Source organism: Ensifer sp. CCNWLY38, from assembly GCF_037120565.1.
GTDB lineage: Bacteria > Pseudomonadota > Alphaproteobacteria > Rhizobiales > Rhizobiaceae > Ensifer > Ensifer adhaerens_H.
On the sequence record NZ_JBBBBO010000011.1, the window covers coordinates 149,096 to 206,766 of the forward strand.

The 57,671-nt window shown below is 61.7% G+C and carries 41 protein-coding genes and 1 pseudogene (1 of these 42 cut by a window edge); 16 read left to right on the top strand and 26 right to left on the bottom strand.

The features are described 5' to 3' along the window. Positions 1–2,707 (bottom strand): beta strand repeat-containing protein (locus tag V7S54_RS23260; protein WP_442892602.1); only part of this gene is annotated, 2,707 nt, incomplete at its 3' end. A 515-nt stretch (positions 2,708–3,222) separates the two neighbouring features. Here V7S54_RS23260 and V7S54_RS23265 point away from each other — a divergent pair. Then, on the top strand, positions 3,223–4,149 hold the full coding sequence (locus V7S54_RS23265; protein WP_234793157.1) for a transglutaminase-like cysteine peptidase: 927 nt from the start codon (positions 3,223–3,225) through the stop codon (positions 4,147–4,149). Between the two features lie 90 nt (positions 4,150–4,239). On the opposite strand, the gene V7S54_RS23270 is transcribed toward V7S54_RS23265, so the two are convergent. The 5 genes from V7S54_RS23270 to V7S54_RS23290 all read right to left on the bottom strand — a co-directional run bounded on the left by V7S54_RS23270 (position 4,240) and on the right by V7S54_RS23290 (position 10,974). Beyond that, the gene (locus tag V7S54_RS23270; RefSeq protein ID WP_065375884.1) at positions 4,240–4,848 is read right to left on the bottom strand and encodes a ribbon-helix-helix domain-containing protein; all 609 of its coding nucleotides are present in this window, start codon (positions 4,846–4,848) and stop codon (positions 4,240–4,242) included. A 3-nt stretch (positions 4,849–4,851) separates the two neighbouring features. Next, positions 4,852–6,132 carry an HlyD family type I secretion periplasmic adaptor subunit gene (locus V7S54_RS23275; protein ID WP_336408893.1) on the bottom strand — a complete coding sequence of 427 codons (1,281 nt, stop codon included), beginning with the start codon at positions 6,130–6,132 and terminating at the stop codon, positions 4,852–4,854. Between the two features lie 60 nt (positions 6,133–6,192). Next, positions 6,193–8,370, bottom strand: a complete 2,178-nt coding sequence (locus tag V7S54_RS23280; protein WP_336408957.1) for a type I secretion system permease/ATPase — start codon at positions 8,368–8,370, stop codon at positions 6,193–6,195. A gap of 33 nt (positions 8,371–8,403) precedes the next feature. After that, complete coding sequence (locus V7S54_RS23285) at positions 8,404–9,852, bottom strand: TolC family outer membrane protein (RefSeq protein WP_442892605.1); 1,449 nt, start codon at positions 9,850–9,852, stop codon at positions 8,404–8,406. A gap of 360 nt (positions 9,853–10,212) precedes the next feature. Beyond that, positions 10,213–10,974, bottom strand: a complete 762-nt coding sequence (locus V7S54_RS23290) for a GGDEF domain-containing protein (RefSeq protein WP_065375888.1) — start codon at positions 10,972–10,974, stop codon at positions 10,213–10,215. A gap of 1,132 nt (positions 10,975–12,106) precedes the next feature. Here V7S54_RS23290 and V7S54_RS23295 point away from each other — a divergent pair. After that, positions 12,107–12,313, top strand: a complete 207-nt coding sequence (locus tag V7S54_RS23295; protein WP_058326980.1) for a hypothetical protein — start codon at positions 12,107–12,109, stop codon at positions 12,311–12,313. Between the two features lie 208 nt (positions 12,314–12,521). On the opposite strand, the gene V7S54_RS23300 is transcribed toward V7S54_RS23295, so the two are convergent. Both V7S54_RS23300 and V7S54_RS23305 read right to left on the bottom strand, forming a co-directional pair. Further along, positions 12,522–13,142, bottom strand: a complete 621-nt coding sequence (locus V7S54_RS23300; protein ID WP_336408894.1) for a pentapeptide repeat-containing protein — start codon at positions 13,140–13,142, stop codon at positions 12,522–12,524. A gap of 187 nt (positions 13,143–13,329) precedes the next feature. After that, a complete protein-coding gene (locus V7S54_RS23305; protein WP_057249612.1) occupies positions 13,330–13,539 on the bottom strand; it encodes a dodecin in 210 nt (69 codons plus the stop codon). 381 nt (positions 13,540–13,920) lie between these two features. Here V7S54_RS23305 and V7S54_RS23310 point away from each other — a divergent pair, with 381 nt between their 5' ends. Further along, positions 13,921–14,205, top strand: a complete 285-nt coding sequence (locus V7S54_RS23310; protein ID WP_336557241.1) for a hypothetical protein — start codon at positions 13,921–13,923, stop codon at positions 14,203–14,205. Here the strand turns inward: V7S54_RS23310 and V7S54_RS23315 are convergent. After that, entirely contained in the window at positions 14,166–14,879 is a 714-nt protein-coding gene (locus V7S54_RS23315) for a 5-formyltetrahydrofolate cyclo-ligase (protein WP_336408896.1), read from the bottom strand. The two genes, V7S54_RS23310 and V7S54_RS23315, sit on opposite strands and share 40 nt — an antisense overlap. A gap of 117 nt (positions 14,880–14,996) precedes the next feature. On the opposite strand from V7S54_RS23315, the gene V7S54_RS23320 reads away from it, so the two are divergent. Beyond that, positions 14,997–15,875, top strand: a complete 879-nt coding sequence (locus V7S54_RS23320; protein ID WP_336408897.1) for a LysR family transcriptional regulator — start codon at positions 14,997–14,999, stop codon at positions 15,873–15,875. A gap of 38 nt (positions 15,876–15,913) precedes the next feature. Continuing rightward, on the top strand, positions 15,914–17,035 hold the full coding sequence (locus V7S54_RS23325; RefSeq protein ID WP_336408898.1) for an HPP family protein: 1,122 nt from the start codon (positions 15,914–15,916) through the stop codon (positions 17,033–17,035). 172 nt (positions 17,036–17,207) lie between these two features. Here the strand turns inward: V7S54_RS23325 and V7S54_RS23330 are convergent, their stop codons facing one another. After that, the gene (locus V7S54_RS23330) at positions 17,208–17,507 is read right to left on the bottom strand and encodes a DUF6894 family protein (RefSeq protein WP_336408899.1); all 300 of its coding nucleotides are present in this window, start codon (positions 17,505–17,507) and stop codon (positions 17,208–17,210) included. Between the two features lie 512 nt (positions 17,508–18,019). On the opposite strand from V7S54_RS23330, the gene ric reads away from it, so the two are divergent. The 3 genes from ric (at position 18,020) to V7S54_RS23345 (ending at position 22,463) form a co-directional block, all read left to right on the top strand. Further along, positions 18,020–18,691, top strand: a complete 672-nt coding sequence (gene ric / locus V7S54_RS23335) for an iron-sulfur cluster repair di-iron protein (RefSeq protein WP_336408900.1) — start codon at positions 18,020–18,022, stop codon at positions 18,689–18,691. Continuing rightward, positions 18,691–19,881 (top strand): NnrS family protein, encoded by a 1,191-nt coding sequence (locus V7S54_RS23340; protein ID WP_336408901.1) that lies wholly within the window; start codon positions 18,691–18,693, stop codon positions 19,879–19,881. Before ric ends, V7S54_RS23340 begins: the two co-directional genes overlap by 1 nt. A gap of 260 nt (positions 19,882–20,141) precedes the next feature. Further along, complete coding sequence (locus V7S54_RS23345) at positions 20,142–22,463, top strand: PBP1A family penicillin-binding protein (RefSeq protein ID WP_336408902.1); 2,322 nt, start codon at positions 20,142–20,144, stop codon at positions 22,461–22,463. Between the two features lie 58 nt (positions 22,464–22,521). Here the strand turns inward: V7S54_RS23345 and V7S54_RS23350 are convergent, their stop codons facing one another. The 3 genes from V7S54_RS23350 to V7S54_RS23360 form a co-directional block, all read right to left on the bottom strand. Continuing rightward, positions 22,522–24,375: an ABC transporter ATP-binding protein gene (locus tag V7S54_RS23350; protein ID WP_336408903.1), complete on the bottom strand. Its 1,854-nt coding sequence runs from the start codon at positions 24,373–24,375 to the stop codon at positions 22,522–22,524. A gap of 124 nt (positions 24,376–24,499) precedes the next feature. Next, positions 24,500–27,667 (bottom strand): efflux RND transporter permease subunit, encoded by a 3,168-nt coding sequence (locus V7S54_RS23355; protein WP_336408904.1) that lies wholly within the window; start codon positions 27,665–27,667, stop codon positions 24,500–24,502. Between the two features lie 30 nt (positions 27,668–27,697). Further along, a complete protein-coding gene (locus V7S54_RS23360) occupies positions 27,698–28,729 on the bottom strand; it encodes an efflux RND transporter periplasmic adaptor subunit (RefSeq protein WP_336408905.1) in 1,032 nt (343 codons plus the stop codon). An 828-nt stretch (positions 28,730–29,557) separates the two neighbouring features. Here V7S54_RS23360 and V7S54_RS23365 point away from each other — a divergent pair. From V7S54_RS23365 to V7S54_RS23375, 3 genes are all read left to right on the top strand, one after another. After that, the gene (locus V7S54_RS23365; RefSeq protein ID WP_336408906.1) at positions 29,558–31,096 is read left to right on the top strand and encodes a sensor histidine kinase; all 1,539 of its coding nucleotides are present in this window, start codon (positions 29,558–29,560) and stop codon (positions 31,094–31,096) included. Then, positions 31,093–31,701, top strand: a complete 609-nt coding sequence (locus V7S54_RS23370; RefSeq protein WP_065375900.1) for a response regulator transcription factor — start codon at positions 31,093–31,095, stop codon at positions 31,699–31,701. The genes V7S54_RS23365 and V7S54_RS23370 overlap by 4 nt, the downstream gene beginning before the upstream one ends. An 87-nt stretch (positions 31,702–31,788) precedes the next feature. Continuing rightward, positions 31,789–32,271, top strand: coding sequence for a GlcG/HbpS family heme-binding protein (locus V7S54_RS23375; protein WP_057249716.1), 483 nt, complete (start codon positions 31,789–31,791; stop codon positions 32,269–32,271). A gap of 477 nt (positions 32,272–32,748) precedes the next feature. Here V7S54_RS23375 and V7S54_RS23380 read toward each other — a convergent pair whose 3' ends face one another. The 5 genes from V7S54_RS23380 to cyoA form a co-directional block, all read right to left on the bottom strand. Then, entirely contained in the window at positions 32,749–33,498 is a 750-nt protein-coding gene (locus tag V7S54_RS23380; protein ID WP_442892603.1) for an SURF1 family protein, read from the bottom strand. 28 nt (positions 33,499–33,526) lie between these two features. Then, on the bottom strand, positions 33,527–33,928 hold the full coding sequence (cyoD, locus tag V7S54_RS23385; RefSeq protein ID WP_336408907.1) for a cytochrome o ubiquinol oxidase subunit IV: 402 nt from the start codon (positions 33,926–33,928) through the stop codon (positions 33,527–33,529). Further along, complete coding sequence (cyoC, locus tag V7S54_RS23390) at positions 33,925–34,545, bottom strand: cytochrome o ubiquinol oxidase subunit III (protein WP_110879162.1); 621 nt, start codon at positions 34,543–34,545, stop codon at positions 33,925–33,927. The genes cyoD and cyoC overlap by 4 nt, the downstream gene beginning before the upstream one ends. Positions 34,546–34,549: 4 nt before the next feature. Beyond that, complete coding sequence (gene cyoB / locus V7S54_RS23395; RefSeq protein ID WP_336408908.1) at positions 34,550–36,553, bottom strand: cytochrome o ubiquinol oxidase subunit I; 2,004 nt, start codon at positions 36,551–36,553, stop codon at positions 34,550–34,552. A 75-nt stretch (positions 36,554–36,628) separates the two neighbouring features. Beyond that, a complete protein-coding gene (cyoA, locus tag V7S54_RS23400) occupies positions 36,629–37,714 on the bottom strand; it encodes a ubiquinol oxidase subunit II (RefSeq protein ID WP_336408909.1) in 1,086 nt (361 codons plus the stop codon). Between the two features lie 326 nt (positions 37,715–38,040). Here cyoA and V7S54_RS23405 point away from each other — a divergent pair, with 326 nt between their 5' ends. Continuing rightward, positions 38,041–39,366, top strand: a complete 1,326-nt coding sequence (locus V7S54_RS23405; RefSeq protein WP_336408910.1) for an MFS transporter — start codon at positions 38,041–38,043, stop codon at positions 39,364–39,366. A gap of 37 nt (positions 39,367–39,403) precedes the next feature. Here V7S54_RS23405 and V7S54_RS23410 read toward each other — a convergent pair whose 3' ends face one another. From V7S54_RS23410 to cmoA, 4 genes are all read right to left on the bottom strand, one after another. Beyond that, positions 39,404–40,720: a sensor histidine kinase gene (locus V7S54_RS23410; RefSeq protein ID WP_336408911.1), complete on the bottom strand. Its 1,317-nt coding sequence runs from the start codon at positions 40,718–40,720 to the stop codon at positions 39,404–39,406. Between the two features lie 4 nt (positions 40,721–40,724). Continuing rightward, positions 40,725–41,378: a response regulator transcription factor gene (locus tag V7S54_RS23415; protein ID WP_336408912.1), complete on the bottom strand. Its 654-nt coding sequence runs from the start codon at positions 41,376–41,378 to the stop codon at positions 40,725–40,727. 145 nt (positions 41,379–41,523) lie between these two features. Continuing rightward, the gene (locus tag V7S54_RS23420) at positions 41,524–42,258 is read right to left on the bottom strand and encodes a methyltransferase family protein (protein WP_065375908.1); all 735 of its coding nucleotides are present in this window, start codon (positions 42,256–42,258) and stop codon (positions 41,524–41,526) included. Positions 42,259–42,270: 12 nt separating this feature from the next. After that, complete coding sequence (gene cmoA / locus V7S54_RS23425; RefSeq protein ID WP_336408913.1) at positions 42,271–43,038, bottom strand: carboxy-S-adenosyl-L-methionine synthase CmoA; 768 nt, start codon at positions 43,036–43,038, stop codon at positions 42,271–42,273. Between the two features lie 297 nt (positions 43,039–43,335). Here cmoA and V7S54_RS23430 point away from each other — a divergent pair. The 4 genes and pseudogenes from V7S54_RS23430 to V7S54_RS23445 form a co-directional block, all read left to right on the top strand. Further along, positions 43,336–44,017, top strand: a pseudogene (locus tag V7S54_RS23430) (substrate-binding domain-containing protein); the annotation flags it as partial. A 707-nt stretch (positions 44,018–44,724) separates the two neighbouring features. Continuing rightward, on the top strand, positions 44,725–48,789 hold the full coding sequence (locus tag V7S54_RS23435; RefSeq protein WP_336408914.1) for a DUF5801 repeats-in-toxin domain-containing protein: 4,065 nt from the start codon (positions 44,725–44,727) through the stop codon (positions 48,787–48,789). A 73-nt stretch (positions 48,790–48,862) separates the two neighbouring features. Beyond that, positions 48,863–50,629 (top strand): type I secretion system permease/ATPase, encoded by a 1,767-nt coding sequence (locus tag V7S54_RS23440; RefSeq protein WP_336408915.1) that lies wholly within the window; start codon positions 48,863–48,865, stop codon positions 50,627–50,629. Between the two features lie 3 nt (positions 50,630–50,632). Further along, positions 50,633–52,171, top strand: coding sequence for an HlyD family type I secretion periplasmic adaptor subunit (locus V7S54_RS23445; protein WP_336408916.1), 1,539 nt, complete (start codon positions 50,633–50,635; stop codon positions 52,169–52,171). Between the two features lie 204 nt (positions 52,172–52,375). Here the strand turns inward: V7S54_RS23445 and V7S54_RS23450 are convergent, their stop codons facing one another. From V7S54_RS23450 to V7S54_RS23465, 4 genes are all read right to left on the bottom strand, one after another. Further along, complete coding sequence (locus V7S54_RS23450; protein ID WP_336408917.1) at positions 52,376–53,236, bottom strand: efflux RND transporter periplasmic adaptor subunit; 861 nt, start codon at positions 53,234–53,236, stop codon at positions 52,376–52,378. Positions 53,237–53,240: 4 nt separating this feature from the next. Then, a complete protein-coding gene (locus tag V7S54_RS23455) occupies positions 53,241–55,217 on the bottom strand; it encodes a preprotein translocase subunit SecA (RefSeq protein ID WP_336408918.1) in 1,977 nt (658 codons plus the stop codon). A 20-nt stretch (positions 55,218–55,237) separates the two neighbouring features. After that, entirely contained in the window at positions 55,238–56,059 is an 822-nt protein-coding gene (locus V7S54_RS23460; RefSeq protein ID WP_336408919.1) for a SapC family protein, read from the bottom strand. 111 nt (positions 56,060–56,170) lie between these two features. Continuing rightward, positions 56,171–57,671 carry the 3' portion of a site-2 protease family protein gene (locus V7S54_RS23465; RefSeq protein WP_336408920.1) on the bottom strand. Its footprint extends 647 nt past the window's final position, so the window shows 1,501 of its 2,148 coding nt (coding positions 648–2,148); its start codon lies beyond the right edge, outside the window — the gene reads right to left on this strand; its stop codon occupies positions 56,171–56,173.

Consider the following 57,671-nt stretch of genomic DNA (forward strand, 5'->3'; position numbering starts at 1 on the left):
CACCGTCCGCACCATAGGCCGAGAACCCGCCCTGGAACACGTTCGCCACACTGAAGGACGCATCCGTGCCCAGCACCATCTCGTCGACCGTCAGCGCCGCCGGCGCCGCTATCTTGCTGATGTCGATCGACGGACCGTCGTCGGAGACCGACACGTTCACCGTGCCCTCAGCCGTGTCGCCGTCCGTGTCGGACGCGATCACCTTGACCGAGCCGAGGCTGGCAAGGTCATCGGCGTTGATGCCGGGATGGCTGGCGTAGTTGTCGTTCAGCGTCGCCGTGACCGTGGCGCTGTCGCCGTTGCGAACCAGGTCGAGGGTAACGATCGCCACACCACCGGCACGGCCGATGATCTGCGTGTCGGAGACCCGATCCCAGGTCAGCGCACCGGTCAGGCCGCTGGTGTCGTTGCTAAAGGCGATCGTCGCGATCGCATCCGTACCGGCCGTAAAGCCGATCGTGCCGCTGCTCGTGGTCGAACCCGGCGTCGAGCCGTCCGCAAGGGTCTGGTCGTCGAGCGTCAGCGACGCGGTTCCGCCCTCCGCTGCAGTCGTCGGACCACTACCATCGGTGACGGAGATCGTCTGGCTGTCGCTGGTCGTATCGCCGTCGGCGTCGGTGGCCGACAGCGAGAAGGTGACGTTGACGCCACCGGCATTGTTGAGGTTGCTGGCCGCAGTAAACGACCAGGTCTTGCCGGCATTGACCGTCAGCGTGCCTTCGGCAAGCGCGAACACCACCGACTGGCCTGCCGTCAGCGCCAGGGTCTGCGTGGTGTTGCCGACCGTCACATTCACGGTGCTGACACCGTCAGCGCCGGCCGCAAGCGTCCAGTTGCCGGCAAGCGCCTGGCCCTCGACCACGTTGGACGAGGCTGGATCCGTGATGCCGATCGAGGGAACGTCGTCGGAGACCGATACGTTCACCGTGCCCTCAGCCGTGTCGCCATCTGTATCGGACGCGATCACCTTGACCGAGCCGAGGCTCGCAAGGTCGTCGGCATTTATGCCGGGATGGCTGGCGTAGTTGTCGTTCAGCGTCGCCGTCACCGTGGCGCTGTCGCCGCTGCGCACCAGGTCGAGCGTGACGATCGCAACACCGCCGGCGCGGCCGACGATCTGCGTATCGGAGACGCGATCCCAGGTCAGTGCCCTGGTCAGACCGCTGGTGTCGCCAAACGCGATCGTCGCGATCGCATCCGTACCGGCAGCAAAGCCGATCGTGCCGGCGCTCGTGTTCGAACCTGGCGTTGAGCCGTCCGCAAGGGTCTGGTCATCGAGCGTCAGCGATGCGGAGGCCGCAAGCGGATCGACCGTCGGGCCAGCACCATCCGTCACCGTGATCGTCTGGCTGTTGCTCGTGGTGTCACCGTCGGCATCCGTGGCCGACAGCGAGAAGGTGACGTTGACGCCACCGGCATTGTTGAGGTTGCTGGCCGCATCGAACGACCAGGTCTTGTCGGCATTGACCGTCAGCGTGCCTTCGGCAAGCGCGAACACCACCGACTGACCTGCCGTCAGCGCCAGGGTCTGCGTGGTATTGCCCACCGTGACGTCCACTGTGCCGACACCGTCAGCGCCGGCCGCAAGCGTCCAGTTGCCGGCAAGCGCCTGGCCCTCGACCACGTTGGACGAGGCCGGATCCGTGATACCGATCGAGGGAACGTCGTCGACGATATCCACGCGTAGCGTCGCCGTACCGGTCGCGCCGTCAACGTCGGTGACCGTCAGATTGAAGGTATCCCGGTCCTGCTCGACATTTGCGCCCGGGCCGGAGCCAGTAACGGGGCTCGTCAGTGCATAGGTATACTGCGCCGCGCCAGTGGCGGGGTTGTACGCGGTGATGGTCAGCACGCCGAACAGGCCCGCGACCGATTGGCCGACGAGTCCGCCGATTGCGAAAGTCTGGCCGTTGATCGTCAGGCTGGCGACATCGTCCAGGCCGTCCGGGTCGGAGATCGTGAAGATGCCGTTGACCGAAGCGCTGCCATCGCCGGCGCGCGATGCGCCGGCGAGGCCAGCTTCGTCGACCTGCCGGTCGCTCACGAGGATGCCGCTGGGATCGCTGCTGCCGCCATCGGGGATGATCGACGGGTTGTCATTGGGGTCAAGCGTAAAGGGAAGAAGCTCGGTCGCCTCAAGCGTCGGAAATTCCAGGGCGGTCGGCGGCAACAGACCGATGACCGGTCCGGCCTGGCCAATGTCCGCGTTGGCGTCACCAAAACCGCCGCCGCTGCTCTGGTTCGAGACGACGCTGATGCTGCCGTCCGGACCCGCTGCAACGTTGATGCCGTTTTCGCCGAGCACGGCCACCAGGGTTTCGCGCGGGATTTCAGCGTCGCCGATGACGAAGGTCGGAACCTTCAATGCGGCGTTGTGAATGGTGATCGTCGAACCGTCCGGCTGTTCCAAAACGATATCGGTACCGACGACCTTGATATTCTCGATCGACGCACCTGCGGGCAGGTGCACCACGTTCGAAGCATCGGCGGTGACCGTCGCGGGCATGGGCTGCGTCTGTGGCGCTGTCTCGGCGCCTTTCACCGGCGCTCCGGTTGCCGGGTCGACGAGCTGGGGTTCCCCCTCTGCTCCCGTCGCCGCCTGCGCCACCAGTCGGTCAGCCTTGCCATCCGGCGCGTTGCGGAACTCGATTGCCTCTGCCTGCGTAGCGGCGGCTTCGTTCGAAATTGTGGTGCCTTCGGTTGCCATAGAAATACCCCTCGACCTTTGCGAGCAAGAAAACACCAAGCTTTTTGGAGCGCAATCGGGGGCTGAGGGATTAGCGAAAAACAGCATAATATATTATGCTAATACCCAAAATTGGTGAGCTTAGTACAAATTTAGTATTTCTGGTCATTGGTCCATAACCATCTTCCGCGCGGGCGTACGGCGACTCGAAAAAGTGGCCCCGAAATCGTGCTCGACGACACCTGAGCCCTTCCATTGAATCGACATGCGGGCTTATCGCTTAGGGAACTTCAGGAGGATCTGCGAAACAAACGGTCGCGATTTGCAATCCACGCGATATGCCGCCAATGACGATGTTGCGGGTGTGTCTATAAGGTGGGCTGGCGACCTGATCCGAAAGAATACACAAGTATAAAATTTGACTAAAATTTTACACAAAACGTATTGTTCCCGGGCACACTAAATAATACATACCGCTTTACCGGCATTTTTCTTTTCATTCGTACAGTGTCCTCACGAAACCGAGAGACACGGCAATGAACAAGAACAGCTGGAAGCACTGCGGAAAATACCTGAAGACTTCGGTGTTCGCCATCGGCCTGGTGTCGCTATCTGCGACATCATCCGTTCAGGCGGGCCAGTCCGGTATGCTCCACGCTGGTCTCTTCCAGCAGATGCTGAGCATGGCAAGCCCTCTGGCAGCCGTCGCCACGGAGACGATCAACACCCTGTCGAAGCAGGCCTCCGAGGCTCTGAAGAGCCGGCACGTACAGAAGGTGGCGGTAACTGCGCGCCCGAACCTCGGCAACGGGGCAGCGCCAGACTCGGAACCCTCCGCGGTGTTCCACTCGGTCGCCTTCCGCGTCTCTTCAATCCCAGTGGCGCGCAAATGGAAGACCGTCTATCCGGCAGTCGTGGCGGCAGATTTCAACCACTGCGCACAGGAGAGCGGTTGTGCCGCCCGCGGCATTCTCGGCAAGGCGATCGAAAACGCCAACGGTCTTGCATTCCGCCAGAAAATCAGCGGCATAAACCGCACGGTGAACCGGATCGTGCGCTATCAGCCGGATGCGGAGAACTACGGTTCAAAGGACTACTGGCCGACGCCGGATGAAATTCTTGCCCGCGGCAAGGGTGACTGCGAAGACTATGCCATCCTGAAGATGGCCGCCCTGAAGGCGGCCGGCCTGCCGTCAGAGGCCATGTCGATCGTTGTACTTCGCGATGTCCGGCGCAACCTCTATCACGCGGTGCTCGCAATCACGACGAGCCAAGGCCACTTCATCCTCGACAACCTGAGCGACGAAGTGAAGCTTGACCGCGCGCTTCCGAGCTATCAGGCGCTCTTTTCGGTCAGCGCCGATCGCTCCTGGATCCATGGCATCAAGACAACCGATGACAAGGTCGCGTCTGCCGCACCTTTCGCGGATGTCATGCCCGGCGAAGGCGTTGCGGTTCGCTGAGCCTCGGCTCCCACGTCGACGTCTTCACCGATCAGACCTATTCATGAACGCCGCCCAGCCGTCCTCGCGGCAGGCGGCACCTCCGAGCGCTCAGGCCAGAATGAAGCCGATGATCACGTCCTGGTCGGCAAGCGGGGCCAGTGCGGCGTTGAGTTTGCCGCGCGTCACCTGCCCCTGCACGCCGATGGTGAAGCCCGCGGGCTGCGGTTCGCCTGGAGCTGCCTTCAAACGGCGGACAAGATCGACGAACTGAACATCGAATGCGAGCCTCAAGCCGCGCGCCGGCTGCGGCTGCTGGGACCGCAGAACCCGCGACTGGACAAAGGAGAGGAACGCGGGGTTGAAGGCGACGATGTTCTTGTTTCCCGTGAGCGCAAAGGCAGGCGTTGGGCTGGCGCGCACCTGACCGGCGACGATCGCCAGATTGCTGCGTTGCCTGGCACCGATAAGCTGGTCGCGCATGTAGCGCGTGGCGACATAGCGCAGTCGCGCCGTCAAATTCCCCTCGCCTTCAAGCTCTCTTTCACAAGCGGCAACAATATCCGCAAGTCTTCGTCCCTGCCGCGCGGCAAGTTCGCCAAGACACTGCCAATAGATTTCCTCGAGCTTGATCCCGCGGCGCTGACCGCCGACGGTGACAACGCGGAACCGCAGCGCGCTCAGGTCCTCACCGGACGGTGGAGGCTGCGTTTCGTTCATTCATCAGCGCTCCCGCAGAGCTTCCTCACGCGCCTTGTTGATCGGCTTCATCAGATAGGCAAGGATCGTCTTCTTGCCCGTCATGATATCGACCGAAGCGATCATGCCCGGCATGATGGCATATTCCCGCCCGTCCTTCACCAGCGCAGCCGTATCGGTTTTAACGCGCACGAGATAATAGGTCTCGCCATTGTTCTGGTCGACGAGACTGTCGGCGCTGACGGTTTCGACGATGCCGCCGAGGCCGCCATAAATCGAGAAGTCATAGGCGGAGACCTTGATCAAGGCCGGTTGGCCCGGACGCACGAAGGCGACGTCGCGCGGCGAAAGCCGCGCCTCGACGAGCAGCGTCTCCGACGTCGGCACGACGCCGCCGATCACTGCGCCCGGCGTCACATAGGCACCGACCGTGTTGACATCCAACGTATTGATGATGCCGTCGACCGGGGAACGGATATCGGTGTTGGCGACCCGGCTGGTCGCCCCGCGGATCGTTTCGTCGATCACGGAAAGCTGCGAGAGGGCCTCCGTTTTTTCGGCCAGGGCCTCCTGCTTCAGTTGCAGGGAGAGTTCGGTGACCTGCAGCGACGCCTCCTCGAGCGCCGCCTCCAGCTTGCCGACCGATTGCTTCCAGAGGGCGAGCTGTCCCCGGGTGTCGGTCAATTCCTTTTCGACCCGCAGCAGCTCCGTTTGAGCGATGAGCTTGCGTTTGGCCATCGGCTCGATGAGCCCCTGTTCCCGTTCCGTGACCTGCAGGCTCTCGGTCAGCCGGGTGATGTTGGCTTGCGCCTCCGCCAGTTCCTTCTGACGCTGACCCTCGCGCGCCTGCATGACCGACAGCTTGTTGTTGAAGTTTCCAGCCTTCGCCTGGAGCAGTTGCTCCTCGTTGGCACAGATAGCCGGTGCGACCTTGGCGACATTCTCGGGGCAATTGTACTTGGCGTCGTAGGCCCCACTCTCTTCGAGTTCCAGGCGCGCTATCTGCGCGCTCAGCGACCGTGCTTTGGCTTCGAGCTCGCCAAGCGAGGAGCCGCTGGCCGTGTCGTCGAGCCGCAGAATCAGATCACCGCGACGAACCACCTGCCCGAGTTGCACGGCGATCTCGCGCACGATGCCGGGCTCGCTCGACTGGATGATCTGCGTCTTCGAGACGGGAATGACCTTGCCTTCGCCACGTGCGATTTCGTCCACTTCGGCAATCGCCGCCCAGGCGACGAAACAGCTGATCAGCAGGCCGATGACAAGCAGCCCGGCGCGGGCAGCAAGCGGCGGTTTCTCAGTCATGCTGCCCCCTCCCGCCACTTGCGGACAGGCATTGCTTCGTCGTCATGTCGGGAGCGTGGATCATAGCCCCGCCCCCTCGGCCGGTCCGGCAGGACCGGAGCGTCGTTGCAACTGTTCGATGACCGCGGCCTTCGGGCCATCGGCGACGAGGCGCCCGCGGTCGAGAACAAGCAGGCGATCGACGAGGCTCAGCATGCTGTGACGGTGCGTGGAGATCAGAAGGGTGACATCGCTGCTGAACACATTGGAGAGCTTGTTGATCAGCTCACGCTCGCTGGCGAGGTCCATGGCCCCGGAAGGCTCATCCAGGAACACCACCTTCGGCTTGCGCAACAACAGTCGGGCAATGGCGACCGCCTGGCGCTGCCCGCCCGAAAGCTGGGAACCGCGCTCACCGACCGGCATGTCATAGCCACGCGGATGATGGGAGACGAAGTCGTCGACGCCGGCAAGCCGGGCTGCCGCGACCACCTCTTCATCGCTGGCGGTCGGGTTCGCCATCAGCAGGTTTTCCTTGATGGTGCCGGAAAACAGGTCGGAATTCTGCGACACGAAGGAGACGGCCGAGCGGACGACGGAGGGATGCAATTGCCGGATATCGACGCCATCGAGCAGAATACGGCCGGCGCTGGGCGCGTAGAGACCTGCGAGAAGCCGGCCGAGCGTGGTCTTTCCCGAACCGATGCGGCCAATGATGCCAACACGCTCGCCCGCCTTGATCGTCACGTTCATGCCGCTGACCACTTTGTAGTCGGTTCCCGGATAGGCGAAATCGAGATTGGTGAAAGTGATGCTGCCGCTGCGGACCTCGCGGTTGACGAAACCGATCGTGTCCGGCCGATCCTCCGGCTGCTCCATCACCGCATTCAGGATGCGCAGCGACAAAATCGCCTGACGCAGCCGTGCCAGCGTCATCGCAATCTGCCCCAGCGGCGCGACGGCACGGCCGGAAAGCATGCTGGCCGCAATGATCGCGCCCGAGGAGATGTTGCCTTCAGTGAATTCGTAAGCGCCGGCGACGACAATGCAGACCGTCACCAATTGCTGCACGAATTGTGTCGCGTGCGAGGCCCAGGAGGAGATCTCCTTGATCTGCTCGGCCGTGTTCGAAGAGTGCTTGGCCAGTTCGTTCCAGCGGCGCAAAAGCTGCTTTTCCGAATGCAGCGTCTTCACCGTCTCGATGGCGCTGATCGTCTCTACCAATAGCGCCTGGCGCTGGGCCGATTCGTTCGAGGCGGCGGCGACGCGGTTGCCGATCTTGTACTGCGCGACATAGCCGATCAAGACGCTCAAGAGGAACGCGACCGCCGGGATGAGCGCGATCCAGCCTGCAACCGCGTAGACCGCTGCGATGAAAACGAAGACGAAAAGGCTGTCGATGAGGGTGCTGAGCGTATTCGAGGTGAAGAACTCGCGAACGAATTCATACTGCATCGCTCTGTTGGCGTATTCGCCCGTCGAAGGTGGCCGCGATGCCATCGTCGCATGCAGTATCTTCTCGAACAGCATGTAGGAGAGCTTCAGGTCGGCCTTCCGTCCGGCAAAGTCGATCAGCGCGGCACGAACCGTCTTCAGCAGGAAGTCGAACAGGATGGCGGTGCTGATGCCAAGCGCCAGCACCCAAAGCGTCGCCATCGCCTTGTTCGGCAGAATCCGGTCATAGACGTTCATCGTAAACAGCGGCGCGGCCAGCGCCAGCACGTTGATGAAAAAAGCCGCGATCGCCACCTGCACATAGGCTTGCCAGAATGGCTTGACCGTGGCTGTCAGCCAATGCCGGCGGTCGATGTTACGGGCCTCGCCGACGCCGCGGCCGGACGCCGTATTGAGATAGGTGGCTGAGAAGGACAAGGCATAGGCGAGACCGCCGAGTTGCAACTCAGACAGTTTCACCGCCGCTTCGCCGGGGGCAGCAGCTCTGTTCGAAAGGTTCAACGTGCCGTCAGGCGCCTCTTCCAAAAGCGCCATGGCGCTGCCGTCGCGAAAGACGAGCAGCAGCGGGTACACGAAATCACGATTGCCGATCGCGCGCCCGGAAACGATTTCCGTTTCCAGGCCGACCCGCTCCGCAATACGTGAGACGTCCTCGGCACTCGGCAACCGCGCGTCGAAAGGAACGTCGGAATAAAGCACGCTGTCCGACGAGGGGCGGTTCAAGAAGATACAGATCTCCTTGAACGCCTCGGAAAAGCCAGTCAAAGACGGGCCGATCTGCACATGCCTGTCAATGCTTTGCACTACCACCGATTGTGTCCACCTTGACGAGGACTATCATTTCTGCCGGATCGGCGCCAACAAATCGAGCGGCAAGTCGTTCGTCTGGCGCGAAGGAACACGGCGATAGGTTTCCGTGGGCGGCGTATCCGGAACATTGAACTCGTTGCGGGCATAGGCTTCGGCCTGGGCCGGCGCCTTGATCTGCATCGTCGAAAGGAGCTGGCCGGTCGCCGCAAGCAAGCGGTACTCGGCAAACAGAGCGGCGTACTGCGAGGTTTTCGCGAGAACGCTGACATTGAAACGCGAATTCTGCGCGCTGAGCACGTCAAGCAGCGAACGCTGCCCGACCTTGAGCTGTTCGCGATAGGACTCGACGAGCTGTACGTTCATCTGAGCCTGCGCGTTCAGCGTGCGGGAGATCTCGTACTGGCTGTTGCGGCGTTCCCAGGAAATGCGAACGGCTTCCTCGACCTCGCGATGTGCCTGGTGGAAGACCAGCCGCTGTTCGCTTGCGCGGCGCATCTGCTCCTGCTCGTTGGCGATATCAATGCCGCCACGATAGAGGTTCCACTTCGCCACGATACGCGCCTGGGCATCCCAGCTGTTGCCGGTCGCGCCGTCGATATCGTTGCCCGTGCGCACACGCCCTTCGGCGAAGACTTCCGGAAGCATGTTCGAGCGTGCCGCTTTGACCTGCGAATCCGCAGCGCTGATATCAGAATCGGCGGCCTTGATGCGCGGATTGCTGCCGCGGGCGATACCGATTGCCGTCTCGAGCGTCTTCGGCAGAACGCCGGCCACCGACTTCGGCATGGACGGCTTCGTGAGCGGCTGGCCAACCAGGCGGTTGAAGCTGATCTTGACGGTTTCGAGCGATTCCTCTGCTTCCTGCAGACGGGCCTTGGCCGACAACAGGCGTTCACTCGCCTGCTGGCGATCCGCATCGGTCAGGGCGCCACCTGAAATCAGCGAGCTGATATCCGACAGGATCGACTGGTGCACGCCGACGTTCTTGCGCGCTTCCGCAACGATCTGCTGCTGGAGAATATATTCGAAATATTCGCGGACGATCTGCAGACCGATCGTCTCGGACCGTTCGAGGACCCGGAAGGAGGCGCTGTCGACGCGCGCCGCCTGACGCTCCAGTTCGGCGCGACGACCACCGCCATCGAAGAGCTTCTGCGTAATGGTCAGCCCGACGTCGGAAGGATAGAGCGGATCGTTCTCAATGGAACCAAGGCGACGGGCTTCGTCCTCAAGATGTTGAACGCCCGTCGAAGCTTCCATGTCGACGCTCGGCAGATAGAGACCGCGCGCCTGCCGCAGTTCAAACTCGATGGCCTCGCGGTTCTCGATCGACTGCCCGATTTCCGGGTTCGATTCCATCGCGATCTGAAGCGCTTCCCTCAGCGTCATCGCTTCGGCCGCGCCACCTGCAAATACGGTTGACGCGAGCAGAATGGAAAAAAGCCCGCCCTTAAAAGTTTTCCCCACTTTCAATATTATCCCCCTCGCAATCAGTACGTCATGCTGGCGAATCCGAGCGTGCGTTACAACTGCCGAAATTTACCGATAGATAATACAGAGGTAATATAACGCGGCCACCAATTTTGGGGTGGTTCTATGGCGCCCCAAGCTTTCGCACGGCTATGTTGCAAAAATGGAACATTCGCGTGGCGACAAGAGTAACCGTTAACCTATTGAAATAAAATAAATCAGCCGCGGCTGCCCAAAGTAGCAAGGCGCTTCGGCCCACTGCAACGTCGCCGTCAACGCAACGGCAGCGGGAATTCCTTACCATAGCCTCAGCCGCTGCGAGCGGAGGTTACCTATTTTCCCGGCACTGGCGCTGGCACCAGTAAATCACGCTGAAGGCAGCCGGACGAAATCGACGGTTTGCGTTCCCTCGCTGGCAACCAATACAGCTTCGGATGCTGCCGCACGGCGCAACCGTTCGAGATCTACGCTGCCGTCGAACAATGCGCCGCCGACGCTGAGTGCCAGATCGACCTTGCTGCCGTCTGCCGAGAAGTGTGCCGAAGCCAATGCCTTCGTCAGGCGGATGGAAACCTGCTCGGCATCCGACTCGCTCGCGCCGACCAAAAGAACGTCGAAGCTTGCCGGGCCGGTTCGAGCGACGATGTCATCGCGCCGCACCGAGGTGCTGATGGTGGAGGCGACGAACTGGAGCAGTTCTTCGCTCCAGGCCGGACCGAAAGCGGCACCGACATCGTCGAGGTTGTTGATCCTGAGATGAATGAGTGCTCCGTGAAGCTCTTCGCCGGCGCGTTGCCGGCGACGCTCGAGGCCATTGACCTGCTGGACCAGCCCGCGGCCGGTTACGCAGCCCGTCGTGGCATCGTGGGCGACGACATGGTTGATCTGGTTGCGAAGGCGCTGGGCCCGCCGAAACTGCGTCGCAGCGAGGACGATCAGCGGCACGCCCATCAACAGGGAGATCAACGCGGCGCCAACCACGGCGGCCGCATAGGGCCGATCGACGAGAGCGACCAGGCTGAGATAGACCAAAACCTGTGCGAGTACGGCGAAACCAATAATGCCACCGATGACATATCGCGCGATTCGCCAGTCCCTCTGCCCGTTGAACTGTACTTCTCTTCGCATCCACCGCTCCCGATTCACCAATGTCGATCGGTCTAGCGCGAGTTTATGGATATTCCATTTCCAGGGTACCTACAACTTTATGCAGTACGCGGGCTTTCCAAGATAAATGCTCCAAAACGGGATATCCGGTTCGCCGAAAGCAGCTTGCCGGTCCCTCCCGCGGGCTTGAACGCGCCGTCAAACGCCACCGGCGTAGAGAAGCGATTCGATGCCGGATGTCACCTTACCGAGCGGGCTCACGCACAGCAACGCTTGCAAGCGGTCGCCGGCTGTCGTCGATCGCTTTGTTCTCAGTACGCGAGTGCGCCGCCGAAAGCCGACGAACCGCGGCTTGTCTTCAGCGCTTGATAGGGCCCATGCGTCCGTTCAACTGCAGCAAGGTTGGGAACCCTCCCCGTCTTTCGGCGTTCCTATTTCGCCGGGCGCCCTCGCCCGATGCTGCAGCGCCAAGAAAGGAACCGATGATGTACGACAGGGAGCGTTGGCCAGAACAAAGGGCATCAACCGGACTGCCGGTCGGAATCATGCTCCTTTCAGCCCTCGCCATAACTGCCTATCTTGCCGTCGGCGGCGCAATTTCGGACGGTGGTGATCGGGCTGTCGTCTACATCCCACAGACAATCGGAAAGTAACCCACGCGGCGCGGCAGTGCGCAGTGGCTTTGACCGAAGCTGGCGGGCACGAGACATGTCGCAGGCGTGAGACGGGGCGGCTCCTCCTCCGTCCCGTAATTCACGACAGGCCTAAAATGTCTCTACAAACAATGCCGTGAGTGACCGGCAATGAATCCGGCGAGCATCACGGGATACCGCCCGTCCGGTGGGCATTCACGAGCTAGCAACGTGACAGCGACGGCCATTAAAGGCAACGAATCAAACGGGTGGCGAACTCCTCAATTTGGGCTAGGCGGCGCTGATCTCAGCGCCGGACTTTGCCTATCGCTCAACTGCGCGTTAGCGCCCGTCCACCGTCCTTGAGACGATGGAGTGCCGACTGTCCGGGGGCCATTTCTCATCCGAAACGATCAGAACGTGTGGAGACGCATGTGGATCTTTCGAACACGCTCCAGCGCGCGGCCCCAATGTTTGCTAAATCGGCTATACGCACTCGCTCAAACCAATCAGGAGAAATCATGGAAACCGTCGAGATCAGCGGCCGCAGCGACTTCGCACTTTGGGCAATCCAGCGCGCCCAGGAAATCGTCACGGCCGAGGGCGCCGCCTTTGCTATGGCTGCTCGCGACATGAATGAGGAGACGCTGGGCGAAACTGCAGCCGCGCTCGGCAAAGCCATCAGCGATGCCATGCTCGAAGTCTTTGACGGTCTGACCGCGGAGTGACCTGAGCCGTTCGGATGCGCACCGGCCTCGTGACAAGCGCGAGCGCCGGATATCCAAATGGAGGGCGGCGGGTAGCGATCAGCCACACATCTGGCTTGTGCTTCACGGTCCGGAGGGCCCGCCATTCGCCTGTCACCAATCAGCCTTCACCCAGAACGCAATGGCGCGCGCCTGTCCTTCATCAACGCATCCAGTTCCTGGGGAGGGTTCACTTCCGCCGCACGTCGAGGCCCAATGCCTCGGCGATGGTGATGGTTTGGTCGATCGTGATGATCGCGTCCTTGAGGTGCACGTTTTCCGGTTCGATCGCACTGAGGTCGCTGCCCCTGAGATCACAGGCTGTGAAATCGATGCCGTGCAGCCACGCGCCGGAGAGATCGACGTCTCTCAGCGAGCCACCCTTGCAGGAGGCACCGGTAAGGTCTGCCTCCCGCAAGCGGGTCTCCTTGAAGGAAGCGCGGCCGAGACCGGCGCCGGGCAAGCCGACGAAGGACCAATCGCCGCCTGAGGCCTGCATCTGGTCGAAGTCGCATGCATCGAACATGCTGCCGACGAACTTGCACTCGGTGAACCGGCTGTCGAAGAATTTGCAGGACACGAAGGTGCAGTTCACGAAGGCACCCGCCTGATGCGACGAGGCATTGAAGCGCGCCCGCCGGAAGGTGCATTCTTGGAAGACGACGCCAACGGTCTGCGCCTCGGTCAGGTCGAGATCGACGAACAGAGTGTTCTGATGACGCTCGCGATCGATCTGCCGGCCATACCAATCCGCACCGGCAATCGTGATATCTATCTTCGGCGGCGCTTCGCCGTATCGTCGTTCAGCCATCGTCATCCATCCCTTGGGCTCGGTTAGACGGCGAACGCCTGCCGTTCCGTCCTCCTGGATCGGGCAATAATTCAGGACACCGGCAGCGACCTCGCTTCACGCGAGCGTCTACAAGCTGTTCAACCTGACTAGCAGAGTCGACAGATTCAAGTAACCGGCAAGTGCCGGCGAGCAGCGCGGCTGTGCGTCAGTCGTCGATCCGGAAACCGACCTTCATGACCACCTGGTAGTGCGCCACTTCGCCGTCCTTGATGTGGCCCCGGATCTGATCGACCTCGAACCACTCGAGATTTCTCATGGTTTTCGACGCCCGCGCGATCGCCGTTTCGATCGCCTCCGTAACGGAAGACTTCGAACTGCCGACAAGTTCTACCTTCTTGTAGACATGGTCACTCATGACACCCTCCCGGTTGCCTCTAGAAGCGAACAACAAGCCTACAGGCAAATCACGAAAACAGCACCTGACTCACGCATCGAATGCGACGCACGCGAGCTGCGGGCATCGCCACGGCTTGCTTCGCCTGACGGTCGACCTGGAAAGCGAGCGTGGCCGCAAAGCGGATCATGCCCATGCCATCGCAAGCGCTTGATTTGCACAAGGAACGTGCAGTTTGCCTGGCAATTGCCGGTTTCTCCCGCAGATCGGGCGCGTGGGCGCGCAAATGCAACACCGTTTCAGATGGCCCAACTCTTGCTTCACTCTGTCTGAAACATCCAACCAAGGGATTGTCGGATGATGTGGAGTGGGTTGCTGCTATCGCTGCCACTGAGCGTTTCAATGGCCTTCAGCCTGACGGAGTTGAGTTTCGTGCGCAATGTCCGCGGCCAGCAGTCGCGTGGCGACGCGGTGCGAACGACGCTTGCGATGTCAGCTGGATTGACCGCTTTGGGACTGGCTTTCAGTCATCAGGGGCCATCGTTCGGTGCAATGGCGGTCGTCGCCGGCATAGCGCTCTCATGGCTGGCGGCCCGGCTCGCCTCACGAACCGTTGCGCTCGCCGTCGCCATCGTGTCGCTCGGCTTCTATCTGCAGTTCGCAGAACTCGCACCCTTGCGCCCTTGACCGAGGGTACTTGAAAGCGTTCGTCCTTCGGTGACGATCGCATCCATCGCGATGTCGTGCCATTGCGGTCTGATGCTCTCCATTCTTTGCTGTTCGAAGCCGACGCCGATCACGAATGGCTTCGGTTGAAGGGCGGCGAGTGTGCGATCGTAATAGCCCCCACCATAGCCCAAGCGATAGCCGCCCTCATCGAAACCGACGACCGGTGCGATGACGATGGTCGGCTGAACATCCCGCCCCTTCGACGGAACTTGGATTCCCCAAACACCCCTCTCAAGCGCCTCGCCAGCGCGCCAGGACCGAAAGCCGAGAGGCTTTGCCTTGGCGAGCACCAACGGTAACGCGCAGTCGGCGCCGCGGGCAGTGAGTGTGTTCATCCAAGCGCGCAGATCCGGCTCGCCACGGAACGGCCAATATAGCGAAATCGTTTCGCCTCGAACGTTGGGTAGAAGCTGGTCGAGCGCAGCGACGATCGCGTCTGCCCTTGCGGTCCGCTCTGCAATCGGAATGCCCTGTCGGGCGGATATCAGCCTTTTTCTCTCCTGCTCCCGCCAGTGCGCGATCGAGATCGTCTCAGGAGACTCGATGCCCATGTAGGTCGGGTCCACCTCGTGCATCAGGCACGGCGGTGACGAAAAGCGCGGCGGAATATCGTCCTCATCAGGCGTGCACATGGTCGATGGCCTTTCTCCGTTTCCGGGAATGTTTCGAACGCAGTTTCACGAGATCACCTTGATTATCGTTCCTCATTCGAGAACAATAAAGCAGCTTCATTCCCCTCGTGGATAAAAATGGACTTCACGACCCTTGAGATTTTCCTGCTGGTAGCCGAGCGCACCAGCGTTACCCGTGCCGCCATCGAGATTGGCCGTGCGCCATCCAACGTCACCAACCGTATTCGCGCACTCGAGGAAGAATTGGGCGTCGGCCTGTTCAGCCGCGACGGCAAGAAGATGACGCTGACGCGCGAGGGGCGTCTTTTCCGCTCCTACGCCACACGGCTGGTGGCGCTCGGTGACGAGGCGCGCAACGCGCTGAAACCGACGGCAATGCCGGACGTCTTGCGGCTGGGTAGCATGGAGAGTACCGCTGCCAGCCGCCTACCGCCTGTTCTGCAGTCGATCAACCGAGCGCACCCGAATTTGGCGCTGAGGCTTACAATGGGCTCAACGGAGGAACTGACCCGAGCCGTGCTCGCTGAAGAAATCGACTGCGCACTGATCGCACGTTTGCCAAGCGATATCGCGATGTCGCAACCTGACCTACTCGAGGACCTCGATGGAGATCTGATCTACCGCGAAGACGTATTGATCGTCTTGCCCGCGTCGCATCCGCCGATCAAATCCGCCCTGGACGTGCGTGTGAACTGGTTGGCGGCGCTCGAACCCGGATGCACGTACCGCCGTGTCGCGGAACAATGGGCACGTCCGTCGCCGACGATTGCGACCAAGGAGGTTTCCTCCTATCACGCCATCCTTGCGAGCGTTGCCGCCGGTGACGCGATCGGTGTAGTGCCACGATCCGTATTCGAACTGATGGACTGGCCAGGCGAGGCTCAAACCCATTCATTGCGTGAAATTCAGACACTGCTCATCTATCGTAGGGCGGCCAACTCCCCTGCGATCGAAATCCTGCGCCGTGCATTGCATACCGACGCTGGCGCCCACTGAAATGTTCAACCTGCGCGCTGCCATTTACAGGTGACTGCATGACCAATTCGCCCAACCAGACGCCGTCGCAACCGCCGGGCCGTCGTTTCTTCGCACCGATCCTGGCGGGAGCGACGTTGAGGGAGCGCCTGATTGCATGTCTCGGAGCGCTGGTTGGCATCCTCCTGACCGGTATGATCAGCGGCAGTATCTTTGGTGGCGGTGCCAGCCTCCCGTTGATCGTGGCGCCGATGGGCGCATCCGCGGTTCTGCTGTTTGCCGTTCCCGCAAGCCCGCTTGCCCAGCCGTGGTCGATCGTCGGCGGCAACACGATCTCCGCCTTCGTGGGTGTTCTGTCAGCTATGTTCGTGCCGGATCCGCTGATCGCAACCGGTATTGCCGTGGGGATCGCGATCGCGGCGATGTCGTTTACGCGCTGCCTGCATCCGCCCGGCGGGGCCGCTGCGTTGACGGCAGTGCTTGGCGGCCCTGTCGTGGCGAGCTGGGGTCTCCTGTTCCCGCTGGTGCCCGTCGCGCTCAACTCGTGCCTGCTGGTGGCTCTCGGGATCCTGTTTCACAAGCTGGCGAAACGCAACTACCCGCACGTCGTCGCTCCGCCCGCAAATACGCACGCGACCATTGATCCGCCCGCCAGTCGCCGGGTTGGCTTTACCGGTGCGGATGTCGATGCCGCGCTCGAGGCGCTGGATGAAACCTTTGACATCAGCCGGGAGGATCTTGATCGGGTGCTGCGCCAGGTGGAATTGCAGGCGGCAATTCGGGCGACACCCCACATCCTGTGCCGGGATATCATGTCGCGCGACGTCATCTGCGTCCATCAAGACGACAGCAGCGAGGCGGCGCGCTCGTTGCTTCTCAAACACAATATCCGGACCATCCCCGTAAAGGATGGAAACGAGCGACTTGTCGGTACAGTCGGACTGAGGGAGCTGACCGAGCCCGGCGCCACCGTCGGCAGCAACGTTGCAACGCCAGTGGTCGCGCGCCAGGACGACCGGGCGATGAGCTTGCTTCCGGCGCTCACCAGCGGAACAATTCACGCGGTCATCATCGTCGATGACGACCATCATGTGCTGGGACTGATTTCGCAAACGGATCTGCTGGCGGCAGCAGCGCGGACGTTGTTCGATCACAACTCAGGTCGCGAACAGGCTGCATAGGATTTGCTTTCGGTTGTCCACCCGGATCAATCCACTACAGCGCCGCGCGTCTTATCAGACGCGCAAAGGTCGCTGTAACACTTTGATTCGCTGCATGTCTTTGCCCTCAAATCGAGGTTGATTTAAGAAGACATGCAGTAGGCCTGTCCGCAAATTGGCGAGATCAGCAGGCTCAGTGCAGCGAAATCTGTCGCGTCGGTTGCCTCACATGATGCACGAGCGGTGTTTCGCTCGATATCAGTCGCGCAACCAGACGCCCTGAAGCCGTAACCACATCGATGACGGCGTCGCGATAGTCGTCGTCCTTGGTCAGTTCATCGACAATCCTTTGACCATAGGCAACTGCGGGTCCATCTGATGGGTATTTCCGGCCAACTTCGTCGCGGCTGACGACGCCTGCTGCATAGATGTTGAACAGATAGCGGCGCATGATATTCCACTCCATACGGGATGCCGCGTCGGCGCTGGCCATGCTGAAGGAACCGAAGGCGCTATGAGCGGCATTCCAGGGTTTGAAATGACCCTGCAACCTATCGCGACATCGTCTCCTTGTCGCGTGACCCGAGCGTGACATTTACTCTACGTTAAGCATCGTCAGCTTCACCGTGCTCGAGGGACAAGGTGGGATCGGTGTTGTCGACCTCGCGGATGCGTGCGACGCTGACCTGACTCGGGACATATTACCGGTCAAAAAAAACGGCTCGCTGTCGAAGTCGATTCCTGGGCGGACGACGCCCCGTACCTAAGAGGAACCGGTAGGTCAACGACGAGACGTACGCGCGTTTCTGGCGTTTGCGCCGGCACAAAGACGAAGATCCTCACCTCGCGTAGTCAAGGATGCTCTCTGCGCCGCACGGCAGCCCGGACGTCCCCGGCGCCGGAGGGGCCGATACACATTGCCTCAACCCCAGACGACTTCGATGCGTCCGATACGTCCAAGCGCTGCTCGGAATCCGTCTGCAAGCATCCAGCAAGGAACAGATAATGACCGATCTCAGCCTCGAAAGCACAGTCGCAACGATCGCAGCCGAATTGCCGGGGGCCGCGGAACTCTTCCGCCGTTACGGCATCAGCTTCTGTTGCGGCGGCAAGATGTTGTTGTCGGAAGCCGCCCTCAAGGCCGGTATCGCCCCTTCGGCATTGCTGACAGAACTGGAAACGCTCAAGCGTTCCGCAAGCCGAGATGCCCCTGAGGAGACCGCCGATCTCATCGCCCACCTCCTCCACAGGTACCACCAAACGCACCGTGCTGAGCTCACATGGTTGATCCCGCTTGCCCAGAAGGTGGAACGGGTGCACGGCGGCCATCCGTCGGCCCCTGTCGGGCTTTCCCAAGCCCTGGAAGCGCTGCGGGACGAGCTCGAAAGCCACATGATGAAGGAAGAGCTCGTGCTGTTTCCGATGATGCAGCGCGGTGATGGCGCGACGATTTCCTATCCGATCGCGCAGATGCGGCGCGAGCACCACGACGAGGTGGAGCATCTGAGAACGATCGAGCATGTCACCCACGGGCTTTCCTTGCCGGACGGCGCCTGCGGTTCGTGGACCGCGCTTTACACCGGGTTGCGTAAGCTTACCGACGACCTCGTCACGCACATGCATCTCGAAAATGCCGTGCTGTTTCCGCGCTTCGAGGCCGGCCTCCAGACGATTTGATGATCGCGGCGCCACAGGCGTGGACATCGATCTGGCAGGCGCCGCACCGACCCCTGTTCTTTCTGGCGGGCCTATGGGCGCTTGTCTCACCTGCGGTCTGGCTTCTGCCCGAGGGAATTGGACCAGACAAAGCTGCCTGGCATGGCCATGAGCTTCTCTTCGGCATGGCCGGTGCGGCGGCAGGCGGCTACCTGCTGACCGCCCTGTCCGCCTGGACAAAGAAGGGCCCCGTCTCAGCTGGTGTCACCGTGTTCGCGACCGTTCTCTGGTGCGTGGCCCGCCTGACGACGGCTCTTTCGGCGCACCTCCCGGTCGTTGCTGCAGCGGTCGGGATGTCCGCCTACTTCGTCTTTCTCGCGGTCGCTCTCGCCCAGGCGGTTGTATCGAGCAGAGCGGGACGCCGCCTCTGGGCACCGTTCGCCATGGCGCTGATGGGCATGCTCAGCCCGCTGTGGCTTGACGGAGAGGCAAGCTATCTCGTCGCAGATGCAGTGCCGCGGATCTTCCTCGCCCTGATCACCGTGATCGGCGGCCGTGCGGTGCCCGCCTTCACACGCTCCTGGCTCGGACGAACTGGTGAGGCAGGTCTCGTTCGGGACCAGCCCGGGCTTTCCTACCTGGCCGTCGGCGGCATAGTTGCGGCCGCCTGCTTCAATGCTACCGCGCAAACGAACGCAGAGGGCATCTTCCTCGTACTGTCCGGCTTGGCGCTCGTGCTACAAATGCGCGGCTGGCAATGCCTGAGAACCCGTCGCTACCCGGCGCTCCTCATTCTGCATCTTGCTTTTTCCTGGACGCCGGCAGCTCTCCTGCTCATCGGCTTCGCGACCATATTTCCAGACCGGATGTCACCCGCGATCGCTTTGCATGCGGCGACCATGGGGGCCATGGGAACAATGATGGCGGCTCTCATGATGCGCGCGGCGATGGCCCGCGACGGAGGCGTGCTCGTGCTCAACGGGAAGATGGGATGCGCTTTCGCTCTTACCTGCCTCGCCGCAATGATCCGCATTCTGGCCGAATGGATCGGCAGCGTGTATTTCGATCCCATCGTCGCCGCAGCCGCATGCTGGATGTTGGCATGGGGGCTGTTCCTTATTGCCTATCTACCGGCACTAAGAGGACCTGTTCCGAGACCGGTCCTGAGCGCTGACAGGGCGCTAGCACCGCTGACCGAACCCGAACGATAGGTTCGCGAGGTCCTTTCGGTCCCGCCGTGAGCACCTCCTACAGCGCCGCGCGTCTTATCAGACGCGCAAAGGCCGCTGTAGCACTTTGAATTGCTGCATGTTTTTGTCCTTTAACCGGCTACGATTAAAGGAAACATGCAGTAGAGAGCGATTTCTGCCAGCGGACACGCCAGCCTGAAGACCAACTGTTCAATGCATCATGAACATTGTCAGGTCACAAGGTAGCGCTAGATTCCGAAAGATCCTATTAGCGGTAGCCGATGCCACGCCCTCCCAAGACCTCGACCCAGATTGCCAACACCTCCAGCAAGGGTGCCGATCGCCCGGAAAGCTCGGCATCGACTATCGAGCATGTCGTGCTCCAGACGGGCGCTTCAATCCCATCCGACGGGCCGGATCAATCCGCGCAAGCACCCCCCTCCCCGACACCCTTCGGTCAAAGCGGACGGGCAGCTCGCCATCTGTTGGTTGCGCTCGGCCACGATTTGAAGGTGGGTGCAACCTTGGTCCGTGCGAAGGCCAAGCATGCGGCTTCCTACCTGAAAACGAACTTCAGGCCTTCGAATGCAGACGAAGCGACATCAGCTGTCGACGATCCCCGCGAGTGGTTCGTGGCTGCTCTGGCGAAAGTTGGGAACCGGCTCGGCGCGCTGCGTAAGAAGCCCTCCGAAGATCGCGCGCGCACCTTCGTCAGGCCAAGCTGGTGGAAGGCTACCATAGGCTTGGCTCTCCTCGCCTGCCTCCTTCTCCCCGGTACCGTACTCGTGTGGGCGCTGAAGGATGTTCCCTGGAGCGAGATCAGGGACGGAACTTTGAAACCTGTCGTGGTGCTGGAAACGGCGGACGGAGGACCGCTGGTCAGACAAGGCCCCTATCAAGGACCCTACGCACAGTACGACCAATTCCCGCCGCAGTTGATCGATGCCGTGCTGTCAATCGAGGACCGCCGGTTCATGGACCATTTCGGCATCGATGTCAGAGGGATCGGACGGGCACTCGTGCGGAACTTCGAGGCGGGCTCGGTGGTCGAGGGCGGCAGCACCATCACCCAACAGCTCATCAAGCTGCAATATCTCGACAGCGACCGAACAATGAAACGAAAGATCCAGGAGTTCGTGATCGCCCTGTGGCTGGAGTGGAAGCTCGGCAAGCAGGAAATTCTGACGCGTTACCTCAACAGCGCCTATCTCGGCGCCGGCGCGACCGGCATGCCCGCCGCCGCAAGGATCTATTTCAACAAGGACATCGGCGCACTCAACCTGCCGGAATCGGCGATGCTAGCTGGATTGTTGCGGGCGCCGAGCCAGTGGAATCCGATCGACAATTTTGAAGGTGCGCGGCAACGCACATCGGTCGTCCTCGACACGATGGTAGCCAATGGCAAGATCACCGCACCCGAGGCTGCACAAGTCAAGGCGAGCTTCGCCACGCTCCACCCGACGACGCCGACGCCACGATCCGGAAGCTGGTTCGCTGACTGGATCTCGCCGCAGGCGAGCGAAATCGCCGGCGCATCGCCGGGTTCGACGACGGTTCGCACGACACTGTCCCCACAGCTGCAACGGATCGCAGAAAGGGTTCTGGCAAACGCGCTGGATACGGAAGGAAAGGCGGCCGGAGTATCCCAGGCCGCGTTGGTTGCGATGACGCCCGACGGAGCGGTCGTCGCCATGGTCGGCGGTCGCGACTATAAGCAAAGCCAATTCAATCGCGCGGTGACCGCCATGCGGCAACCGGGTTCCACCTTCAAGCTGTTCGTCTTCTATGCGGCCCTGAAGGCCGGGTTCACTCTGTCCGACCAGGTCCTGGATGCGCCGATCGACATTAACGGCTGGTCGCCGGAGAATTCCGGCGGCCGCTATCGCGGCTGGGTCACGCTTGCCGAGGCCTTTGCCCGCTCGCTGAATGCGCCGACGGTGGCGCTTGCCCAGGAGGTCGGGCTCGACAACGTGATCGCCGCTGCGCGCGAGCTCGGCATAAACGCGCCGCTGGCCAATACTCCTTCCTTGGCCCTCGGTACTTCGGAGGTCAGCTTGCTTGACCTCACCAGCGCCTATGCCTCCGTCCATCTCGGAAAGGCGCCCGTAGAACCCTGGGGCATCATCGACTTTCAGGCGGCCGGGCAGCCGGAGGCGTTTCGTGTCGGCTCACAGGCCGCGCCGACCGTTGATCTCTCCGCCTACCAGCCGGATCTCGTTGGCCTTTTGCAGTTGGTGGTCGAGCGCGGAACCGGACGCGGGGCCGCTCCCGGTGCGTTTGCGGCCGGCAAGACCGGCACCAGCCAAAACAATCGCGATGCCTGGTTCGTCGGCTTCACGGAACCACTCGTCGCCGGCGTATGGGTTGGCAATGACGACGACACGCCGATGAAGGGGGTCACGGGCGGCGCCTTGCCAGCGCATATTTGGCGCGACTTCATGCGGGAAGCGATGGCTGCGCCTGCGGCAGGAGCGCTTGTCGAAAGCCCGGCCGCGCCGCAGTCCTGCAACATCACGGCCTGCTCCCGCAGCTATCGTTCCTTCAGGCCGTCGGACTGCACCTATCAGCCCTATTACGGCGGACGGCGGCTCTGCGAAAAATGAGCTGCGCAGGATGCCCGCAGCCGACTGGGGCACGGCCTTTGACGTTGGACGGCGGCGGTCAATTCAGTTCTTCAGGAATAAAGCCGCCGGTCTGTCGCTTCCAAAGACGGGCATAGAGCCCGTCTTGCTCCAGGAGCGCATCCGGCGTTCCTTCCTCGATGATCCGGCCACGATCCAGAACGATGATCCTGTCCATCCTCGCAATCGTCGAAAGGCGGTGGGCAATGGCAATCACTGTCTTGCCGTCCATCAGCAGGTTGAGCTTTTCCTGGATCGCCGCCTCGGCCTCGCTGTCCAGTGCGGACGTCGCTTCGTCGAGGATCAGGATTGGCGCATTCTTCAGCAGCACCCGCGCGATCGAAACACGCTGTCGCTGACCTCCCGACAGCTTGATGCCGCGATCGCCGACAAAGGCCTCGTAGCCCTCGCGACCCTCGCCGTCGGTCAGTTCGGCGATGAAGGCATCGGCTTGCGCTGCCCTTGCGGCCTGCTCGATCTCCGGCCGGGTTGCTTCGGGACGACCATACCGGATGTTGTCGCCGACCGAGCGGTGTAAGAGCGCGACATCCTGGGCGATAACACCAATGTTTCGCCGCAGGCTCGTCTGGCTCACCGTGCCAATGTCCTGCCCGTCGATGTGGATGGTGCCGCCCTCGATATCGTAAAAACGCAGGAGCAGGCTGACCAGCGTCGTCTTGCCCGCGCCGGAAAGGCCGACCAACCCCACTTTCTCGCCCGGGCGAACCGTCAGCGACAGATCATCGATGACCGGCCGGCCCGCCTTGTAGGCGAAGCGAACGTTCTCGAACCGAATTTCGCCGCGAGGAACGGTGAGCGTCGTTGCGCGAGGTCGATCGGTCACAGTCGGCGGCGTGGTCATGACCGGCATTGCATCCTTGATTGTGCCCAGCGCCTTGAAGATCTGCTGCCCCATCTGCAGGAAGGTGAAAGAGCTCGCCGAAAGCCGTTGGAGGATATAGACGGTCGCAACGAAATCCCCGACCGTCAAAAAGCCGTCGAACAGCCCCCAGAAGCCGATGCCCAGCATGACGAGCCAGAGCAGCATATTGAGGCTGATGACGACGAGTTCCGTCGTCCGGTAGATGCGCTGCTCGTGGTGCAGCGTACCGACCGCCTTTGACATGATCTTCCGTAGTGCACCCGCCTCGCTGTCTTCGGCCGCGAACTGCTTGACCATCTGGATGTTGCCGTAGATGTCGGTCATCGCGCCGGAAACCAGGCTGTTCTGCTTTGCTGAGCGCCGTGCGCGCTCCGTGAAATCCGGTACGACCTTGATGGTGAAGAGCACATTGACGATCACCCAAAGGACGACCGGCAACGCCAACTGCCAGGAGAGCGCAAACAGGAGCAGAACCGAGCCGACGATCTGAAGCAGAAAGCGCGGCGCCGTCTGAAAAGCAATCAGGATCTGCTGCTGAACGGCATTGGCGACCTGGCCGAGACGCGATGCCACCTGCCCGGCAAAAAGGTCATGGAAGAAGGCGAGATCCTGCCCTTCGATGGCCTTGTGCCCCTGCCACTGTATGGCGATCGGCAGACTGATGCCGATCGTATGCGAGTTCAGGATGTTGGTGATGTAGAAGAAGACCGGCATCACCGGAAAGATCAGAAAGGCCAGGAACGCCAACAGCCAGAACCGGTTCTCGACGAAGAGCGCGACGCCCTGTGTCGCCACGCCATCAACGATCACCGATAGCCCCCAGATGATCGTCAGGTTGATGGCTTCCACGGCCATCGACGTCAGCGCCATCGCAATGACGACGCCACGAAACATCCGGATGAAGTGCAGGAGGACCGCGACGGGTCCGCTGGTGGGAAGTGGTTGGTATGGGATGTCGAGCGGTCGGATCAGCGTTTCGAAGGGGCGGTAGATCGCATCTGAAATCGACATGAGCCACTCGCTTTAATCGTCGAGAGAGGAAGGTCTAGCTACACGCCGAGCATTGCACCATCATCGCGCCGCAATCTCAACTAGAAAAATCTACTGGCTGATCACAGGGATAGAAGCCGTGCTGTCATTTGTCAGTTGGGGAACCCGCCCGATTAACGACGGCTTGGCTGACGCCTGTTGGGGATCGTTCAAGCTTTGCAGTCACGCGAAGCAGATTTGAGATCCACCGCGTCAGGTCCTCCATGTAGAGGTAGATCACGGGCGTCACGAAGAGGGTCACGAACTGCGAAACCATGAGGCCGCCGACCACGGCGACACCAAGCGGCTGGCGCAGTTCCGCGCTCGCGCCGCTGCCGACCGCGATCGGCAATATGCTCATGATCGCGGCGGCGGAGGTCATCATGATCGGGCGGAAGCGCATCAGGCAGGCCCTTTGGATTGCCTCGCGGGCCGAACTGCCGGAACGCTGCAGCGCCAGCGCCACATCGATCATCATGATCGCGTTTTTCTTGACAATGCCGATCAGCATCAGCACCCCGACGATCGCGATGATCGAGAGGTCGAAGCGGCAGAAGTAGATCGCAAGAAGCGCCCCGGAAATCGCCGACGGCAGGCCGGAGAGCACGGTCAGCGGATGGATAAGGCTTTCGTAGAGGACGCCGAGCACGAGATAGATCGTCACAATCGCCGCGAGGATCAGCAGCCCCTGGTTGGCGGCGGCATCCTCGAAGAGCTGCGTGGTGCCGTAGTTTCGGGTGGCGATCGCCGAGGGCATACCAATCTCCGTCTTGAGGCGCGCGACCTCCGCAAGTGCGTTGCCAAGAGCGACCTGCGCCGGCAGGTTGAAGGAGATCGTGACTGCCGGCAGTTGTCCCAGCTGATTGATGGTGAGTGGCCCTGACACCGTTTCGACGCGGGCGAAGGCGCCGAGGGGTACAAGCGCACCATTCGCGCCGCCGACGCGCAGTTCGGAAAACCTGTCGGCAGACCACTCGATGCTCGGATCGAGTTCCATGATGACGTCGTAGCTGTCACCTGCCGTGTAGATCGTGGAGATCTGCTCGGCGCCGAAGCCGCCATAGAGTGTCGAACGCACTTGACTGGCACCAACTCCCAGCGTTGCCGCCTTGTCGAGGTCGACGACCAGGCGTGTTTGCGGCGCGTTGATCTGAAGGTCGCTGTTGACGTCGGTAAAGAAGGTGCGATTAGAGCTCATCGCATCGCGGAGCTTTTGTGCCCACTCGTTCATCAGCGGCTGATCGAGGCTCTGGAGAACCAGCTGATACTGACTGGCTGAGGCGCGCGACCCGACGGAGAGGTTCTGGATCGGCGACATATAGGCCTGGATGCCGGGAATTGCTGCAAGCTCCCTGCGTAGTTCGGCAAGAACGGTTTCGAGCGGAGGGCGGTCGGGCTTGGGCTTGAGTTCCACGAAGAGACGCCCGGTGTTGAGCGCCGTCGACGCGCCGCCCGAGCCGACCGTGCTTGCCACATGGGCAACATAGGGCGACTTGGCAAAGACCCCCTCTACCTTGGACTGAAGCTCCGTCATCGCTGCAAAGGAGATATCCTCGCGCGCCTGGGTGGTTACCTGGAGCTGACCGATATCCTCCTGAGGGAAGAAGCCCTTCGGGATCGTCGTGATCTGATAGGCCGTGATCGCGACAGTAAACAGGAAGAATAGAAGCACCAGGCCACGCTGTCGGATGCAGATCGAAAGCAGCCGTTCATAGGCATTCAGGATGCGGGCGAAGCCGCCCTCGAATGCAAGGTCCAGCCGCGCGGTCACGCCGCCCCCTGGGGTACTGTCCTTGTTGGCAGGCAGCCGCGCGGCGAGCATCGGCGTCAGCGTGAGCGAAACGAGGGCGGAGGCGAGGATCGCGACGGTGACGACCACCGCGAACTCGTGAAGGATGCGGCCGATGACGCCGCCCATCAACAGGACCGGAATGAACACTGCGACCAGCGAAAGGGAGATCGCAACGATGGTGAAGCCGATTTCTTTCGACCCGGCAAGCGCGGCCGAGAAGGCGTCAATGCCCTCCTCCTCCATGTGACGAACGATGTTTTCCAGCATCACGATCGCATCATCCACAACGAGCCCGACGGACAGCGTCAGCGCCATCAACGAGATATTGTCGATCGAGAAGCCGAGCGGATACATCGCGGCAAATGTGGCGATGATGGAGATCGGCACGGCTAACGCCGGGATAAGCGTTGCCCAGAGACGGCGGACGAAGACGAAAATAACGAGGATCACCAGGCCGACGGTGAGCGCGAGGGTGAATTGAACGTCGCGCACCGCGCCGCGCACCGAGGTCGAGCGGTCGTTGAGCGTTTCGATGGAGGCGGAGGCGGGAAGCGACTGGCGCAGCGACGGCAGAAGTGCCTGCACCCGGTCGACGACTTGTACCGTGTTCGCATCCGGCTGGCGTTGGATTGCCAGGATTATGGCGCGGGATCCATCATGCCAGCTCGCCGTCTGATCGTTGGCGATGGAATCGATCACCGTCGCGACATCGCCAAGCCGCACAGGCCTGCCGTTGTCGCTTTTGATGATGATGTTTGCGAAGCTCGCAGCGTTCATCCGCTGCGTATCGGCAACGATCGCCACCTGGCGATCTCTAGTCTGCGCCGTGCCGAGCGGCGAATTGTCGTTGGCCGCAGCGACCGCTGTCGTCAGTGCATCCACGGAGATGCCACGCGCCGTCAGCGCATCCGGGCGCATCTGAATGCGCACGGCGAATTGTTGGCTGCCGAGGATGGACACTTCGGCCACCCCGTCGAGCACGGACAAGGTGGGAGAAATCACCTGTTGCGCGATTGCATCGAGGTCGGTGAGAGGCACCGTATCGCTCTTCAGTGCCAGCAGCAGCACCGGGGCATCGGCCGGGTTGACCTTGCGATAGCTTGGCGGAGCGGGCATATCCTGCGGCAGGAGCCTCAGCGTTCTGGTGATCGCCGCCTGCACGTCGGCGGCAGCGGCATCGATGTTGCGCCCGAGCACGAACTCGATCGAGATCGACGTAGAACCAAGGGCATTGGTCGTCGAGATCGTATCGATCCCCGCAATCGTCGCAAACTGCTTGATAAGCGGCGTTGCAACCGAGGTCGCCATGATGTCCGGTGACGCGCCCGGCAACGAGGCCGAGACGTTGATAACCGGGAAGTCGGTGCGCGGCAGGGCCGCAATCGGCAGGACGAGGTAGCTGAAGGCGCCCGCAAGGATGAGCGCGACCGACAGCAGCGCGGTGGCGATCGGACGGCGAATGCTGAACTCGGACAGTGGCATTTTCGTTCACTCCCGAAGTGTCGCAGGAACTCAATCCGTCAGCGGTTGTTTGCCAGGAGGCACCGCCTTTACGATGTCGCCTGGTTTCAGGCTGGCTTGTCCCTCGACCACGACCCTTTCGCCCGGCGCGAGCTCCGAAGCGATCACGGTCAGTTTGCCGTTATCGAACAGAGGCTTTACGGCCAGCGTTTCCACTGTGTTGTCATCCTTCACATGGAAGACGAAGGGGCCGTTCTGGCCTGGTTGAACAGCAACGCTCGGGATCACCGGCGCCTGGTGCAATTGCTCCTGTTCGATATCGACATCGACGAACTGACCCGGCCATAGCTTTTGCGCGCCATTGGGAAAGGTCGCCCGCATGGCGATCGTGCCGGAGGCGGTGTCGACCGAAGAATCGATGAAGTCGAGCACGCCCTCGCCTATGGCCGTGTCCGAGCCGCTTAGCTTGGCCCGCACGTGCGGCGGTTTGCCCTGATCGAGCAGCGCCTTGAACGTCTGCAATTGCTCTTCCGGCAAATGGAAGGCAACCTCGATCGGGTCTATCGCCGTAACCGTCACCAGATTGGTGGAGGTGGCGCCCGTCTGACCGACAAGATCACCAAGAGCGACCTGAACGACCCCGAGGCGGCCGCTGATGGGTGCGGTGATCCGGGTAAGGCTCAACGCGACCTGATCGGCGTCGACCGATGCCCGGTCAGCATCAAGCGTTGCTTGCGCCGACTGTTGCAGTGCGAGAGCGGTGTCATAGGTCTGCTGCGTGCCTGTCTTGTCGTCGCGCAGGGTTTTTGCGCGCTCCAGCTCTATTTTTGCGTCCGAGAGCTGCGCAGCGTCCTTGGCAACGATCGCCGTGTCACGCGCGAGCTGCGCCTGCATTGCCCGGTCATCCAGCGTGAAAAGCAGATCGCCCGCCTTGACCATCTGCCCGTCCTTCACGTGGATGGCGGTGATCTGGCTCGCGACGCGGGCACCGACCTCCACGGTATCGGGCGCCTGGACATTACCCAAGGCATGGACAATGACGGGCACGTCCTGAAGCGCGACCGTGGCCGTTTCGACGGACACGCTGCCTCCATGTCTGGAGTTGGCTGCAACACCATTTGCGGGCTTTGTCTCGCTCAGTACGGCCGTCCGCGTCACACTGAGCCCGACGGCGGCCACACAGAGGAAACCCGCGGCGAGGATCGCGATACTTGATCGATTGGCCATCAGCGCCTCCGCGATCCCTGATATGCTCCGGACGTCCGCTTCAAGAGGGACCGCGACGTTGGAGCCAGAAGACGGTATCCGCACAGCCAGCGTGGTCCGTTTGCGGGTGAACGCACATGCAGCGGATCCCCACTGATCTGTTCGGCCAATTGGGGCGGCGGAGGCGCATCGTGGGAAAGAGCGCGCGTCGTGCCAACGCTTCCGAAATTGGGCGCGAATCTGGCCGCTTCAATGGCGCAACACGCTGAAAAACAATTAAAAATTGTTCATGTTTAGAGATCTACGCGCGGTCGCGCTTGGCGGCAGCTCCAGCCGCACGAGACGCTTCTCCTAGCGGGTCGTCAGGCGAGAGTGATGGCCGGATTTTAGAAAACCTGGCCAAGTGCTTGATCCATTCACTGTTTTGGAGGCGGAACTGTGGTGCCAACTGATCGCGAGCAATGCAGCAATCAAAAAGAGCACACCGGCGATGAAGAACGCCGGCGCTCGCCGTCGGCGAAGTGGCACACCACTCCCAAGCTTCCGCAGGCTCAGAGTAGCATAATCCTCATCGCGCCTGTAAACGCTGCGATGGATTGACAGCGCGCACTTCACCGGCGAGATGATCGAGGCGAACACGATCGCGCCTGACCTGCCACCGCTCTGCTGAAGGCAGCGTATGACAACTAGACCGCCGAACTGATGATGCACAGCAATCGCTCGATCTTCGAACGCCCCTTCTATCTGGCCCTCCTTTGGTGTCTGCTCCTGCTTGTCGGTGGAGGCATGCTGGCGGGATGGGAACGGCAGGCGCTGGTTGCCGAGCTTGAGCAAGAGAGCACGCTCCTCCATAGCCTGGCCTCCCAGCGGGCCGATCAGCACGATGCGCACCTGACCGCGCTGTCGGCCGTTGCCGTCGCCTCCGAAGGCCGCAGGCACGACCTGTTCCTGGAGGTCGCCCGCACGATTGCGCGCTTCTATCCGCGGATCGACGAGGTTCAGCTCGTCCCCCTGGATCCAAATGCGGAGACCGTCGGGACCGATCCACTCGACGCCAAGGCCGCCGAGCTCATCCGGACAGCTGCCAGAGCTTCGGACGGGCACATCGCTCTCCTGCCCCACCCGCAACGCCCCGACCACTACATCATGGTCAAGCGCAGCCCAAACAGCGACGAGGCGCGTTATGGATTGATGCTCGGCATCGACGCAGCGAAGTTGATCGGAGACGGCGGGCCATTCTGGTCTCGCCCGGGGGTCGCGGTGCGGTTATCTTTGCCGGACGGGCACCTCCTGCTCCAGCCGGCCGCCCTGCCCGAGGCAATCCGCTTTTCGAAGCCGCTGAGTAGCGCATCGCAGCCATTGCGGCTGGAAACGGGCATGGAGATCGGGTTCGCGGACATGTTCCCGCCCGTACAGACAGGCTTGACGCTTCTGGTGGTGAGCCTTGCCTACCTCGCAGGATTGGCTGTATTGCGCCAGCGTGCGCGTACGCGCGCAGCAGAACAGCAGGCGACGCTCAGTGCGTTGGAATCGCGCCTCACGCACGCCTCGCGCGTCAACGCGCTTGGCGAAATGGCGAGCGGCATGGCGCATGAACTGACCCAGCCCCTGACCGCAATCCTGGCGCAGGCGCAGGCCGGGCGCCGGCTGCTCAGCCAAGGGCAAGACGCAGCGCTTGCTCCGGTATTGGAGGATACAGTGAGCCAAGCGCGCCGGGCATCCGCCATATTGGAACGGTTCCGCAACTGGTCGCACCCCCATGCCGCGCCGGTTACTGCCTTCGATCTGCGACAGGCGCTCGCAAATGTTGAAGCTCTACTTGAGCCGGACGCGATATCACGCGGAATTCAACTTGATTTTCAGGTTCCAGATACAACGGTTTCGGTCGTCGCCGATCCGGTCGAGATCGAACAGGTCGCATTCAATCTGGTCCGCAACGCCTTTGAGGCATTGGCTCAACAGCCGGGCGATACAGGACGCGTGACCGTTACCTTGAGCGAGGACGATACCACGGTGGTCTTCGAGGTCGCCGACAACGGCCCCGGCGTTCCGGAAACACTTCGCCCGCGGCTGTTCACGCCATTCGTGACGACCCGCGCCGGCGGCACCGGGCTCGGTCTGGCGCTGAGCCAGCGACTGGTGGAACGCGCCGGCGGCGAAATCGCCCTGGTCGAGAGCGACAACGGTGCCACCTTCAGGGTGACGCTGCCCCGTACGCGCCGAACCGAGGAGCCGATGCGATGACCCTCCCCGTCTATCTCGTTGACGACGACGATGCCGTGCGTCGTGCGCTCAGCCTGTTGCTCTCGACGGTCGGCATCAAGGTCACGGGTTTTTCTGATCCGCAAGCCTTTCTGACACAGGTTTCTCGCCTCGCCCCCGGCTGCCTGGTACTCGATATCCGCATGCCAGCCATCTCCGGGCTGAAGCTGCAGGAGAGACTGGTGGAACATGGGATAGACTGGCCGACAATCGTTATCTCCGGGCACGGCGATATCGAGGCCTGCCGCCGAGCCTTCCGCAATGGCGCGATCGATTTTCTCTCGAAGCCGGTGGACGAGCAGGACTTGATCGATGCGATCCACAAGGGCCACGAGCTGCTGGAGCGGACCTTGCGCGTGCATGCCGAGAAGGCAGAGACGCTCGCTTTGCTGGCGATGCTCACGCAGCGGGAGCGCGAAGTTCTTGATCGTATCGCTGCGGGTTTCACCACCCGCCAGATCGCCGAAGGTCTCGGCCTCTCGCCGCGCACTGTCGAAAGCCACCGCGCCGCAATCGGCGCCAAGCTCGGCAGCACGTCGCAAGCGGAGATGACGCGCATTTGGCTCGATGGCACGAAAACTCCGTAGAACTACGGATAGCGTCGCAAGGCCTACGAATACCCGCGACAGCCGAGGCCGGATAACCTTTCCATATCAACAGGAAAGGAACCTATGATGATCCGCAATATCGTGCTCGCAGCCGCGCTTCTCGCTCCCGTCGCCGCCACGGCGCAGGAACTGCCGACCGCGGCCTACCTGCCGCTCGACATGGCCGTCAAGGCTGCCGAAGCCGCAGTGAAGGCTTGCGCCGCGGAAGGCCACAATGTCAGCGTTGCCGTGGTTGGTCGCGATGGCGCAACCAAGGTGCTGCTGAAGGCCGACAATTCCGGCCCGCACACCGGTAACAGCGCGCAGGGCAAGGCCTTCACGTCCGCTGCCATGGGCCGCGACACGGCCGGCCTCGGCGAGTTCATCGCCTCCAAACCGGCGAATGAAGGTCTTCGCGACATGGACGCCCGGATGGTGATCCAGGCTGGCGGCGTGCCGATCAAGTTCGGCAAGGCCCTGGTTGGCGGCATCGGCGTGGGTGGCGCGCCGTCGGGCGATATCGACGCGAACTGCGCCACGGCCGGCCTTCAGGCAATCGGTGCCAAGTAATCCGCTGGACATCGGAAGTGGCCCTCCCAAGAGGGCCGCTTTCCGTTGGAGATTCAGCGCTTCGGAACCGATCCAACCGAAACTTTCGTCGGGCCGAAGCGCCCGCATGCCCTGACCGTCAGTTCTGCGTAGGCTCTATGTTGCCGACGAATATCGTGCCGGATAGCACGCCTCGGGCAAGGTCTTTGCGGACGCTCGGCCGCAAATGCTCCGCTGCGCCGGCCATCATCCGAACCCGACTAGAAACCGGCCCCGCACTGGTCCCTTGAAATTTCGGCCGCCCACTCCATTTAGGGGGCATCACCCGTTTCGAGAGCTTGTCATTAGCGATGCTATCAGCATTCAATGACGGCACTCCGGGTTCGAACAGGGCGCTCCCCGGAATACGGGTCGAGCGCCCTGTTTCGTTGAACTCGGGCGAACGGAATACTGTCGTAGATGAGCGGCATCAGCCGGAACCGAGCATGCCCAGCGTTCTCAGTCTGCCTTGATCCGCTGCCGATAGACGAGATACGCACCTGCGGCGCTCATCGTCGCGAGCGCGAACCACGTCAGCGCATAAACGAGATGGCTGTTGCGAAAGCGGACGATCGTGAGGCCCCCGATCGGCAGCCCACCGGGATTGGGTGTTGCATCCGCATCGATAAAGTAAGGCGCGACATTGTGCAGGCCCTTCGCCGCGGCGATCTCGGCAACGTCGCGGGAAAACCACCGATCGCTTGCCGGGTCATTGGACCGCAGGAAGGCGCCGCCGGGTTCGGTGATGCGAAGAAGCCCGGCTACCGTAGCGGTTCCGTCGATCTCACCCTCAGCGCGTGCGGCAGCATCGCGGCGATCGGCCGGCACGAAGCCGCGGTTGATCAGCACGGTTGAGCCATCCTCAAGCCGCATCGGCGTCAAGACCCAAAATCCAGCGCCAAGCTCCGTCACCGCCTGTACCAGCGCGGTTTGGTCGTGACTGAAGGTACCGGTCGCGGTGACGCGGCGGTATTCGTCCTTTTCCCGGTTGACGGCACTCCAATCGGATTGTGCTGGTGGCGACACCGCGGGCGCCCCGACACGCGCCTCTACCCGAGCAACGAGATCGAGCTTCCAGAAGAGCCGCTGGACCTGCCAGGTACCGAGCGCAAGGAACACCGCAACGAGGAAGAGCAAGGCACCCGTCATCATCAGGCGGGCGCGGGAGGATACGCCGACCCTCCCCGTCGCCTTGTCGTCGGTGATCATCGTCGTATCCGCCTGCCCCGTCCCGCGCTCAGGGCATGTTCTTCATCATCTCGTTGGTCATCGGCATCATGTTGGTGTTGAGATGATGCATGACCCAGAGCGAACCCGCGAGCGCGATGCCGACGATGACGATCGTGAAGATCAGCGCCATCAGCGTCCAGCCGCCCTCCGAGCGGGCATTCATGTGCAGGAAGTAGATGACGTGCACGACGATCTGGACGACGCCGATGCCCATGACGATGACGGCGGTCAAAAGCTTGCTGTCAAGCACGCCGCCCATGACCAACCAGAACGGGATAGCCGTCAGGATCACCGACAGGATGAAGCCCGTCATGTAGCTCTTGAACGAACCGTGACCGGCGGCATCGCCGTGATGGCTGTGCGCGTGGTGAGGTTCGAACGCGCTTTCGTGGTCGGAATGTGCGCTCATCCGAGAGCTCCCAGGAGATAGACGAAGGAGAAGACGCCGATCCAGATGACGTCGAGGAAGTGCCAGAACATCGACAGGCACATCAAACGGCGACGGTTTTCCGGGATCAGCCCATGTTTGCTGACCTGCACCATCAGCGTGATCAGCCAGATGATGCCGAAGGTGACGTGCAGGCCGTGCGTGCCGACCAGCGTGAAGAACGACGACAGGAAGGCCGAACGTGTCGGGCCGGCGCCCTCGTGAAGCAGGTGATAGAACTCATAGAGCTCCACAGCCAGGAAGGTTGCGCCGAACACGCCGGTGACGCCGAGCCAGAAGAGCGTCTCCATCTTGGCGTTGCGCTCCATCTGGAGCATGGCAAAGCCATAGGTGATCGACGACAGAAGCAGCATCGCCGTGTTGAAGGCAACGAGGCTAAGGTCGAACAGGTCGGCCGGTGACGGTCCCGCCGCGTAGTTGCGGCCGACGACGCCGTGCGTGGCAAACAGTACGGCGAAGATCAGGCAGTCGCTCATCAGGTAGAGCCAGAAGCCCAGCATGGTGCTGTGTTCCGGGTGATGCTCTTCCGTGATGTAGAACTGCGGCTTCTCGTTTTCTTGGACTTGGGTTTCGCTCATCGTCTCAGGTCCGTTCCGCGAGCAGCTTGGAGCGTGCATCTTCAGTCGCCGCTACAGTCTCTGCGGGGATGAAGAAATCTCGCTGATAGTTGAAGGTATGGCCGATCGCGACGGCAAGCAGCGCGACGAAGGACACGGCCACCAGCCACCAGATGTACCAGATCAGCGCCAAACCAAGCACGACGCTGATGCCGGCGAGAATGACGCCCGTGCCGGTGTTCTTCGGCATATGGATCGGTTTGAAACCGGTGAGCGGACGCTCATAGCCGCGGTTCTTCATATCGTACCAGCTGTCGTGGTCATGCACGACCGGGGTGAAGGCGAAGTTGTAGTCCGGCGGCGGCGACGAGGTCGACCATTCAAGCGTGCGGCCCTCCCAGGCGTCACCGGACGTCTCGCGCAGTTGCTCGCGGCGGAGAAAGCTGACGATTAGCTGCATGATGAAGGAAGCGATGCCGATCGCGATCAGGACGGCGCCGAAGGCGGCGATGATGAACCAGATCTGCAGCGACGGATCCTCGAATTGGCTGACGCGCCGGGTCACACCCATCAGGCCGAGCACATAGAGCGGCATGAAGGCGAAGAAGAAGCCGATCTGCCAGAACCAGAAGCTCATCTTGCCCCAGAACGGATCGAGCTTGTAGCCGAAGGCCTTCGGCCACCAGTAGACGAGGCCGGCCATCAGCCCGAACAGCACGCCGCCGATGATGACGTTGTGGAAGTGGGCGATGAGGAACAGCGAGTTGTGCAGCACGAAGTCGGCCGGCGGGATCGCCAGCATGACGCCGGTCATACCGCCGATGACGAAAGTGACCATGAAACCGATGGTCCACAGCATCGGCAGTTCGTAGCGGATGCGGCCGCGATACATGGTGAAGAGCCAGTTGAACATCTTGGCACCCGTCGGGATCGAGATGATCATCGTGGTAATGCCGAAGAAGGCGTTGACCGAGGCGCCCGAGCCCATCGTGAAGAAGTGGTGCAGCCACACCAGGTACGACAGGATCATGATCACGCAGGTGGCGTAGACCATCGAGGTGTAGCCGAAGAGACGCTTGCCGCAGAAGGTTGCGACGACCTCGGAGAAGATGCCGAACGCCGGCAGCACGAGGATGTAGACCTCCGGGTGGCCCCAGATCCAGATGAGGTTGATGTACATCATCGGATTGCCACCAAGGTCATTGGTGAAGAAGTTCATGCCGAGGTAGCGGTCGAGCGACAGGAGCGCGAGCGTCGCCGTCAGGATCGGGAAGGTCGCGACGATCAGGATGTTGGTGCAGAGCGAGGTCCAGGTGAAGACCGGCATCTTCATGAAGGTCATGCCCGGAGCGCGCATCTTGACGATGGTGGCGATCAGGTTGATGCCCGACAACGTCGTGCCGACGCCCGCCACCTGTAGCCCCCAGATGTAATAGTCGACCCCGACGCCGGGACTGTAGTCGGCGCCCGAGAGCGGCGGATAGGCAAGCCAGCCGGTGCGCGCGAACTCGCCCACAAAGAGCGACATCATGATGATGACAGCACCGCCGGCGGTCATCCAGAACGAGAAGTTGTTGAGGAAGGGGAAGGAGACGTCGCGTGCGCCGATCTGCAGCGGCACGACATAGTTCATGAAGCCGGTGACAAAGGGCATCGCCACGAAGAAGATCATGATCACGCCATGGGCGGTGAAGATCTGGTCGTAGTGATGCGGGTTGAGGTAGCCCTCATTGCCGTTGAAGGCGATCGCCTGCTGCAAGCGCATCATCAGCGCATCGGCAAAGCCGCGCAAAAGCATGATGATCGCCAGGATGATATACATGATGCCGATCTTCTTGTGATCGACGCTGGTGAACCACTCGTGCCAGAGATAGCCCCAGAGCTTGTATTTCGTGATCAGGCCGAGGATCGCAAGACCCACCACCGCCACGACCGCGAAGGTCACGACGAGGATGGGTTCATGATAGGGAATTGCTTCCCAGGTAAGCCGCCCGAAGATGAATTGCGTGAGGCTGGTGTCACCAAACATGGGTCGTCCAATTTATCCCTGTATACGGCCCGAGGGCCTGGGCGCCCGCCGGAGGGCTGGCGAACGCGCGAAAACCTAGTGCGTCTTGTGCATATCCTGATTCATCGGCGCGGGCGGCGGCTGCTCTTCCTTGACACCCTCGGCTGGCTCCTCGCTACGCGCAGGGTTACCGGTTTCGGGGAAGGTTGCGCCGGGTGCGGCCGCTTCCGTCACGCCGCTCGCGTGGCGATTGTCATGCTCGAGCTTGGCGCGGTTCTCATGGCTTTCGACGCCGGCGCCGCCCATCATGTCGATGTGCATCATGTCCGTCATGCACATCTGCCCTTCCCTGACGCACATGTTGAGCACCGCCTCATAGAGGCCGTCATCGACGGAGGCGTAGTAGCGCACCGGTTCCTTGACGCTCGGCTTTTCGAGCTTCAGGTAGGCGTCGCGGTTGAGCATCGTGCCGTTCTGCTTCACCCGGGCGACCCACTGGTCGAAGCCCGCCTGGTCCACGCCGTGGAACTTGAAGCGCATATGCGAGAAGCCGTCACCGCTATAGTTGGATGAGAGCCCTTCGTACTCGCCTGCCTTGTTGATGACGGCGTGCAGCTTGGTCTGCATGCCGGGCATGGCATAGATCATGCCGGCGAGCGCCGGAACGTAGAAGGAGTTCATCACCGAGGAGGAGGTGATCTTGAAGTTGATCGGCACGTCCACGGGTGCTGCCATCTCGTTGACTGTCGCGATCCCGTACTCCGGATAGAAAAACAGCCATTTCCAGTCGAGAGCTACGACCTCGACCGTGATCGGCTTTATTTCTTCCGTCACCGGGCGCGCCGCATCGATCCGGTCGAGCGGTCGGTAGGGATCGAGCTTGTGTGTGCTCACCCAGGTGATCGCGCCGAGCGCGATGATGATCGCCAGCGGCGCCGACCAGATGATGACTTCGAGACCGGTGGAATGGTGCCATTCCGGATCATATTTGGCGGCCGTGTTCGACTGGCGATAGCGCCAGGCGAAGAAAACCGTCAGGAAAATGACGGGTACGATGATCAGCAGCATCAGGACCGTCGAAATGACGATCAGATCCCTCTGCTGTGCGGCAATATCGCCGGATGGCGACATCACGACCATGTTGCATCCCGTGAGTGTCGAGAGCAACAGGACGGATATCATCGATCGTCCGGCTAAACTGAATGGCTTCGGCATTGCGGCCTCAACTTGCGTTTTGTCTAGTCGGCATTACTCGGGCATGATCGCGCATGGAAATGAGGTCGATCGTCGCAGCGCAGCATTTTGCCGCAGTGCAGTGACAGCCTTATCGCTCTATGCGCGTTTGTACGGGCGCAAAGTCTATTGTCGGTTCGATGCCAGCTATTCCAGCGAACGTTAGGCACGAACTCAAATGAGACATGTGCGCATGTACGTGGGCGGCATTCTTGATATCAGACGCCAATTGGTCAACACTCTAACGACAAGACGTTCGTTCGTCGGAGAAATTCATGGTTTCGGTCTCTCACCCCACATCGTCTGGTCTCGAGCGGGATGCACGTCGCATTCATGAAGACGACAAGCCTCTGTCGCCGGGTAGCATCGCCATTGGGGTGGTCATCGGGCGAACCTCCGAATTCTTCGATTTCTTCGTCTACGGGCTCGGTTCGATCCTTGTCTTCCCGAAATTGATCTTCCCGTTCGCGGCCAATGCGGTGACCGCGACGCTGATGTCCTTCGCGCTGTTCCCGCTTGCCTTCCTCGCGCGCCCGGTCGGCTCCTTCGTCTTCATGTGGATCGACCGCAACTATGGGCGTGGCACGAAGCTGACCATCGCGCTCGTCATTCTCGGTGGTTCAACCGCCTCGATCGCCTTCCTGCCAGGATATGAAACGATCGGATACTGGGCGGTGGCGCTGCTGGCCCTCTTCCGGCTGGGACAAGGCTTTGCCCTTGGCGGCGCCTGGGACGGCCTGGCGTCGTTGTTGAACCTCAACGCGCCACCGAACCATCGGGGGTGGTATGCGATGATCCCGCAGCTCGGAGCCCCCATCGGCTTCGCTCTCGCCAGCATCATCTTCTGCTATTTCGTTGCCAATCTTTCGGAGGAGGATTTCCTCTCCTGGGGATGGCGCTATCCGTTCTTCGTCGCATTTGCGATCAACGTCGTGGCGCTGTTCGCCCGCCTGCGCATCGTCGCCAGCAAGGAGTTCGGCGCCGCAATGGAAGCACAGGAACTGCAGGCCCGGCCGGTGTTCGAGATGCTGAGCAAACACGCGCTCGACGTGGTGCTCGGCGCCTTTGTGCCTCTCGCGAGCTTCGCGATGTTCCATCTGGTGACGATCTTCCCGCTCAGCTGGGTCATCCTCAACGGCGGGCAGTCGGCCGCCCGGTTCCTGCTGGTCCAGGTCGCAGGCGCGGCCGTCTGCGCGATCGGCATTGTCGTGTCGGGCTTGATCGCCGACCGCGTCGGCCGCCGCAACGAGCTGATGTTCGGCGCGACCCTGATCGCGATCTTCAGTTTCTCCGCACCCTTCCTTCTCGACGCCGGGGGAGCCGGGCAGGATGCCTATATCCTGATCGGCTTTGCCGTTCTCGGCCTCACCTTCGGCCAGGCTTCAGGCGCCGTGTCCTCGCGCTTCACGAAGTATTACCGCTACACCGGTGCGGCGCTGACGTCGGATCTGGCCTGGCTCGTCGGTGCGGCCTTCGCGCCGCTCGTGGCGCTCGGCCTTGCCACCAGCTTCGGCATCGTCTTCATCGGCGGATATCTGATCTCCGGTGCGATTTGCACGATTGTGGCGCTCAGCCTGACTCGCGCGCTCGATCAGCAGTAGGGGCATGTCGGGGCGGCGACGCCCAGCCTAACAATCGTCAGAGACGAACTTCGACATGGAAGCCCCGGTCCATCCCCGGGGCCGGCGAAACGATCAGCAGTCGTCCGTGCATTTGTTCCACCAGCCGCTGCACGATCGCAAGGCCGAGGCCGGAGCCGGAAGCTTCCGTCGGCCCGCGATTGAAACGCTTGGTCAGGCCATTCAAGGTATCCGCGTCGATGACGACACTGTCGTTGGTGACGCGCACGCCTTGCGCATCGACGTCGATCCTGACCGGACTGCCGGAAGGGCTATGGATGAACGCATTCTCCAGGAGATTGCGCAGGACGATCGCAAAGGCATCGGGGGGAATCGGACGCACGAGTTCGGCGCCTTCGGCGACATGAACCTTGAGGCGGCTTGCGCCGAGCGCCGACCGCTCCATGTCCTCGAGGACAAGAGCCAGCACCGGCAACAGGTCCGTGCTTTCGTCCGAGATGGCGATCCCGGCTTCGGCCCGCGACATCTGCAACAGCTTCTCCGCCAGTCGACCGAGGTGAAGCAGCGCGCGTTCGATCTGGCTGGTTCGCTGCCGAAAAGCCGGTGGCACTTCGCTCGCCAGCCGCTGTGTTTGCGCGAGTGCACCGGCGATCGGGGTCCTCAGTTCATGGGCGCTGTTGGAGGTGAACTCCCGTTCTGCGTCGAGCGCGGCCTTGAGTCTCGTCAGCAGAAGGTTCACCGAACGGGCAATTGCCCGCAGTTCTTTCGGCAGGGCCACTTCGTCGAGCGGGGCCATGTTGCCGCTGTCCTTGGTGAGAATTTCTTCGCGCAACCGTTCGACCGGCGCAAGCGCGCGGCGCGCGACAAGGATGATGGCGATGATGCTCGTCGGAATCAGGGCCAGCAGCGGCAAGAGAAGCGCCGTGCCGCCCTCGAAAAGGGCTTCGGTGCGATGCTCGAAGGCGTCAGCCACCTGAACGAAAAGGGAGCCGTCGGCTGTTCCGGCGGTGTAGATCCGATGCGTTGCCGTTTCCGAGAAACCGACCTCAAGCGGAACGGCGAAGGGTTCCGGCGCGCCGTCGTCAAACAACACCCGGCCGCTGCGATCGCGGACCTGATAGGCTAGATACTGTGAATTCAGCGTTGGCGCGACCGTGCCGACGGCGGGTGTGCCATCGGCACGGTCGCGGGCGATGTCGTCGACTACGATTTGCAGCAGCCGTTCGGCCGTCTCCTGGACACCGCTGTCGAAAATCTCGGTGAATTCGTCCTGCATGACATAAACGCCAAGGCCGAGCGCGACGAACCAGAAGATGGCGACGACGCTCGTCAGCGCGATGGTCAGCCTGCGGGTCATGCTTGCAACGCGCGACATCCGGTCACCTGATGCTGTAGCCGAGGCCCCGCACAGTCTCGATCCGGTCGGAGCCGATCTTCTTGCGCAGGCGGCTGATATAGACCTCGACCGTATTGCTTTCGATTTCAGCGCCAAAGGCGTAGAGCGCGTCGTAAAGTTGCTCTTTCGACACCAGCGCTCCGGGATGGGCGACGAGCTTGTCGAGCACGGCCCATTCCCTTGCGCTGAGGCTCTGACTTTCACCTTCGACCAGCACCTTGCGATGAACCTGATCGATCTCGATGCCGGGAAGCCTAACCGTTGGCGTCGCCTTGCCGACATATCGTCTGGAAACGGCCAGCATGCGGGCACTCAGTTCACCGAGATCGAACGGCTTGACCAGATAGTCGTCGGCCCCGCTGTTCAATCCTTCGATGCGATCGGAGATCTGGTCGTGTGCCGTGAGGATGATGACGGGCGTGCCGTCGCCCCGCATCCGCAGCGAGCGCAGGAGCGATAGCCCCGAACCGTCAGGCAATCGAAGGTCGAGCAGTATCAGACCATAGAGAACCGTCTCCGTCGCGGCCGTGGCATCGGCAGTGCGCGTAAACCAATCGACGGCGTGGCCGGTCGCCGCGACATGGTCGCGCAGCGCCTCCCCCAGAACCTGATCGTCTTCGACTAGTAGGACTCTCAAGATATCACCGGACACTTGTTCGTCCTTGCCTATGTTCGATGGGGGACGGGCGTCAAGCCCCTGAAGCATTGCGCATCACTTTGCGGCAGCGGCGCGCCGACGCAGGGGTGGTCGCGATCGTGAAGCAATGGGGGCTTGCGGATTGCTAGGATGCGGCGCGTTCGCGAAACGCACCGCGCCTCTTCATGTAGCTGACGATCGCCGTACCGATGCCGACGAGCGCCATCAGAACGCCGAGCGCCGCGAGTACACCGGTATTGTGTTCCACGGGGGCATTGCTCGCGAACTTGTACATTTCGGTCGCGAGGATTGCGATCATCGCGGCTGAGACGGTCGAGTAGTCCTTGCCGACAACGCGTTTGACGTTGAACGACATTCCTTCGGTAGACTGCGCAAAGTTCCTCATTCGCAACGCCCATCGCGGCACGTCGCGGCAATAGGCCTGGTAGGCTTCGCCGAACATTCTGTCGAGGAAGGCTTCTTCGGCATAAACGATGCACTGGTACATGAAGGCAAAGAGCCCGATGCCGAAGACGACGAGAAGCGGGTTGCCGTGCAGCAGGAACACGCCTGAATAGAGCAGCATGTTTCCAACGTAGAGCGGGTTGCGGCAGACGCCGAACATGCCTTCCGTAACGAGATCCTTGGCATAGACCTTTTTCTTCAGGCCGCCGCGCTGAATGTATTTGTACCCGACCACGGTCGCACGCAAGCTGAGGCCGGCCAGGATGACCAGTACGGCCGCGAGGTCCTTGGCGAGCGTTAGCGCCGGGCTATCCAGCACCAGGGCCGGAGGTGGCGCCAGCAGGAACAGAACAATGATGATGGCCGGAAACAGTTGGTTCCGGAAACGGAAGAGAAAATTGCCGATCGCGATCATGGCCCGACGTTCCTATTTGATCGCGATGATGCCGCAGAAATTGTACCAGCGGAAAAAGACCTCGACGCTGCGGAAGCCGGCCTCCTTCAGGAGCTGGAGGTTTTCCTCCAGACGGTAGGGAATGAGCACGTTCTCCAGAGCTTCGCGCTTCTTGGCGATCTCGATATCGGAGTAGCCGTTGCGGCGCTTGTAGTCGTAGTAGTGCTCGATGAACAGGCGATTGAAGGTCGAGTCCTCGCTTGTGAGCTTTTCGACAAGCAGTAGGGCGCCGCGTTCATTGAGCCCGTCATAGATCGTGCGCATGATCCGCTCGCGATGAAGCGGACGGACGAACTGCAACGTCAGCAGCATCATCACGACACTTGCGTCGTGAATGTCGATGCCCTGGTGAAGGTCGCCGACCCTCAGGTCTATCGACCGTTTGGTGTTGGCTTCGACGATCTTCTCCCTCGCCTTCTCGATCATGTCGGGAGCGTTGTCGATGCCAACAAAGCGGACGGAGGGATCAACCATGGCATCGAGGCCGAGGAGCGTCGTGGCCGTCGAATAGCCAATATCGTAGAGACAGCTACCCGGTTCAGCGAAGTCTCCAGCGAGTTCGCAGGCCATCCGTTGGATCTCGCCGTAATAGGGAACCGAGCGGCTGACCATGTCGTCGAAGACAGCGGCCACCGTCGCATTGAACGCAAAATCGCCAACCGCCGTGTCCGCGGCGGCAAAAACCTCGTCTCTCCGGTTGTTGTTCTCGTGCACGTGAAGGTGCGGTGCCTTGCCAACCATTCGCACAGTCCTTTGTCCTTCCGACGCACTTCGAACATCGAGGCACCTCGCCCGTGTTTCTGAAATGGTCGATCCGCCGGCAGAAGGCCATCCAAACCTGACATGAACCTGAAAGGTGGTCTGCAAAACGCCTGCGCTCAAGCAAGATCCGCGTCACTCTTTGTTTCGATGGATTCGCGAGGTAAGCGCGTTGAGCGGCTCGGTGTCACCTGTCGGCCGCAACCGCCGGCGGTGAGGAGCGCTGGTCCTGCGCGGCAGAAGCATCAGCAAATCGGCAAGCAGTGTTTCCCGGCAAGCAGGGCCGCAAAAAGCGGTATTGTCCGGGTTGGCGGCACGCCGTTTTTCGTGGATGCCCTGATCGCGCCGATGATCGCCGAGTTCCAGACGCGCAATCCGGATGTCCGCATCGACCAGAGCTACGGCTACGTTGGCGACCTGCGCGCCGCGCTGAAGAGCGACCAGTTCGATCTTGCGATTTCCCCGCTCGATATTCTCGAGGAGGGATCAGGGCTTGCGTTCCAGAAGGTGCTACCCGGCCGCAACGTCGTCGCCTCCCGGGTCACCCATCCGCTCCTGATGAAGAGGCGGCCGCAGCCGTCGCAACTTCTCGAATATCCCTGGGTGGCGCCGCCGCCGGGAAGCGCGCTGCTCGCGGACCTTCATAGCCTGCTGCTCTCCTTCGGAGATCAAGATACGTTATACGGGCGGCTCGCTGATGAGCCTCGTCAACTATCTGAAGGGTATCGATGCGCTGACGGTGCTGCCGCACAGCGTCGTCTTCGCGCTGCGCAACGATAAATCGATCACGGCGCTGCCCGTTTCAGTCCCGCACCCGGAACGGGCGCTCGGGCTTCTCCTGCGCACGACCGCGGCGCAAACACCGGCCATCGAGAATTTCTCACAGCGCATCCGCCAAAGCTTCGAGCGGCTGCAACTTCTGATCCACCGGCACGAGCAAGCCGTGGTGTGGGGCGTCTAGCGAGGAAGGCAGCATCGCTCATTTCGGCTCAGTGATCGCGGATGCTCTTCGTCAGCGACCGCGTTAACGGGTTGATCATGTATTGCAGGACCGTTTGCTGGTGGTTGAGGATCATGACCTCTACCGGCATGCCGGGCGTGAGCCGCGCATCTTCGAGTTCGTCAAGAGCCGCGAGGATCGACCTCCACCTAAGTGTAAATTTGTCGCGCTAAGTCGATGAATCATCGAACCATAATCATAATGCTAAACGGTTAGTTCTTTGTACGTAGCACGGAAGGGTAGCTTGAAGAAAACCCCGAATTGGAGCTTCGTAATGATGCCGCCGCTACCTTTCCCAGCGTGCCGCGTTGTTGTTGGGGCTGGGTGTTCTCCTAACCGAGAGAGATGGCTGATTACCGAGAGAGATAGCTGACGACCTCATCTGAGAGAGGGTGCCTTACGCGGACACGCGTGAAGGTAGTTCAGCGATGTTCATCACGAGATGGTCACTAGCGGATTATTTCAATCGACGGCGTGACTTGTTCTCTGGCTTGCAGATCGTTCTGCGGCCGGGAGCCATCTGCGTGCCCGATTCTTACCGGCGGCCTGCCGTCAAAAGTTCCCCTCGACAAACACGACAGCAGGCGCGCCAAAGCCACTCCGGCAATCCAGCGGGAGGGCTGAAACGCCACCGACCGATTAGGTCGGTACGGTGAGGGAGAAAAACAATGGCTATCACGATCACAGCGACTGGCGCATTTGTCGTTATCGATGAAACCGATGGTCTGCAAAACTTGGCCGCCACACCGTCACCCGCGGGCGACGCCGACGATAATGATATTTCGAGCGGTAGCCTACCGACGGCATTTTCGGACCGGCTAACCAGCCTGACAGTGGATGAGGCGGCGCTGAGCGGCTTCAACGGCACCACCAGCAGTAACATCATCACCGTCACCGGCGCCACCGCGTCCAGCGACTTCGCGCTCACCGCCGAGGATGGAGTCGCCTTCCCGGATTACGAGGCAGGTGCGACGTCCACCTTCAGCAGCGGTTTGTTCGCGGTGGCTGACGACGGGACGATCACGGAAATCTTCCTCTTCACCGATCCGACCAACAACAACATCGTCTACGGCGTGGCCGGAGACAGCGGCGACGATCCCATCGCGTTCGCGATCTATCTCGAGGAAGTCAAGACATCCGGCATCACCACCGGCGCAAAGATGTGGACCGTGGTCGCGGACGGCTACACAATTGCACATGACGTCGATGGCAGCACCGTTGCCGCTCACGACGACTTCCTCGACCTGACGAACAAGCTGTTCGTCTCCGCCATCGCGGATAACGACTTCTCCTTCGCCAACGCGCCTTCGGGCCAGAACCTCTTCATGATGTTCGGAAACACATCGCAGGCGATCCTTATCACCGGCGAGGATCCGGCCAACCAGTCGGCCGGCCAGCAAGTGGGGAATGACGGCGACACCGTCAGTTCAAGCCAGGGCGGCGGTCCCACGACGCTCGGCACCGAAGGTCAACATATCAAGGCCCAGAAGGCGTTGGTGATCACCTTTGTGACGGGGGCCAACGCGGACTATATCGCCGGACCCAACCCCGGCAATGACCCAGGGGAACCTCTCAGCCCAACCGAGGCAAACGTCGAGGCCAACATCGATTTCGGCGGCTATACCCCAGACGTCCGGGGCGGCGAGATCACCATCTCGCAGATGAACCCGGGCAACCCCAACACGACTGCGACCGTGGAAATCCAGGCCTACCTCACCGCAGACGGAACGGGGACCAACTATATCAACAACAATGACCCGCTCGTGACCGGCGACGCTGGGGTCGATATCGAGTCGGTGCATGTTATCCGCGGAGGGGTCGACGTCACGGGCACCCTGGGCGTGACCGTCACGCTCTCGGGTAACTCGGCCACGATCACGGGCGTGAAGGACGACGATGTCATCCAGTACACAACCACTGACGACCACAACCGCGTGCTGGTCCGCAATGACCAGCCGATAGGCAGCAACGTGTCCTTCGATCTCGGCGGCTTCTCACTCAGACAGGTCGCGAGCGACGTCGAGGAGATTGGCTCGAAGGTCAGGTTCGAGGATGACGGACCGGACGCCGTGGCGAAGAACGTCGCAGGACCGACGGCGACGGTTGATGAATCGCCGCTGCCGCCCAACGGCGACGGCGTGAACACGGCGACGATCACGGCGGCGACGATCGCCGCTCTGTTCGAGACCCCGGACTTCGGCGAGGACGGCGAGGGCAGCGTCAGCTACACGCTGTCGGGCACCGACGGTGCGAAGACCGGGCTGTGGCTCACCGGCGAGTCCGCGCCGGCCGACGAGATCCTGCTGGTCAAGGTCAGCGATACCCAGTGGGAGGGCCGCAAGGCCGGCGCAGGCGGCACCCTCGCCTTCACCGTGTCGATCAACGGCTCGACGGGCGAAGTGACAGTTACCCGCAGCAGCGCGACGCTCGAGCACACCACCGACGGAAGCTCCGCGGCGGCGCATGACGACGCGCTGACGATGGCGGCCACCGCCAACCTGTTCGCGGTGCAGCACGTCACCGACGGTGACGGCGATACCGACAGCGCCACCGCGGTCAACCCGCTGACGATCAAGTTCGAGGATGACGGACCGGACGCCGTGGCGAAGAACGTCGCAGGACCGACGGTGACGGTTGACGAGTCTCCGCTGCCGCCCAACGGCGACGGCGTGAACACGGCGACGATTGCGGCGGCGACGATCGCCGCCCTGTTCGAGGCCCCGGACTTCGGCGCCGACGGCCAGGGTAGCGTCAGCTACACGCTGTCGGGCACCGACAACGCGCAGACCGGGCTGTGGCTCACCGGCGAGTCCGGCGCGGCCAACGAGATCCGGCTGTTCAAGATCAGTGACACCCTGTGGGAGGGCCACAAGGGTGTCGTGGGCGGCACCCTCGCCTTCACCGTGTCGATCAACGGCACGACGGGCGAAGTGACCCTCACCCGCAGCAGCGCGACGCTCGAGCACACCACCGACGGAAGCTCCGCGGCGGCGCATGACGACGCACTGACGATGGCAGCTACCGCCAACCTGTTCGTGGTCCAGCACATCACCGACGGCGACGGCGATAGCGACAGCGCCACTGCGGTCAACCCGTTGACGCTCAAGTTCGAGGATGACGGGCCGAATGCCGTGGCGAAGAACGTGGCAGGACCGACGGCGACGGTCGACGAGTCGCCGCTGCCGGCGGCTGGCGACGGCGTGAACACGGCGACGATTGCGGCGGCGGCGATCGCCGCCCTGTTCGAGGCCCCGGCCTTCGGCGCCGACGGCCAGGGTAGCGTCAGCTACACGCTGTCGGGCACCGACAACGCGCAGACCGGGCTGTGGCTCACCGGCGAGTCCGGCGCGGCCAACGAGATCCGGCTGTTCAAGATCAGTGACACCCTGTGGGAGGGCCACAAGGGTGTCGTGGGCGGCACCCTCGCCTTCACCGTGTCGATCAACGGCACGACGGGCGAAGTGACCCTCACCCGCAGCAGCGCGACGCTCGAGCACACGACCGACGGCAGCAGCGCAGCAGCGCATGACGACGCGCTGACGATGGCGGCCACCGCCAACCTGTTCGTGGTGCAGCACATCACCGACGGTGACGGCGATACCGACAGCGCGACCGCGGTCAACCCGTTGACGCTCAAGTTCGAGGATGACGGGCCAGCCGTCACGGTCAATGACACCAGCGGGACATACGCGGCGGGTGCCGAAGGGACCTGGTCCGACGACGATCCCGGCAGCGACGGGTTCGCGTCGCTGAGCGTGACCTTTGACGGCTACGAGATCGACGCCCACGGTGCCCAACCCGGCAGCGCGCTCACGCAGTCGGGCCTGGCCTTCGACGGATCCATCACCGACGACTTCAACGGCGACGGGATCGACGAGACCGTGGAGTTCACGCTGACCTTCAATCGGGCGGCCAACACCTACGACCTCGAGGTGACGACACCGCCTACGACCATCATCACCTTCGACACCTCGCAGGGCTCGCTGAAGGCCGGCGGTCCCGACGCGGTGCAGACTCTGTTGTTCGGCGGCAGCGAGGCGGGAGCCGACGACATCGTGTTCTTCGGCGTCGTCCCAACCGCGCCGTTCGAAAACGGGACCCCACCCCCCGTCACTAACGACATCGAGGATCTCGTTGTTGTTGGAGCCACCGACCTGACGGAGGCGCAGATCGAGGCGATGCTCCCGCTCCCAGGCCTGATCACCCCAGGGACGCAGATGAACGTGTCGACCTCGGGCATCGGCGTCAACAACAACAATCTCAACGGCGCGGATCAGGGCGCCGGGACTGGAGCGTTCGCAGGCACCACGATCACCTCGGGCGACGAGAGCTTCGTCGTCAATCCGGAGACGGTAGTGGACAAGGTGACGGTGTTCATCGACAACTCCGTCGGCAGCTATAATCCGGCCACCGAGGATCTGTATTTCACCGTCTATTTTACCGACGGGTCCGTCCAGGCGCCGGTGAAGGTCACGGCCGGCATGCTGACCCCGGTCACCTCAGGCGTGGCGTCGGGCGGCTTTTCCTTCGAGATCGATGGCGGGGCCAAGCAAATCGACGCGGTCCAGCTCACCATGGGGAAGGGAACCATCAAGGTCCCAGTGATCGCGTTCTCCGTCGAGCAGGCATTCGAACCGGAACCGCTGAGCATGGACTTCACCGCGACGTTGTTCGACGGTGATGGCGACAGCAGTTCGGACTCGTTCACGATCGATCTTGTCGAGACTGTCTGACACGGTCGCGAGCCCGCCCGGAGGCGGGCTCGCACCCTTCCCAGCAGAGTATTCAGTCACGGAAGGTAATTGAATGCTACCTCATACCAGCACCACCCGTCTTGCGGAGGTCATGGCCGCGGTACGCCGGGAACTACCTCTCCTGATTGTACTAAGCTGTCTTCTCAACCTACTTCTCCTCGTCGCCAGCATTTACATGCTGCAGGTCTATGACCGGGTGCTGTCAAGCGGATCTCTGGACACGCTCCTGTGGCTGACGCTGATCGCGATCTTTGCCATCGTGATCTACGGTGCGCTCGAGCAGGCAAGGCGCGTGGTTCTCAGCCGCGCCGCCGGCTGGCTCGACGGCGAACTCAACGTGCCGATGCTGAGGCGCGCGATGGAAGTGCGGCTCTCGGGAAAAGAGGGGCGCGCCGGCACCCGCGACGTGGCAGATCTGCGGACCTTTTATGCAGGCGACGCTGTCCTCGCCTTTCTCGACATGCCCTGGAGCGTGATCTTCCTCGCCTTCATCTGGGCTCTGCACCCGGCACTGGGCGTGGTCGCCACGGCCGGCGCCGTCGTGCTGCTGGGGCTCGCCTTGGCAAACGACGCCTTGACGCGGGACCGGCAGAAGCGCGTCGCAGCCTTCACCAAAACCCACCAGGAAAACGCTATGCGCTATGTCGATGCCGGCGAGACGATCGCGCCGCTCGGCATGGCGCAGGCCGTCTTCGAGCGCTGGCGCCGCCGTCAGGCCGAGGTGGTGGCCGAACAGCAGCTCTTGGCCGATCGGACGACCACGATCGTTTCGATTTCGCGCAGCCTCCGGCTGATCCTGCAAATTGCCATCCTGGCTGTCGGCGCCTATTTCGTCCTTCTCGGCGAGATAACCGCGGGCGCCATGATTGCAGGCTCAATCGTCATGGGCCGGGCGCTCGCCCCGATCGAACGGGCGACCGGCGCCTGGCGTGCCTTCGTCGCAGCGCGAAGCGCGCATGCAAACCTGAAGGAGCTCTTCGCCGGCACGACACGCGATGCGCGCGACCGCGTCGTCCTCCCCCGCCCCAAAGGCGGGCTCGCTTTCGAGAACGTGGTCTATGTCCCTCCCGGCAGTCAGGAACCGGTCCTCAATGCCGTCAGCTTCGCGATTCAGCCGGGCGAGAACTGTGCCGTAGTCGGGCCATCCGGCGCTGGCAAATCCACCCTCTGCCGCCTCGCTGTCGGCGCCTGGAAGCCGATCAAGGGGCACGTCCGGCTCGACGCGGCGGACGTTTTCGACTGGGATCCGGAGGATCTCGGTCCGCATATCGGCTATTTGCCGCAGCAGGTCGAACTCCTGCCGGGCACGGTGGCCCAGAACATCGCACGTTTCGGTGAGGTGGACAGCAGCGCGCTGATCCGGGCGGCGCAGATCGCCGGCGTGCATGAACTGATCCTCTCATTGCCGGATGGCTACCAAACCGAGATCACGCTGCACTCGCAGCGGATCTCTTTGGGCCAGCGGCAGCGCCTCGGTCTTGCGCGTGCCCTGTATGGCGATCCGGCCTTCGTCGTCCTGGATGAGCCGAATGCGAACATGGACGAGGCTGGAGACCGAGCTCTGATCGAAGTGCTGACGACACTCAAGCAGCTCCGAACGACGGTTCTGATCGTCACCCACCGGGCTTCGGTGCTGAAGTGCGCCGATAAGGTCCTGGCACTTCACAACGGCATCGTTGCAGGCTTTGGCCCGCGCGCGCAGATGGTGCGGCAGGTACGCCCGGCCGGATCGACGGTCGCGATGCCCTTGCAGGCTCTTCGTCCCGAGGAGCCATCGCAGGTCCTTGGTGGTGAGAACCGCCTTTCCGCGGGGGAATGAAGCATGTCTGACAAGCTGGATCTCAGCGTTGTTGTTAGCAACGTCCAAATGCAACTCTCCCACGCCCTTGACAGCCTGCTGGCCGGTTATGCCGCGATGATAGCCGCAATCCGTAACCAGTTGTCGCTTGCGGGCATCGCATTGAGCGAAACAGCCATTGAACTCATCGTTTTAGCTACGGCAGCAGTCACTGTTTTCGCCCTCGCGTGGATGCTGCGCTTTGGCATGCGCCGCAGCGCCGCAAAGTCGTCAGACGCGCTCGCGGCTGCCACCAGGATGCCGCGACGTCTGGCGCTCCTGGCGATAACGCTGTTCCTTCTGGTGCTGGGCGGCTGGTCGGTTCTCGCCCCTCTGGCGAGCGCCGCTCTGGCCCCGGGCGTCGTCAGCCCCGACGGCTACCGCAAGACTATCCAACATCTCGAAGGTGGGATCATTCGCTCGATCCATGTCCGCGAGGGGGATGTGGTCAGGGCTGGAGATCCGCTGATTACGCTCGATAAAACGAGGGCGAGGTCCCTCGAGGCGGAAGTCCGGGAGCGACTTCTGCACGTTCTTGCGACCGAGGCCCGACTCGAGGCCGAGCGGACCGACGCTGCCGAAATCAGCTTCCCCGACCTTCTTGTCAGCAACAGTTCCACAGGCCTGCAGCGATTGATGGAGGGGCAGCGGCAATTGTTCGTCAGCCGGCGTGCAGCGCATCAGGGACGCATCCAGATCTTGGAGGCGCGCATTCGCCAACTCGAGGAGCAGAACGCTGGCCTGCGGGAGGTGATCGCCGCTGAAGCCGAGCAGATCACATTGGTTAACGAAGAAATATCGGCCTCGCAGAAACTTCTCGAACAGAACCTGGAGCGCAAACCGCGACTACTGGCTCTCAAGCGTCATCGCGCCGATATCGTGGCCGCGAAGGCAGCCAACCGCGCCAAGATCGCCGAGAATGCACAAGCCGTTGGAGAAACCAGGCTTCAGCTGCTTACCATAACCGAAGAGCGCCAGGAAAAGATCGGAGCGGAGCTCGCCGAGATGCGGCGCATCCTGGCGGAGCTCAAGAGCCAGCTGCCGTCGCGCGAGGACATACTCAGGCGTACTGTTATTCGCGCTCCGCTTGCCGGCACGGTGATGAATCTCCACGTCACGACGGAGAGCGGCGTCATAGAGCCAGGACAGCGGCTGCTCGACCTCGTTCCGATTGACAGTGGAATGGTGATTGACGCCCGGGTTCGACCGATCGACATCGAGCGCGTCAGACCCGGCATGTCCGCCCGCGTCATCCTCACGGCTTATCGGCAGCGGAGCCTGCCGCTCATTCATGGCAAGCTGCGCTCGATCTCTGCGGATGCGATAGCGGATGAGCGAACGGGCGTGACCTATTTCCTGGCGAAAGTGGCGGTCGCTCCGGCGGACCTCGCAAAGCTCAAGGACGTACACCTTATTCCCGGCATGCCGGCCGAGGTCATGCTTATGGACGGTGAACAGAGCCTTTTCGCGTACCTTCTTGCCCCGATACTCGACAGCAGCCGGCGAAGTCTTCGCGAGAACTGAAACTGGGCTGTTGATCCTTGATGAAAATACCGTGAATGCGGAAATTCACCCGAGATACTCATGGGAGGTAATTCGAAATCTAAAGAATCTTTGGCAATAGATTGTAAATAAAGTAGAATATCAAAATTCTCAGATGTATCCGCAAACCGGCCGCAATCCTGTTGATGCACGAGCAGAGCAAAAGAATCGACCGAATGTTCGCCGTTATTCGAGATTTGCGGCGTCGCCTTCGAAGCTCACCGTGCAGCGATGCCCGGCTGGTATGTAATTGTCCGGATTGGGGAGCTCTATCCGCAGCCCGAACGTGCCGCTTGCGGCATCCAGAACCTGATCGATCACCTTGATCTTGCCAGTAAAGCTGCCCTTGATCGGGGCCTTGGGCAGCACCTGCGCATTCATTCCCACCCGCAATTTCCCGAACTCGCTGACCGGCATGAAGGCTTCGACATAGAGTGGGTCGAGCTTGGCGATGGTCGCCAGCTTGCCGTCCTGATCCAGATATTCGCCATCGAAGAGCGACCGTTCGAGAACGACGCCACTGATCGGGCTGCGAATGGTCCTTTGCTCAAGGACCGTCTCCGCCCGGCGCAGTTCCAGCTCGGCGCTGCGTTTGCGGGTTTCCGCCGTCGCGAGTTCCTTCCTGATGACTTCCATTTCGGCAAAGGTCTCTTCCAATTTGTCGGTGGATGCCACGTTGCGTGCGAGAAGCGCTTCGGTCCGCTTCATGCGACTGCGGGCAAGGTCGAGGCGTGCCTTCTGCGCCTCGATCTCGGAGGTGCTCGCGGCCTGCTCGGACATCAGCGCCACGGTTGCCTGCTCCGTATCGGCGTGAAGTCTGGCAATAACCTGGTTTTCGGTCACATGGTCGCCGCGCGCGATCAGCACCTCCTTCAAAAGGCCCGGGACGGGGCTGCCGACGCGGACGACGACGGAGGGATCGATGACGCAATCGAAAGCTTGCGCCGAAGGAGGCAGCGCAGCACAAAGCGAGGCGAGAGCAGGCAGCATCCGCCCTGCCCTGCTGCGCCTTTCCGGTCGTTGTTCGTCCGTCTTGTCTTTTGTCATAGCGTCACTCCGGCAGGCCCGAAAAGGCCAGCAATGTGCCCAGGCGTCGATCCTGGGCCAGAAGGTTCTTTCGGTCCTTGGCATGCGTTCGTTCCGCCCGCTGCTGGGCCAGATCGAAAAGCAATAGCCGGGCACGCTTTCCGCATCGACCGAGCAGACGCAGCGGCTGCCAGGGAATGAGATCGAGCAGCGGGTCTTCCAGAGACAGGATCGCTTCCGTGCTCCCGGGATCTCCCTTGCGGGCGGTTCGTCCTTCCATCTGCCTGTCGATGCGCCCCGCGTCATGTCGTTCGCTGAGCAAAACGTGAAGGCCACCCAGCGCGAGAGCCTGCGGGACCACGGCGATGTCGACGCCGCGTCCCGCCATGTTGGTGGCGACCGTCACCCGACCGACGCCGCCAGCCTGCGCAATGATTTCGGCCTCCTCCGAACTCTGTTCCGCATTGAGCACCCGATGCTCGATCCCTTGCCCCTGCAGTACGACACTCACTGCCTCGGAGGTCGAGACCGAGCGCGTCGCAATCAGGACCGGGCGGCCGGCGGCTTGCAGTTCCTGGACCCGTCGCACGATCGTAAGCCATTTGTCGTCGAGCGTGGGGCAAATCGTCGTCGGCAGTTTCGTACGCCGCGAGGGCGCGTTCGGGGGAATGCGCATGACCTGCAGCCCGTAGACATGCCGGAGTTCTTCGGTAATTTCGCGTGCGGTTCCCGTCATTCCCGCCAGGTGGAGGTAGCGGCGGAAAAACCGCTGATAGGTCATCCTCGCCATTGTCAGCTTGCGGCTGGTGATCACGCAGCCTTCCTTTCCTTCGACCAGTTGGTGCAGGCCGTCGCTCCAGGAGCGATCGGGCATCACGCGGCCGGTATACTCGTCGATGATCTGCACCTTGCCGTCGCTGACGAGATAGTGCTCGCCCTTCCTGAAGAGCAGAAGCGCGACAAGCGCCTGGCTGGCAGCCTCCTCACGCCGGATGCGATTGCGCCAGATGCCGCCGATCGCCTCGGCACGTTCTGCGAGCTTGGCCTTTCCGGCTTCGGTCAATTCGAGCCTGCGCTCGTCGACCAGCAGCAGATAATGGGTCGGCTCCTTGAAGCCGTCGATCAGCGCGAAGGTCTGCTCCACCCATTGCCGTTCGCCGTCCGCGTCCGTTTCCTGGGAAATGATGAGCGGCGTTCTCGCCTCGTCCACCAGTACGCTGTCGGCTTCGTCGACGATGGCGAAATGCAGTCCACGCATGACAAAAGGTGGCTCTTGGCCACGGCGCTCGTCCAGCATGCGGTTCACCTTCGCGTGAACGGGCCGTGGCTGGCCGCCGAAAGTGATGCGGTCGCGCAGATAGTCGAAGGCGATTTCCTTGTTGCTGGCATAGACGACATCGCACGCGTAGGCGGCCGGCCGATCCGGTCTTGGCACAGTACTGTTGACGAGACCAGTCGTCAGCCCAAGAAAATCGTAGATGGGGCGAAGTATATCCCGATCGCGCGCAGCCAAGTAATCATTGACGGTGATGACGTGGACTGGAAGCCCGGCAAGCGCCGCGATCGACGCCGGCAGGCCGGCGGTCAACGTCTTGCCCTCGCCCGTGTCCATCTCCGCCACGCGCCCCTTCAGCATGGCAAGGCCGGCAAGTATCTGCACGTCGAGGTGGCGCAATCCGATGGTACGCTGTGAAACTTCGCGCACGATCGCAAAGCCGAGACAAATATTGGCATCGGTGAGGCCATGGCACCGCAGGGCCGCACGGACTTCGCTGATGCGCGCAGCGAGCCCCTGCCCGGTTTCGTTGCCCAGGGCTGCTCCCGCCGCATTGATCTTCTGGACAAGTTCCCTCAGATGGCGCCGGTGCAAACGACCGGCAACCATCTGCGGAACGCTGGTTACCATCTTCTCGATGCCGTCAAGCCAGTGCTCGGGTCGGTCTTGGCGTTCGGGGTAGACGACCAGGGGAGGCGGCGACCAGCTCGGGACGAGAATATTCATGGTCGCTTGCCCAATCCGCCTTAGGCGCTCGCTTCCTCGACGGGCGCATCTTGGCCGTTCCGGTAGCTCTTCGGCTGTTTCGGTACGGCGGGCGGAGCGTCTCCCTTACCGGCAGTATCCACGGCTTCGGGCATGCGCTCCAGCATGCTGGAGAAATGCCTGAGCGAGTGGAGATGCAGGTACGTGCATTCCAGCTCGTCATTGGTGAACATGGCCTGCAGGTCTTCGCTTGCCAACGCTTTCAGCTTTTCACGGTTGACCGTCATGAACCCGGAAAGCGACCGGCGTTCGCCGCTGTTGAGGTTGAACTGGGCCTGCATCGGCTGCAGCAGCCCCAGTGATTTCAACCGCTCACAATACTGGCGGGTTCGCTGGTGCCTTGCCTGATAGTCCTGCAGGAAGCCAAGCACGCTCTTCAGGTATTGGGTTTGCTGTCCCTCGCTGTCGAACAGGCGCTCGCCGCGGCCTTCGCGATTAAAGCCGTCGAAACTTTCGTCGATGTGAAGGATGAACGTCTTGCCGCTGCGGTCCGTTGAGAACACGAACGGATAACGGCGCACGAACGCCGGCACATATTTGCCGAGCCAGGCACCGTCGTCGCCGACGAAGAGGTTTTGCGTCTGCTGGGCGCCGAGAACCACCGCAGGTGTCACCGTGTCGTCCGTGCCGGCAAAGACGATCGGATATTCGGCGGCAGCCTGAGCAAATTCGATGGCCGTCACCGGAACCGAGTTCACTTCTTTTGCGAACTTGTATGAAGTTCCGCTTTTAATTGACACATCCTTATGGCGATCTGCCGAGACAGGATGCACGTCTTGATAGAAAAGAAGTTGCGCTGTCATGGTGGTTTCCCTCTAGTATCTTGTAAGTGCCACTCAGGTATTCTAAAAGACAATCGCCAGATTTTTACTCAGGCTAATTTGATCGAACACTTTATTAGACTTCGTGTCCAGTCAAACTTTAAATAAACGCAGGAATATCTGCCGCGTTGAACGATAAATTCTACTGGCGACGGGGGAGGACCCGTGAGAGAACCTCACAAAGACACGTCCACCTATTCGAGGCACGGTCGGGCTCTCGGTCAGCATCAGGTCGAGATGCAAAAGATTGGCAAGCACCCGCCGCTGTGACGTGTCGCGGGGGTCGAGCGCAATGGCGCCGCCGCCGGCGGTGCTGAGCGCCGCATTGGGCAATGTGTCGGTTAGCGCCGGAACCTCGCGGACAACGACCGCCCTGTAGATCTTCGAAAAATCCTCGACGAAGCGCAGACTTACGTCCCGTGTTTGCGAACGGACAAGGTCGGCGTCCTCCTCCGGGACGATGACCCGAATGGTTGGCTTGTCGAAGTGCGCAACGTAGGCGATCACCTTGCCACGTTGCACGAACTTGCCGGGCAGGTCGCGATCGTCGGGCAGGATCAGCGTGCCGCTCGATGGTGCTCGGACGATCAAATTCTCCTGCCTTTGCCGTGCCAGGTCGAGATCGGCACGAGCAAGCCGCAGTTCCTCCTTGACCATGCTCGCATGGGCAAGATCCGACAGATCCTGCTTGGTAAGACGCCGTTGGAGCTCGGCGACACGCAGTTGCAGCAGGTCGACGCGCGCCGCCAGCAGCGGATCCTCCTGCCGGATCAGTGGATCGCCAGCCTTGACCTCGGCGGCGGGTGCGGCGGCGATTTCATCGACCGTACCATCGGTCTGAACATGGACGATCGCATCGCCTGGCAACCATACGATCCCCTGCACGACAGTCGCGTGCGGAATGGGCAGCACGAAGACTACCAGCGCGACTGCGGCGAGGACGGAGCCGACCACTGCGAATGCGCGGCCCCGGCTTCGCCGCAGGAGCGGGCTCGTCAGCAGGAACCAGAAAGCCTTTGCCAGCGGCACTGCAAACATCAGAATGAGCGCCCAGATGGCGAGCAAGGTACCGACGATGAAAAACTTCTGACTGACGAGCGCGATGATCGCGCCAGTGACCACAAGGCGGTAGAAGAACGCCGAGACGCCGTAGAGAACGAACCAGAACTCCTCCCCAGGCGCCGTCGCCGGCGAGTTGACCGAGCCGATCTTGAAGGCGTAGCGCTGAACGAGATAGGCGAGATATTTATTGGCCCGGCTCGCGAGGTTGGGTATCTCCAGAAGATCGCTCAGGACGTAGTAACCGTCGAAGCGCAGAAGCGGGTTGCCGTTGAAGAGCACGGTTGACACGCCGCCGATCAGCATGACGTTGAAGGCGAAGGCCCGCACGAGCCCCTCCTCCGCATAGACCCACACGATGAGGGCAACCGCGGCAAGCGTCATTTCCACGAAAATGCCGGCGGCACCGACGAGGGCGCGTTGCCACTTGCTGGCAAAAGCCAGGCTGTCGGATGCATCGACATATGGGACCGGCATGAAGACCAGCATCATCGCACCGACCTCGTGGACGTCGCCGCCCCATCGCTTGACTGCG

Excerpts from the sequence above, each read along its gene's own strand:
- V7S54_RS23265 (WP_234793157.1), top strand. The coding sequence starts at position 3,223 with ATGAACAAGAACAGCTGGAAGCACTGCGGAAAATACCTGAAGACTTCG.
- V7S54_RS23270 (WP_065375884.1), bottom strand. The coding sequence starts at position 4,848 with ATGAACGAAACGCAGCCTCCACCGTCCGGTGAGGACCTGAGCGCGCTG.
- V7S54_RS23275 (WP_336408893.1), bottom strand. The coding sequence starts at position 6,132 with ATGACTGAGAAACCGCCGCTTGCTGCCCGCGCCGGGCTGCTTGTCATC.
- V7S54_RS23290 (WP_065375888.1), bottom strand. The coding sequence starts at position 10,974 with ATGCGAAGAGAAGTACAGTTCAACGGGCAGAGGGACTGGCGAATCGCG.
- V7S54_RS23295 (WP_058326980.1), top strand. The coding sequence starts at position 12,107 with ATGGAAACCGTCGAGATCAGCGGCCGCAGCGACTTCGCACTTTGGGCA.
- V7S54_RS23300 (WP_336408894.1), bottom strand. The coding sequence starts at position 13,142 with ATGGCTGAACGACGATACGGCGAAGCGCCGCCGAAGATAGATATCACG.
- V7S54_RS23305 (WP_057249612.1), bottom strand. The coding sequence starts at position 13,539 with ATGAGTGACCATGTCTACAAGAAGGTAGAACTTGTCGGCAGTTCGAAG.
- V7S54_RS23310 (WP_336557241.1), top strand. The coding sequence starts at position 13,921 with ATGGCCTTCAGCCTGACGGAGTTGAGTTTCGTGCGCAATGTCCGCGGC.
- V7S54_RS23315 (WP_336408896.1), bottom strand. The coding sequence starts at position 14,879 with ATGTGCACGCCTGATGAGGACGATATTCCGCCGCGCTTTTCGTCACCG.
- V7S54_RS23320 (WP_336408897.1), top strand. The coding sequence starts at position 14,997 with ATGGACTTCACGACCCTTGAGATTTTCCTGCTGGTAGCCGAGCGCACC.
- V7S54_RS23325 (WP_336408898.1), top strand. The coding sequence starts at position 15,914 with ATGACCAATTCGCCCAACCAGACGCCGTCGCAACCGCCGGGCCGTCGT.
- V7S54_RS23330 (WP_336408899.1), bottom strand. The coding sequence starts at position 17,507 with ATGGCCAGCGCCGACGCGGCATCCCGTATGGAGTGGAATATCATGCGC.
- ric (WP_336408900.1), top strand. The coding sequence starts at position 18,020 with ATGACCGATCTCAGCCTCGAAAGCACAGTCGCAACGATCGCAGCCGAA.
- V7S54_RS23340 (WP_336408901.1), top strand. The coding sequence starts at position 18,691 with ATGATCGCGGCGCCACAGGCGTGGACATCGATCTGGCAGGCGCCGCAC.
- V7S54_RS23345 (WP_336408902.1), top strand. The coding sequence starts at position 20,142 with ATGCCACGCCCTCCCAAGACCTCGACCCAGATTGCCAACACCTCCAGC.
- V7S54_RS23350 (WP_336408903.1), bottom strand. The coding sequence starts at position 24,375 with ATGTCGATTTCAGATGCGATCTACCGCCCCTTCGAAACGCTGATCCGA.
- V7S54_RS23355 (WP_336408904.1), bottom strand. The coding sequence starts at position 27,667 with ATGCCACTGTCCGAGTTCAGCATTCGCCGTCCGATCGCCACCGCGCTG.
- V7S54_RS23365 (WP_336408906.1), top strand. The coding sequence starts at position 29,558 with ATGCACAGCAATCGCTCGATCTTCGAACGCCCCTTCTATCTGGCCCTC.
- V7S54_RS23370 (WP_065375900.1), top strand. The coding sequence starts at position 31,093 with ATGACCCTCCCCGTCTATCTCGTTGACGACGACGATGCCGTGCGTCGT.
- V7S54_RS23375 (WP_057249716.1), top strand. The coding sequence starts at position 31,789 with ATGATCCGCAATATCGTGCTCGCAGCCGCGCTTCTCGCTCCCGTCGCC.
- V7S54_RS23380 (WP_442892603.1), bottom strand. The coding sequence starts at position 33,498 with ATGATCACCGACGACAAGGCGACGGGGAGGGTCGGCGTATCCTCCCGC.
- cyoD (WP_336408907.1), bottom strand. The coding sequence starts at position 33,928 with ATGAGCGCACATTCCGACCACGAAAGCGCGTTCGAACCTCACCACGCG.
- cyoC (WP_110879162.1), bottom strand. The coding sequence starts at position 34,545 with ATGAGCGAAACCCAAGTCCAAGAAAACGAGAAGCCGCAGTTCTACATC.
- cyoB (WP_336408908.1), bottom strand. The coding sequence starts at position 36,553 with ATGTTTGGTGACACCAGCCTCACGCAATTCATCTTCGGGCGGCTTACC.
- cyoA (WP_336408909.1), bottom strand. The coding sequence starts at position 37,714 with ATGATATCCGTCCTGTTGCTCTCGACACTCACGGGATGCAACATGGTC.
- V7S54_RS23405 (WP_336408910.1), top strand. The coding sequence starts at position 38,041 with ATGGTTTCGGTCTCTCACCCCACATCGTCTGGTCTCGAGCGGGATGCA.
- V7S54_RS23410 (WP_336408911.1), bottom strand. The coding sequence starts at position 40,720 with ATGTCGCGCGTTGCAAGCATGACCCGCAGGCTGACCATCGCGCTGACG.
- V7S54_RS23420 (WP_065375908.1), bottom strand. The coding sequence starts at position 42,258 with ATGATCGCGATCGGCAATTTTCTCTTCCGTTTCCGGAACCAACTGTTT.
- cmoA (WP_336408913.1), bottom strand. The coding sequence starts at position 43,038 with ATGGTTGGCAAGGCACCGCACCTTCACGTGCACGAGAACAACAACCGG.
- V7S54_RS23435 (WP_336408914.1), top strand. The coding sequence starts at position 44,725 with ATGGCTATCACGATCACAGCGACTGGCGCATTTGTCGTTATCGATGAA.
- V7S54_RS23440 (WP_336408915.1), top strand. The coding sequence starts at position 48,863 with ATGCTACCTCATACCAGCACCACCCGTCTTGCGGAGGTCATGGCCGCG.
- V7S54_RS23445 (WP_336408916.1), top strand. The coding sequence starts at position 50,633 with ATGTCTGACAAGCTGGATCTCAGCGTTGTTGTTAGCAACGTCCAAATG.
- V7S54_RS23450 (WP_336408917.1), bottom strand. The coding sequence starts at position 53,236 with ATGACAAAAGACAAGACGGACGAACAACGACCGGAAAGGCGCAGCAGG.
- V7S54_RS23455 (WP_336408918.1), bottom strand. The coding sequence starts at position 55,217 with ATGAATATTCTCGTCCCGAGCTGGTCGCCGCCTCCCCTGGTCGTCTAC.
- V7S54_RS23460 (WP_336408919.1), bottom strand. The coding sequence starts at position 56,059 with ATGACAGCGCAACTTCTTTTCTATCAAGACGTGCATCCTGTCTCGGCA.